The 51,965-nt window shown below is 49.8% G+C and carries 52 protein-coding genes and 2 pseudogenes; 42 read left to right on the top strand and 12 right to left on the bottom strand.

Annotated elements, in window-relative coordinates; genetic code table 11:
- From WKT20_RS07955 to WKT20_RS07870, 18 genes and pseudogenes are all read left to right on the top strand, one after another.
- Nucleotides 1–224, top strand: a 224-nt coding sequence (locus WKT20_RS07955; RefSeq protein WP_340417169.1) for a hypothetical protein, incomplete at its 5' end; no start/stop codon positions are given.
- Between the two features lie 20 nt (nucleotides 225–244).
- On the top strand, nucleotides 245–523 hold the full coding sequence (locus tag WKT20_RS07950; RefSeq protein WP_155144136.1) for a hypothetical protein: 279 nt from the start codon (nucleotides 245–247) through the stop codon (nucleotides 521–523).
- A gap of 41 nt (nucleotides 524–564) precedes the next feature.
- Nucleotides 565–645: pseudogene (locus WKT20_RS07945) on the top strand.
- A gap of 41 nt (nucleotides 646–686) precedes the next feature.
- Nucleotides 687–905 carry an ArsR family transcriptional regulator gene (locus tag WKT20_RS07940; RefSeq protein ID WP_340417168.1) on the top strand — a complete coding sequence of 73 codons (219 nt, stop codon included), beginning with the start codon at nucleotides 687–689 and terminating at the stop codon, nucleotides 903–905.
- The gene (locus tag WKT20_RS07935; protein WP_340417167.1) at nucleotides 877–1,101 is read left to right on the top strand and encodes a hypothetical protein; all 225 of its coding nucleotides are present in this window, start codon (nucleotides 877–879) and stop codon (nucleotides 1,099–1,101) included. The genes WKT20_RS07940 and WKT20_RS07935 overlap by 29 nt, the downstream gene beginning before the upstream one ends.
- Nucleotides 1,102–1,120: 19 nt before the next feature.
- Nucleotides 1,121–3,196: a kinase gene (locus WKT20_RS07930; RefSeq protein WP_340417166.1), complete on the top strand. Its 2,076-nt coding sequence runs from the start codon at nucleotides 1,121–1,123 to the stop codon at nucleotides 3,194–3,196.
- A gap of 34 nt (nucleotides 3,197–3,230) precedes the next feature.
- Nucleotides 3,231–4,103, top strand: a complete 873-nt coding sequence (locus WKT20_RS07925; protein WP_155144142.1) for an AAA family ATPase — start codon at nucleotides 3,231–3,233, stop codon at nucleotides 4,101–4,103.
- Nucleotides 4,104–4,142: 39 nt separating this feature from the next.
- A complete protein-coding gene (locus tag WKT20_RS07920) occupies nucleotides 4,143–4,781 on the top strand; it encodes a hypothetical protein (protein ID WP_340417165.1) in 639 nt (212 codons plus the stop codon).
- Nucleotides 4,774–4,995, top strand: a complete 222-nt coding sequence (locus tag WKT20_RS07915; RefSeq protein WP_122291234.1) for a hypothetical protein — start codon at nucleotides 4,774–4,776, stop codon at nucleotides 4,993–4,995. Before WKT20_RS07920 ends, WKT20_RS07915 begins: the two co-directional genes overlap by 8 nt.
- A gap of 7 nt (nucleotides 4,996–5,002) precedes the next feature.
- The gene (locus WKT20_RS07910; RefSeq protein WP_340417164.1) at nucleotides 5,003–5,170 is read left to right on the top strand and encodes a hypothetical protein; all 168 of its coding nucleotides are present in this window, start codon (nucleotides 5,003–5,005) and stop codon (nucleotides 5,168–5,170) included.
- Nucleotides 5,167–5,595 (top strand): hypothetical protein, encoded by a 429-nt coding sequence (locus WKT20_RS07905; RefSeq protein WP_340417163.1) that lies wholly within the window; start codon nucleotides 5,167–5,169, stop codon nucleotides 5,593–5,595. Before WKT20_RS07910 ends, WKT20_RS07905 begins: the two co-directional genes overlap by 4 nt.
- Before the next feature lie 8 nt (nucleotides 5,596–5,603).
- Nucleotides 5,604–6,266 (top strand): DUF3164 family protein, encoded by a 663-nt coding sequence (locus WKT20_RS07900; RefSeq protein WP_340417162.1) that lies wholly within the window; start codon nucleotides 5,604–5,606, stop codon nucleotides 6,264–6,266.
- Nucleotides 6,263–6,793: a hypothetical protein gene (locus tag WKT20_RS07895; RefSeq protein ID WP_340417161.1), complete on the top strand. Its 531-nt coding sequence runs from the start codon at nucleotides 6,263–6,265 to the stop codon at nucleotides 6,791–6,793. The genes WKT20_RS07900 and WKT20_RS07895 overlap by 4 nt, the downstream gene beginning before the upstream one ends.
- Nucleotides 6,794–7,337: 544 nt before the next feature.
- On the top strand, nucleotides 7,338–7,562 hold the full coding sequence (locus WKT20_RS07890; RefSeq protein ID WP_340417160.1) for a hypothetical protein: 225 nt from the start codon (nucleotides 7,338–7,340) through the stop codon (nucleotides 7,560–7,562).
- A gap of 53 nt (nucleotides 7,563–7,615) precedes the next feature.
- Complete coding sequence (locus WKT20_RS07885) at nucleotides 7,616–7,981, top strand: hypothetical protein (protein ID WP_340417159.1); 366 nt, start codon at nucleotides 7,616–7,618, stop codon at nucleotides 7,979–7,981.
- Nucleotides 7,982–7,983: 2 nt separating this feature from the next.
- Nucleotides 7,984–8,187, top strand: coding sequence for a hypothetical protein (locus tag WKT20_RS07880; RefSeq protein ID WP_340417158.1), 204 nt, complete (start codon nucleotides 7,984–7,986; stop codon nucleotides 8,185–8,187).
- Between the two features lie 3 nt (nucleotides 8,188–8,190).
- Nucleotides 8,191–8,391 (top strand): hypothetical protein, encoded by a 201-nt coding sequence (locus WKT20_RS07875; RefSeq protein WP_172734616.1) that lies wholly within the window; start codon nucleotides 8,191–8,193, stop codon nucleotides 8,389–8,391.
- A 169-nt stretch (nucleotides 8,392–8,560) separates the two neighbouring features.
- Nucleotides 8,561–8,857 (top strand): hypothetical protein, encoded by a 297-nt coding sequence (locus WKT20_RS07870; RefSeq protein ID WP_005647433.1) that lies wholly within the window; start codon nucleotides 8,561–8,563, stop codon nucleotides 8,855–8,857.
- Here the strand turns inward: WKT20_RS07870 and WKT20_RS07865 are convergent.
- Together WKT20_RS07865 and WKT20_RS07860 are read right to left on the bottom strand one after the other, a co-directional pair.
- Nucleotides 8,808–9,278 carry a hypothetical protein gene (locus WKT20_RS07865; protein ID WP_005647430.1) on the bottom strand — a complete coding sequence of 157 codons (471 nt, stop codon included), beginning with the start codon at nucleotides 9,276–9,278 and terminating at the stop codon, nucleotides 8,808–8,810. The genes WKT20_RS07870 and WKT20_RS07865 overlap by 50 nt on opposite strands.
- A gap of 5 nt (nucleotides 9,279–9,283) precedes the next feature.
- Nucleotides 9,284–9,874, bottom strand: a complete 591-nt coding sequence (locus tag WKT20_RS07860) for a hypothetical protein (protein WP_340417157.1) — start codon at nucleotides 9,872–9,874, stop codon at nucleotides 9,284–9,286.
- Between the two features lie 53 nt (nucleotides 9,875–9,927).
- Between WKT20_RS07860 and WKT20_RS07855 the strand changes: the two genes are divergently transcribed.
- On the top strand, nucleotides 9,928–10,176 hold the full coding sequence (locus WKT20_RS07855) for a hypothetical protein (RefSeq protein WP_340417156.1): 249 nt from the start codon (nucleotides 9,928–9,930) through the stop codon (nucleotides 10,174–10,176).
- Here the strand turns inward: WKT20_RS07855 and WKT20_RS07850 are convergent.
- Genes WKT20_RS07850 through WKT20_RS07830 form a run of 5 tightly spaced genes read right to left on the bottom strand, consistent with a single transcriptional unit; the run spans nucleotide 10,138 to nucleotide 15,487 of the window.
- Nucleotides 10,138–11,742 carry a toxin glutamine deamidase domain-containing protein gene (locus tag WKT20_RS07850; protein ID WP_340417155.1) on the bottom strand — a complete coding sequence of 535 codons (1,605 nt, stop codon included), beginning with the start codon at nucleotides 11,740–11,742 and terminating at the stop codon, nucleotides 10,138–10,140. The genes WKT20_RS07855 and WKT20_RS07850 overlap by 39 nt on opposite strands.
- A complete protein-coding gene (locus tag WKT20_RS07845) occupies nucleotides 11,682–13,040 on the bottom strand; it encodes a phage portal protein family protein (protein ID WP_340417154.1) in 1,359 nt (452 codons plus the stop codon). Before WKT20_RS07845 ends, WKT20_RS07850 begins: the two co-directional genes overlap by 61 nt.
- Nucleotides 13,041–13,043: 3 nt before the next feature.
- Complete coding sequence (locus WKT20_RS07840; RefSeq protein ID WP_195600705.1) at nucleotides 13,044–13,469, bottom strand: phage protein Gp36 family protein; 426 nt, start codon at nucleotides 13,467–13,469, stop codon at nucleotides 13,044–13,046.
- Complete coding sequence (locus WKT20_RS07835) at nucleotides 13,466–15,034, bottom strand: hypothetical protein (RefSeq protein WP_340417153.1); 1,569 nt, start codon at nucleotides 15,032–15,034, stop codon at nucleotides 13,466–13,468. The genes WKT20_RS07840 and WKT20_RS07835 overlap by 4 nt, the downstream gene beginning before the upstream one ends.
- A 3-nt stretch (nucleotides 15,035–15,037) precedes the next feature.
- Nucleotides 15,038–15,487 (bottom strand): helix-turn-helix domain-containing protein, encoded by a 450-nt coding sequence (locus WKT20_RS07830; protein ID WP_005647416.1) that lies wholly within the window; start codon nucleotides 15,485–15,487, stop codon nucleotides 15,038–15,040.
- A 191-nt stretch (nucleotides 15,488–15,678) separates the two neighbouring features.
- Between WKT20_RS07830 and WKT20_RS07825 the strand changes: the two genes are divergently transcribed.
- The 19 genes from WKT20_RS07825 (at nucleotide 15,679) to WKT20_RS07735 (ending at nucleotide 40,508) form a co-directional block, all read left to right on the top strand.
- A complete protein-coding gene (locus WKT20_RS07825) occupies nucleotides 15,679–16,710 on the top strand; it encodes a head maturation protease, ClpP-related (RefSeq protein ID WP_259012930.1) in 1,032 nt (343 codons plus the stop codon).
- 3 nt (nucleotides 16,711–16,713) lie between these two features.
- Nucleotides 16,714–17,925 (top strand): BACON domain-containing protein, encoded by a 1,212-nt coding sequence (locus WKT20_RS07820; protein ID WP_340417152.1) that lies wholly within the window; start codon nucleotides 16,714–16,716, stop codon nucleotides 17,923–17,925.
- Nucleotides 17,925–18,389, top strand: a complete 465-nt coding sequence (locus WKT20_RS07815; protein ID WP_340417151.1) for an N-acetylmuramoyl-L-alanine amidase — start codon at nucleotides 17,925–17,927, stop codon at nucleotides 18,387–18,389. Before WKT20_RS07820 ends, WKT20_RS07815 begins: the two co-directional genes overlap by 1 nt.
- A 15-nt stretch (nucleotides 18,390–18,404) precedes the next feature.
- Nucleotides 18,405–18,794 (top strand): hypothetical protein, encoded by a 390-nt coding sequence (locus WKT20_RS07810; protein ID WP_340417150.1) that lies wholly within the window; start codon nucleotides 18,405–18,407, stop codon nucleotides 18,792–18,794.
- A gap of 13 nt (nucleotides 18,795–18,807) precedes the next feature.
- Nucleotides 18,808–19,296: a hypothetical protein gene (locus tag WKT20_RS07805; protein ID WP_340417149.1), complete on the top strand. Its 489-nt coding sequence runs from the start codon at nucleotides 18,808–18,810 to the stop codon at nucleotides 19,294–19,296.
- A 320-nt stretch (nucleotides 19,297–19,616) separates the two neighbouring features.
- On the top strand, nucleotides 19,617–20,183 hold the full coding sequence (locus WKT20_RS07800) for a hypothetical protein (RefSeq protein ID WP_196042948.1): 567 nt from the start codon (nucleotides 19,617–19,619) through the stop codon (nucleotides 20,181–20,183).
- A 3-nt stretch (nucleotides 20,184–20,186) separates the two neighbouring features.
- The gene (locus WKT20_RS07795) at nucleotides 20,187–20,675 is read left to right on the top strand and encodes a hypothetical protein (RefSeq protein ID WP_340417148.1); all 489 of its coding nucleotides are present in this window, start codon (nucleotides 20,187–20,189) and stop codon (nucleotides 20,673–20,675) included.
- 113 nt (nucleotides 20,676–20,788) lie between these two features.
- Entirely contained in the window at nucleotides 20,789–20,920 is a 132-nt protein-coding gene (locus WKT20_RS07790) for a hypothetical protein (RefSeq protein WP_340417170.1), read from the top strand.
- Complete coding sequence (locus tag WKT20_RS07785) at nucleotides 20,917–24,309, top strand: viral A-type inclusion protein (protein WP_340417147.1); 3,393 nt, start codon at nucleotides 20,917–20,919, stop codon at nucleotides 24,307–24,309. The genes WKT20_RS07790 and WKT20_RS07785 overlap by 4 nt, the downstream gene beginning before the upstream one ends.
- Nucleotide 24,310: 1 nt before the next feature.
- Complete coding sequence (locus WKT20_RS07780) at nucleotides 24,311–24,775, top strand: hypothetical protein (protein WP_196041816.1); 465 nt, start codon at nucleotides 24,311–24,313, stop codon at nucleotides 24,773–24,775.
- Nucleotides 24,776–24,796: 21 nt separating this feature from the next.
- A complete protein-coding gene (locus tag WKT20_RS07775) occupies nucleotides 24,797–28,666 on the top strand; it encodes a hypothetical protein (RefSeq protein ID WP_340417146.1) in 3,870 nt (1,289 codons plus the stop codon).
- Nucleotides 28,667–28,760: 94 nt separating this feature from the next.
- Nucleotides 28,761–28,973: a hypothetical protein gene (locus WKT20_RS07770; protein WP_230329123.1), complete on the top strand. Its 213-nt coding sequence runs from the start codon at nucleotides 28,761–28,763 to the stop codon at nucleotides 28,971–28,973.
- 4 nt (nucleotides 28,974–28,977) lie between these two features.
- Complete coding sequence (locus WKT20_RS07765) at nucleotides 28,978–29,406, top strand: hypothetical protein (protein WP_340417145.1); 429 nt, start codon at nucleotides 28,978–28,980, stop codon at nucleotides 29,404–29,406.
- 197 nt (nucleotides 29,407–29,603) lie between these two features.
- The gene (locus WKT20_RS07760; RefSeq protein WP_340417144.1) at nucleotides 29,604–36,125 is read left to right on the top strand and encodes a hypothetical protein; all 6,522 of its coding nucleotides are present in this window, start codon (nucleotides 29,604–29,606) and stop codon (nucleotides 36,123–36,125) included.
- Nucleotides 36,126–36,605: 480 nt separating this feature from the next.
- The gene (locus tag WKT20_RS07755) at nucleotides 36,606–37,910 is read left to right on the top strand and encodes a reverse transcriptase domain-containing protein (RefSeq protein ID WP_340417143.1); all 1,305 of its coding nucleotides are present in this window, start codon (nucleotides 36,606–36,608) and stop codon (nucleotides 37,908–37,910) included.
- Nucleotides 37,907–38,392 carry a DUF4376 domain-containing protein gene (locus WKT20_RS07750; protein ID WP_340417142.1) on the top strand — a complete coding sequence of 162 codons (486 nt, stop codon included), beginning with the start codon at nucleotides 37,907–37,909 and terminating at the stop codon, nucleotides 38,390–38,392. Before WKT20_RS07755 ends, WKT20_RS07750 begins: the two co-directional genes overlap by 4 nt.
- 207 nt (nucleotides 38,393–38,599) lie before the next feature.
- Nucleotides 38,600–38,842, top strand: a complete 243-nt coding sequence (locus WKT20_RS07745) for a hypothetical protein (RefSeq protein WP_195349257.1) — start codon at nucleotides 38,600–38,602, stop codon at nucleotides 38,840–38,842.
- Nucleotides 38,843–38,913: 71 nt separating this feature from the next.
- Nucleotides 38,914–39,552 (top strand): thymidylate synthase, encoded by a 639-nt coding sequence (locus WKT20_RS07740; protein ID WP_340417141.1) that lies wholly within the window; start codon nucleotides 38,914–38,916, stop codon nucleotides 39,550–39,552.
- Nucleotides 39,553–39,650: 98 nt separating this feature from the next.
- Nucleotides 39,651–40,508, top strand: a complete 858-nt coding sequence (locus tag WKT20_RS07735; protein WP_340417140.1) for a DNA adenine methylase — start codon at nucleotides 39,651–39,653, stop codon at nucleotides 40,506–40,508.
- A 263-nt stretch (nucleotides 40,509–40,771) separates the two neighbouring features.
- Here WKT20_RS07735 and WKT20_RS07730 read toward each other — a convergent pair.
- The 5 genes and pseudogenes from WKT20_RS07730 to WKT20_RS07710 all read right to left on the bottom strand — a co-directional run bounded on the left by WKT20_RS07730 (nucleotide 40,772) and on the right by WKT20_RS07710 (nucleotide 44,852).
- Nucleotides 40,772–41,392: pseudogene (locus WKT20_RS07730) on the bottom strand (CatA-like O-acetyltransferase, family 2).
- Between the two features lie 64 nt (nucleotides 41,393–41,456).
- Entirely contained in the window at nucleotides 41,457–42,278 is an 822-nt protein-coding gene (locus WKT20_RS07725; RefSeq protein ID WP_340417139.1) for a helix-turn-helix domain-containing protein, read from the bottom strand.
- A 96-nt stretch (nucleotides 42,279–42,374) separates the two neighbouring features.
- On the bottom strand, nucleotides 42,375–42,674 hold the full coding sequence (locus WKT20_RS07720) for a helix-turn-helix domain-containing protein (protein WP_340417138.1): 300 nt from the start codon (nucleotides 42,672–42,674) through the stop codon (nucleotides 42,375–42,377).
- Between the two features lie 11 nt (nucleotides 42,675–42,685).
- On the bottom strand, nucleotides 42,686–43,561 hold the full coding sequence (locus WKT20_RS07715; RefSeq protein WP_340417137.1) for an RloB family protein: 876 nt from the start codon (nucleotides 43,559–43,561) through the stop codon (nucleotides 42,686–42,688).
- A gap of 10 nt (nucleotides 43,562–43,571) precedes the next feature.
- Nucleotides 43,572–44,852 carry an AAA family ATPase gene (locus tag WKT20_RS07710; RefSeq protein ID WP_340417136.1) on the bottom strand — a complete coding sequence of 427 codons (1,281 nt, stop codon included), beginning with the start codon at nucleotides 44,850–44,852 and terminating at the stop codon, nucleotides 43,572–43,574.
- A 330-nt stretch (nucleotides 44,853–45,182) separates the two neighbouring features.
- Here WKT20_RS07710 and WKT20_RS07705 point away from each other — a divergent pair, with 330 nt between their 5' ends.
- The 4 genes from WKT20_RS07705 (at nucleotide 45,183) to WKT20_RS07690 (ending at nucleotide 51,157) form a co-directional block, all read left to right on the top strand.
- Nucleotides 45,183–47,711, top strand: coding sequence for a hypothetical protein (locus WKT20_RS07705; protein WP_340417135.1), 2,529 nt, complete (start codon nucleotides 45,183–45,185; stop codon nucleotides 47,709–47,711).
- A gap of 6 nt (nucleotides 47,712–47,717) precedes the next feature.
- On the top strand, nucleotides 47,718–49,907 hold the full coding sequence (locus WKT20_RS07700) for a hypothetical protein (protein ID WP_340417134.1): 2,190 nt from the start codon (nucleotides 47,718–47,720) through the stop codon (nucleotides 49,905–49,907).
- Between the two features lie 366 nt (nucleotides 49,908–50,273).
- Nucleotides 50,274–50,540: a hypothetical protein gene (locus WKT20_RS07695; protein ID WP_340417133.1), complete on the top strand. Its 267-nt coding sequence runs from the start codon at nucleotides 50,274–50,276 to the stop codon at nucleotides 50,538–50,540.
- A 416-nt stretch (nucleotides 50,541–50,956) separates the two neighbouring features.
- Complete coding sequence (locus WKT20_RS07690; RefSeq protein ID WP_340417132.1) at nucleotides 50,957–51,157, top strand: hypothetical protein; 201 nt, start codon at nucleotides 50,957–50,959, stop codon at nucleotides 51,155–51,157.
- Nucleotides 51,158–51,965: the final 808 nt, after the last annotated feature.

Here is a 51,965-nt window from a genome sequence, read left to right as displayed (position 1 = left end):
AAGAAACGATGAAGGCAAAAGTGATTATCGCTCAGGCGACGGCAGAAACAGTCGGATTTCTTTACGAACTGGTTAAGAGAATGGCAGAGAAAACGGCTATCAAGGCTTATCCGAGTGTGGACTATCAAGCCGTGTTCTTCCCGGTAGATAAACACGACCTGTCTTTTGTGAAGCGGGTATTGGCAGATAGGGACTTTCCTTTTAAGGTGGAAAATGCTGAATAATAACATTAAAAATCAAGTATATGAAAGTAATTCGAAAGTCAGGTAACCGTAATAGTTGGCAAGAAATGGATATCGAGAGCCGTCAGGCCGTGTATTTAGCGGAACGATTGGTGGAGGATAAACGCGGCGTAGAAACCGGAGGTAAACGCTACAACAACTGTACGCTGGAGATACGCTATGGAAACAATATCTATAATACACAGATTGACATAGTGGATAACGACGGCTTGGTAATAGCCTTCTACTCCGATGGCTATTTCTACGACAGTACATGTAAGCAACAAGTGGAATTATTCTAAGGCAAATAGATTGTGGGTTAGGACAGCCCGGAAAGATGGGCGGGCGATTAGTTCAGGCAGGTAGAACAGGCGAAACTTATCCATAGAAGCCATTGTCCCCGGTTCGAATCCGGGATCACCCACAAGTAAGTAACAACAATAACGGATTAAAACAGATATAGAAATGAAGAGACGAATCATAGTTGAGCATGGGGAGGTAAAGCGGATCGCTTTACTGATGAACTGCACCTACGAGATGGTGTCGCATTCGCTGGCTTACCGAAAGGATACCAAGCTGGCGAAGGCGATCCGAAAAATGGCTTTGATGCGTGGTGGTGTCGAAGTGGGTGACGAACCGGTAAATGATACAAGCCATGAGGAAGAATTTGTTAAAACCGTTTGAGAGTGAATTTGTCTGGTGGCGTACCCTTACCGGAAAAGAAAAGCTGTATGTCGTTTACTTCCTGCTCAGTTTTACCTTGATGGCGGGATTGACGGACGGCAATTCGATTTGGGTGATGTTTTTGGCGGTATTGAACTTCGGCAATTCCGTGCGGCTGATAAAAAGAGTGCCGATAGACAAACTGGAAGATTTTTAGTAAGTAAAACCGCTGAGTGATGGAATATTTCGAAAACGAACTATGTGTAACCTATGAGGAGCTTACCTCCGGCGATGATCCTGTTATAAGGTATAATACCCTCAGAAGATATATCGCTATGGGCAAAATAAAAACTGCCAAACGTGGCGGTGGTGAAGGCTCCTATGCAAGGGTTATCTATTCCTCGCTCCCTGAAAAATACAAGGCCCGTTATGTGGCGAAATATGATGATCCGGTAGAAGCATTAAAATTACAACGTATGAGAAACAGGGTGAAAATAGACGAAAAGGCAAGAGAGTTTTACGAGGCGTTCAAATACGACATGAACGGTGTTCAAACAGGGCTTAGCAAAAAGTTGATAGCAGAATATACTTTGAATGCTTCGGTGTTGAATACCTTGGTGTGTGACTTGGAAGATAAGACGACCAACCGGAAGATGTTAGGCAACAGCCTCAATACTTTGTGGGAATGTGTCGCCGCCACCAGCGAGAACTTGCGCGAAATCTATGGGCATACCCTGCCGGAAAACCTTGCGCGACTGAGGGGGAAAATCCGATGTTACAAATTACAGGGATACCCTTCCCTTATCTCCGGCAAGGTAGGCAACGCCAGTACGTTGAAAATAACCGAGGAGGCAGGTCGTTTCCTGATCGCTTTGAAACGCAGCCGGGTTCCGGTTTATACCGACTCACGGATATTCGAGGAATACAACCGGGTGGCACCGGAAAAGGGCTGGAAAGAACTGAAGAGCAAACGCAGCCTGACGATGTGGTTTAACCGCCCGGAGATACAGCCGCTTTGGTGGGACGCCGTACATGGCGAGATGTCGGCGCACCAGCGTTTCGGCCGCAAGCACCGTACGGAACTGCCTTCACGCCGCGACACGCTTTGGTATGGCGACGGTACGAAACTGAACTTGTATTATCAGGACGAGAACGGGGATATGCGCACCACGATGGTGTACGAGGTGGTGGATGCCTACAGCGAGGTTCTACTGGGTTATTACATCAGTGATCACGAGAACTTCGAGGCGCAATATAACGCCTACCGCATGGCCGTGCAGGTTAGCGGGCACAAGCCTTACGAGATCGTGCACGACAACCAGGGCGGACATAAGCGGCTGGAGAAGGAAAAGGGAAAGAAAGAGCCGGGTTTCTTTGATCTGATCTGCCATGTGCACCGCCCGACAGCCCCCTATAGCGGGCAAAGTAAGACGATAGAGAGCATCTTTAACCGTTTCCAACAACAGGAATTGAATAAGGACTGGCGGTTTACCGGTATGAACATTACCGCCAAAAAGGAGAGCAGCCGTCCGAATTTGGAGTTTGTCGAGGCGAACAAGGACAAACTTTTCACTTTGGAGGAACTGAAAGCCCACTACGCTGAAGCACGCAAGGCCTGGAACGAGGCCAAACATCCGGCGACCGGGATTCCCCGCATTGAGATGTACGAAAAAAGTGTAAACGAGGAGACGGACGTGGTGACGGTCTATGACATGGTGGATATCTTTTGGATATGGACGAAAAAGCCTGCCACCTTCACTGATTCGGGCATAGAGATCACCATCGGCGACAAGAAACTGCCTTACGAGGTGTACGAGCGTCCCGGCGTGCCCGATCATAAATGGCGCATGAAAAATACCTATCGCCGGTTCTATGTCAAGTATGATCCGAACGACCTTCGCGGTATTCGCCTGTATTGGGAGGACAATGCCGGTGGTCGGCGGTTCGAACGGGTGGCCGAGCCTTATATGGTCATCCATCGTGCCTTGCAGGACCAGACGGAGGGCGAGGCCGCCTTTATACGTCGGGAACAGGAAGCGAACATTCAGGATCGTATCGACCGTCAGGTGATTGCCAAAGAAATAGAATATGCCTACAATGTAGCTCCGGAACAGCACGGTCTGAGTACACCGAAACTGAAAGGTGTAACCGCCGAGGTGCAACGTGAAATCGACCGCCGTACAGGGAAGTATAGCCGGAATCCGGAAGAATATCGTATCGGTCGTGCGACTAAGAAAGCCAGCCTCCTTACCTGGGATCAACTGAAGGAGAATAAGGTTGTTGACATGCGCAAGGTGGCAGGCAAACTGTAAAGCAAGAAATTATAATCTATAAAATATAAACGATATGAACGAACTAAGTACCAAAGAAAAGGACGTGATCCGTGAGGCACTCCGGACATACGTCGCCAAATATCCGAGCCAGAACAAGGCAGCGGGCAGCTTGAAGAACACCAGTGTCGGCACGATCAGCAGTATCATGAACGGCAAATATGAGAATATCTCGGACGAGATGTTCCGTAATATCGCCTCACAGGTAGGCTGTCGGTCGAAAGATACCGGCTGGCAGATCGTGGAGACGTCCGCCTATCAGGAAATCCGTTATGCGCTGGATGATGCCCAGCGCTGGCGTAACGTAACGTGGGTGGTCGGCGAGGCCGGATGCGGAAAGACGACGACGGCACGCCTTTACACGGAAGAGCACAAGGAGGTTTTCTATATCCTTTGCTCCGAGGACATGAAGAAAGGCGACTTCGTGCGTGAGATCGCCCAAAAGGTCGGGATCAAGACGGATGGGCACAATATCCGTGAAATCTGGGGCCTGATCCTGGACGACGTGATACAAATGGACGCACCGCTTTTGATCTTCGACGAGGCGGACAAGCTGACCGAGCCGGTGTTCCATTACTTCATTAGCATGTACAACAAGCTGGAGGACAAAAGTGGAATCGTTTTTCTTTCCACCGACTACATCAAAAAGCGCATCAACCTCGGTTTGCGTCACCAGAAACCCGGATATAAGGAGTTTTTCAGCCGTATGGGGCGTAAATACTTCGAACTGGAGGAAACGACAGCCGGCGATGTTTACTCCATCTGCGTGGCCAACGGAGTGCAGGATAAGAAGAAGATCGAGGAGGTGATCCGGGATGCCGAGCCGTGCGACTTCGACCTTCGCCGTGTGAAGAAGGCAATCCACCGGGCCAAACGGATGGGTGAGTAAAACAGCGTTTTAATAACATTCAAACACCGTTCAAAAGATATGAAACGAGCATTGAGCGTCCGGGATATACTGGACAAAAAATATAATACTTTCCCCTTCGAGGGAAAATGGAAAGAGGCGTTCGGAACGCCGGAGCGTGTCGGCGTGTGGTTTATCTGGGGAAACAGTGGTAACGGTAAGACGTCGTTCGTCATGCAACTTTGCAAGGAGCTTTGCAAGTATGACCGTGTGGTTTACAACAGCCTGGAAGAGGGTGCGTGCCTGACGGTACAGAACAACCTCCGGATGCACGGCATGTCGGAAGTAAGCCGTCGGCTGGCTTTCATACAGGAGGACATGGAAGCGTTAAAAGCCCGCTTACGTCGCCACAAGAGTTACAACATCGTGGTGGTTGACAGCTTCCAGTACACCCGCATGAGTTACCGTGACTACATCGCGCTGAAAGAAGCCTTCCCCGGCAAGCTGTTCATCTTCATCAGCCATGCCAAAGGCAAGAACCCGAAAGGCGACGCGGCCGAAAGCGTGATGTATGATGCCACGCTGAAAATATGGGTCGAGGGAGGAAAGGCTTTCAGCAAGGGACGGTTTATCGGTAAGACCGGCGAATATGTCGCCTACCCGAGGCTGGCCGAGGAGTATTGGAGTGACAATGGGACAAAAGCGGTGGGCCATGAATAAGAAAAAGATTTACCAGTTAGGCATGGAGCCGCAATACGCCGCCCATGTGATCCTGCTCTGGAACGAAGGCGAATACCCCTGCGATATCCGGGTACGGCGTGCCAAGACCGCCGGTCTGATAGTCGTCGAGGTCGAGGAACTGGAACTGGCTAATAAAATCGTGAACGTCACCCGCTGCAAGGTGGCGATAAAAGAAGTTGAACAATCAAAATAACCGGATCATGGATGAAGTGATAGAAGCAATTGTAAACTACGCCATCAAAAAGTCGGAAGGCTTTTCATTCAGCGAGCAGTCTTTCATGTTTACCGAACTGTCGGAACGGCTTACCGGGCTCTCTCATGATGCGCTGATGGCCGAGTACGGACTTAAAGAGGAGGACTTCGAATGAGCAGGAACTACGCACGTTTTTATGTCCTCTTGAACCGTTTGCCCACGGAGGATAAGGATGAGTTGAAAGCCTCGCTGGTCAGCCAATACACCGGAGGACGAACCGAATCGCTCCGGGAAATGACCGTTAACGAGTACGACGCCATGTGCGAGGACATGCAGCGTATGGATGAGAATTACAAGGCGCGGGAAATCTACCGTGAGCAGCTGCGGCAGAAACGCTCCACGGTGCTGAAGTTGATGCAAAAGCAGGGTATTGACACGACCGACTGGGGGCGGGTGGACGCCTACTGCCAGAATCCCCGGATCGCGGGCAAGAAGTTCGCCCGGCTGACGACCGGGGAACTGGATACGGTGGCCATCAAACTCCGGATCATCCAAAGGAAAGACAGGGAAAAGAACACGGATTATTCACAATTAAATTAATTAAAGCTATGACAGAAGAAAGAAAAGCCGTTGAAATGACGGACGAAGAACTGAAACAGTTTGAAGCATTCAAGGCAGAACAGGCCGCCAGGCGAGCCAAGGAACAGGCCAAACGTGACCGCGAGGCCTACAAGGAACTGGTGGACGAAACGATCGAGGGGGCGATCCCGGACTTGCAAGCGGTCAGCGATTGCATCAAGACCGTGAAGAACGGCGTACTGAATAACTTCCGCCGCGTGATCGACATGAAGTCGGAAGTCTTGAAGTTGAAAAAGGACGGCCAACGCACGGACACCTTTACCAATTCCGCTGGAGACAAGCGTATCACCGTAGGGTATTATGAAGCCGACGGCTACCGCGACACGGTGGAGGACGGTATCGCCATCGTAAAGGAGTATATCGAAGGGCTTGCCAATAACGAGGAAACGAAAGCGCTCGTTAAGATGGTACTCCGTCTGTTGGCCCGTAATGCCCAAGGAACGCTGAAGGCAAGCCGTATTGTCCAGCTTCGTAAGATAGCCGAGGAATCGGGAAACGAGCGTTTTATGGAAGGCGTACAGATCATCGAGGAGGCCTACCAGCCGGCCATTAGCAAACAGTTTATCCGGGCCGAGGTCAAGAATGATAACGGGGCATGGATAGCGATACCGTTAGGAATGACAGAGGCATGAAGGTAAAATCTGCCACCCTTACCCCCGGCTACTGGATATATGTCTGTCCCTGCGACTTTCAGTATTCGGTTTGTCGGGTGGATAAAACAGAGGGGAAATGGCTGGTATATTGTTTCAAATGCAAACAATCCAATGGAAAATATCACAAGATTATGGTAGAAAGAATAGAATTTTCTAAAAACTGGAACGGGAAATTGAACGGCGATAGCTTCACAACCATGAGGCTGCATGATCCCGTGAAATATTGCGTCGGTGCCGTCAAGCAGATTTACTTGAAGGGCATCTGGAAGGGGAATGCCCGGATCATAGACGTGAAACGCATCCACCTTTCGGATATAAACCTGTTCGTTTCAAAGTTGGACATGGGTCTTTCGGCGGAAGATTGCAGGCAGGCGCTTCGCGTCATGTACAAGAACCGCCCGGTTAATTGGGAAATCCAGCTGATCGACCTTTGCCTTTTGGAATACCTGAAGGAATCCAAAGAACCGGGATTGTTCCCGTGTCAGGAAGGGGAGGGGAGAGTATGAGCAGGAGCGTACAATCGATCGATCTTTTTATTGACAAGTACACTCCCAAGACGGAGGTTGTGAAAGCCAGGGGCTTTATTTGCCCCTCCTGCAACGGGAGTGGCGGTTTCCAGGAAGAAATAGGGCGTGACGATTACAGATGGAAGACTTGCCCCCGTTGTGACGGGACGGGTAGAATGAGAGCTGTCGTTACGGTGGACTGGAAAGCGGATTACGACTCTTGAAAACCGATGGTCCGAAAATGCCGGACAGCAGGTTTAGTCTGACAATGATTAATTTTTAAAACAAAGGAGAAATGATGAACAGTATTTTAAACAGGTTAAAAAGAAAAGCAGATCGACCGAATAAGACGGACGAACTGTTACCAAAACGGGAGAGAATAATCCCACCGCATATCGTGGTCTGTAAGGTCTGCGAAGGCAAGGGGACGAAAGAGGGCGCGACCTGCCCGCAGTGTAAAGGTTCCGGGCGTGTGATCGTATCGTGTGAGGTAACAACTTATGTATCGGCTTACGTGCCAGAAAACGACTAAAAATAATCAGTCATGGAAGAAAAAGTAAGAATAGTAATGGAATTGGATAAGAACGTGGTTCAGGCAGCGTGTTTTTTAGCTGATATAAACCTGTCGGATGAAGTCTGGCAGAAAATGGTTGCAGAACCAATTCTTTTTCCCACGGAACTTATGGGAGAACAAAAAAAGGAAATGGAATTGGGAATAGCAATGGCTGCTTTAGGTTTAACACTACAAAAACAGGAGGAGACAGAATAATTATGGGTTATGATTTAATACCAAAAAAAAAAGGGGTCGATTGTAAAAGCGGAATGATATTTACATGGCCCGTCATACTGAACGAAACCGGTGCTTGCTACCTGTTTGGCTATGGGGACCACACATTTTCTCCGGGAAAATATATTTATGTCGGTTCCCGGAAAGATGGCAGTCCGGTAAGCAATGACGGATTTGAAGTCACAAAAGAAGAAGCCTGTATCATGGCGAGGCTCTTTAGGGGGTATGTCTCTGTAAAAAGGGAGTTGAAGGAAGAATGGGACCAACTGTCGGAACAGGGACAAATCAAGATCAAATCCATGTTAGGGAAAAAAGCGGAACCACCGGCTGAAGAGTTCTTACATAAGATAGAAATGCTGGCAGATTTCTGTGAACAGTCGGAAGGCTTTAATATCTGTTGAATATGAATGCGACAGATCAAGCCAAATCATGCAAGGCAGGTTATACCATACTTCGCCGGATGGATTATCCTTCTCCATGCATAAAATTCAAAAGTGAAGCCAATCCGCATAGCTGGAAAAGATACGGCGATTATTACCCCAGCAAAGCGGAAAGAGACAGGAGCATGAAACGTTTATTGCAAAGCAACGATATAATAGAGGATTGAATTATGAACATGAAAGATTTAGGACTGGTTCCCAGTGTGGCACAATGCGCCAAAGATGCCGAAGGAACGGCGGAAATTATCAAGGAACAAATCCCACGATTGAGAAGCAGAGCCAAAAAACGGCAAAGTGAGAGAAGCCTTGAGTTTTTCGAGGCGGTGGTTTACCACTTGAAACGATTGCAACAGTTGGAATCGACGAAATAACCGGATAATAATTAGCAATCGGCGGAACAAAAAGCTGTCCCGCCGATTGTTTTTTGGGGTGATTGGTTTAAACAAACTTAAAAACCGTCTGTTCCAAACAAACTTAAAAGCCGATGCCGCCGTAAAATACGGTATAAAGCTGTACTTTTGTATTAAATACATTGAAACTATGGCCAAAGGACGAGACAAACAGTTGATCAGAGAACGAAATGAAGCCCTGTGCCGCCGTTACTATTATTGGACGGAGGCGCAGAGCGTCCGCTTTGACCGTGCCCTGAAGATACTCTCCAAAGAGTTCTTTTTATCGGAGGAGCGCATCATGGCCATTATCCGTGAACGCAGCAAGGTCGATCCGGATATCCACCCGGTCCCCAAAGTCCGTGCGCCCCGTTTAACCTTCAAACAGCTTTCCCTGTTCACGGACGATGCCGGCTATCCAATAGCGCAGATTCATCGCGATAGCTGAACGAGAACACAAATTCATACACCTTGATGTTTCCGGGCAGGGTATAATCCCGGCTTTTGACTCTGACCAGTTCGTCCATGTTCCGGCAGAACTGGAAGTTTTGCAGTGTCCGGTATAGTTTCCCGGCCATTTCCATACGTTCCTTGATACGCCCGGTCGTTCCGCTTCCGATGTGGGTATCGTGGTAACAGTCGATGCCCAGCCGGACGGTCAATGTTATTTCTCCCGCCTGCGTTCCCAGCCCGATGTCTTTCCAGTCCGCTTCGGTGTTTCCTACCAATACGCATGGAAACGTCACCGGATAAAAATCCTCGTTTTCCGAATTCATTCCTTCCAGTTGGCCGTAGTCCTCGTCGATGTAGGCTATTTCCGGCATTTCATTTTCTATCCTTTTCAGGATTGCGATGTACAGTTCTTCCATGTTGTTTATTTTAAAATGTTTCTTATTTCCGCTTCGACGGTTTGCCTGATTTGTTTGTTCAATTCCGTGCTTTCACCGATAAACTGGCGTTGAGGGATTTTTACCTTCAACTTTTTCTTCCGGGTAAGGGCGAGCCCTTTCCATATACCGGCCTCCGGCGGCAGTTCTCCTTGCCTTGTTTTACCCTTTTTCCGTTTGCCTACCGCTTTGTAATACATCGCCCATGCAAACTTCCGCATCCGGGGTGTCACGGTCGGATGTGTCTCGCCTCTCCAGTTATGCAGCGGGGCGTATTCCACGTCGTTGGCCACCCTGACGCGGTAGTCTCCCGGTGTATATTTGACGGATGAGAACAGATGGTTACGCCGTGAGAGCAGCGGGCCGTAACCTGCCGCCGCCGACTTGGAGCCGGAGTTTTGTCGTTTCGTCTGCGGCCAGCGCTGCAGGCCGCCATTGACAAAGCCTCCCTTGCGGAAGTTATCCTGGTAATGGTCTTTGGCCATGCGTCCCACCTTGACGGGCAGCTCGCGGCGCATGAGCGTGTCCAGTTCCTTCTGTTTAGCCTTGAGCGAGGCCGAAAAATCTTTTATATTCATATTATTGTTGTCCTTTCAAATAAAAACCGTATTTTTGTGAAAACTATCTTTTTATGAACATACCTGAACAAGTAATCAAAGAAGCCGGCAACATGATGGAACAATATGGCGGCAATCTTGAGTATTTGGGTGACGTTGACGGCCAAAAGGCGTGGTTGCTGCGTCTACCGGATGATCTTGTTATAGGCTTTCCGTTCCTGTACTTGTACAAAGACGGCGAGGCCATTGAGATAACAGGGCCTTCAGTCTTCGATTTCATAGGCTTATATGTCAAAGGTGTCGAAGAAGTCGAGGTTGAATAGTTTGTTGTCTATTCTCATGATCCCCCTGCAGCTGTGAGAAGTTGCCGCTCCCATCTCACACAGGTATTTGACATCCTTCCATTCCATCCCCGATCCGGCCGAGTTATCGCTTTGCGGTTCTATATAACGAAGTTCCCCGTTGGCAAACCGTTGTAGGATGGTAGCGTGTCCGCCTCCGTTTTTCCAACCGATGCACAATTCATAAACACCCTCTTCCTTGCAGATTTCATTGAAAAACTCCTTATACCTTTTGGGCGTCATTTTCAAGTATCCCTTTGTGTAAAGCCAGTCGTTAATGCTGGTATGTTGCGCAGTTGTTCCGTCCGCATTCTTCCAGACTTCAAAAGCGCGTCCTTTGCTCAGATATTCCAGTTTTGAACCGGGCACATTCCCTTTTGCCGTGATATCAAATCCTTTTAAACGTAAGGCATAGGCCGGAGCACAAGTCTGGCAATTGATGTTGTAAGGCCTGGCTTTTTCCCGGTCGTATTCTATGTTCTTCCTATATCTTCGCCCGGCTTTATCCTGATAAGTTCCGTTAGGGTCTAATATGAACTCATTTGTATGTTTCGGGTTCGCATTCTGCTTGTCCGCCTCTTCCACGCTCATGGGCTTGCCTTTGGTGATCCCGAGAACTTTTTCCAGTTCAAGGTTATGCATGGCGATGGCTTTCTTTTCCTCATACGTCAGGTTACCCGGCATTTCCGCCATCATTTCGTTTATCCGTCTTGTCAAGGTGTCCACCGCTTCCTGCGCTCCCGTATGGGCCTCGGCCATATACGGGTGTTTGTCCGAGAACAGTCTGGCTTCCTTACCCGGATTGTTCTCCAGCCCATCCTGCGGCTTGTCGGCGGGATCGAAGTCGGGTAGGGGAGTAGGCCCCTCGTCCGTGGACGACAGGGAACACTTGCAGTTCCATCGGTCGCCCGGCCGGTGGTTATTCCAAAACGGATCATCAACGGGCCGTATCGTTCCCCAAAACCGGCGGTGGTCGGCTCCCGGATGCAGGGAGGTGGACGGCATCCATTTCAGGTTGGGTAGCACGTCCTTCTCACGTTCGAACTGTCGCCAGTCAGCGGCCTGGTGCGCCCGGATTATCGCCGTATCGTATTCGGTCTCCAGCCACTGGTAGATTTGATGGTCCGCAATGGGCATGACTTCTTTCGCCCACCGTTCGAACGGTTTTAAAACGCCGTTCGAATCGAGCAGCAGTGCGACCATGTCGTTCTGCATCCGGTGTACCTTGAAGGCGGCGAATACGGCGTTGTTTCGTTTCAGTTCCTCGTAGAAGTCATGATCCGGATCATCTACCGGACGCTTTCCGACCCCTTTGTCGGTGGCGATGTCGAGCGTATCCCAGACGGCACGGAACATCTGAAGCTCGATGTCCGTCATGGGGTGGAAGTCCTTTTCGTAGATGCGGCGCACGAACGCCTCCAGTACATCCCGGTCAAAAGTGAAACCGGAGGATACCTCGCCTGCGGCATTCCGATAAAGAGTGTCGACTACCAGTTTAAAGCCGCCCCGTCTTTGTGCGGGGCGTGGTCGAAAAAATTCTTTAGCCACGCCATGAAGTTCCTTTTCTGTCTCCCCGTGGGGGCTTCATCCTCTTTGTCCGGCTTTTCCTCGGGCTTTTCTTTTTTGCCTTCCGGCGGAACGGGCGAGGCCGGTGTTTGTGTCTTTTGGGCGGCTTCCGCTTTCAGCTGCTTGTAGTTCTTCGGTTTCTCTATGCCGAACTTTTCGTAGAGAAAATCGTCATCGATGGGCAGGTTGAAGTCCCTTTTCAGGGTGGAGAGGACAGTCATTTCGGTATTCGTGTCCGTTTCCTTCTGCTCGGGAAAACAAAATTTTCCGCCTGCCGTATCGATACCCACCCTCTGGAAGATGTCGGTCATGTCGTAGTTAAGCACGTTCAGCAGGAAACGGCAATCCGACTTCAGCTTTTTGTCCTCCACCTTCTTGTGCACCGTGCCCAGGGCCTGTGTCCCGGTCTTGGAGGCTTCCGTGGTCAGCGTGTTGCCCAGTACCAGTTTCGATATTTCGCTGTTGCAACGCTCGCAGAGTTTGTCGTATAGGTCTGCCGATCCGCTCTTGTTACCCGCTTCCCTGAGGTTCAGTTCCGTATCCTTGCCATGAATGAACACGCCCAGCGATCCGATACCCGTCGCGTCTTCGATGGCACGCTGGCGTGCCTCGTCATCGTCCGTCTCGTAGGTGTATTCCTGTATGGGCATCCCGAAAACTTCGGCGAACTGCGCCCAGTCGGCCATGTCGTTACGCTTGTAGATGACCCACGGCGCGGCCTTTGCCAATAGCCCCATATCGTCCTTGTCCCCGACAAAGAGCAGGTCGGGGTATTCATCCCACGGGGTTCCCGTGATGTCGGTCTGGTGGCGTAATATGAGGCGGCGCACGGGGTCGGCGTGCTTTCGGGGGATCAGGTCGTAGTTGATCCACGGCCCTTCGCGGTAGAACTGCATGAGCGAGAATCCCCACCAGCGGGCGGCAAGGATATCCTCGATGCAGCGCCGGAACCACGGCGACTGCAACTGCTCGTTTATGCGCTCGTCCGGTTTCCCGTCGCGCTGGAACTCTATGTCCAGTGCCAGCACGGCCTCGACCCTTTTGTCGATGACGCTGGACAGGTGCGTGTCCATCAGTATGTCACTGTACAGGTCGTACAATTTGAACCGGCGTGAGTAGTCCACGTTTTCGAAGGCGCGGATGGCCGCCGTCATGTCGGAGATGTCGATGCCGAAACGTCTGGGCTGTGTGAGTACGATGGTCTGCGTGCCCGTGATGCCCGGCCGGCGCAAGTTCCCGCCTACGGTGATGCGCCCTGTATTTTTCTTTCTTCTTCCCATGATTTAAAAATGGTTTGAACGTTTACGGTTACTTTTTATGATAAAGCCGGAGCGTGTCCGGCGTTCTTCCTGCGGCAGCAGCGGTGCGCCGTCGATGCTGATGTTCCCGTCCGCCACCGCCTCCAGCCATTCCTTTGCCCGGTCGTAGCGGTCTTTTCGGACGGAGGACATGTTGCGCGGGTTGTGGATGCAGAAGATGTGGTACACCGTGATGTCCACGGCCATCATCAGCACCAGCTGGTTGCGTTCCTGACCGGTCGCGGCGAACAGGCGGTCGCAATCATACCGCCGTGAGAGGTATCCCCTCATTTCGGCCAGCGTACGGTCCTCGCATATCTCCACGATGGACTCGTCCTCGCGTGTCAGCGCGTCCAGTATCTCGCGGTGGATACTGGCGTCATAATCTGTCAGTTCGATAAATTGGCTCATTGTCTGTACTTGTTATTTTTGCGCAACACGCTTCGGGCGATCTTCTTTGCCGGTTCCATGTCGCGCTGTTTACGGTCTATGATACGGTTCCCGCCTTCCACGCAGTCCGGCCCGTCGGCGGGATATGTAAGCTGTAGGTTGAAGAGCCGGAACTGGTCTGCCAGCCGCTTCATGTGCGGATTGTCCCGCTCCGCCTCGTTAAAAATGAGGTTCCCTTCCCGGTTGAGCGGTTCGAGGTTGGCTTCGATACGGGTGGCCTTGTCTGTTTTCTTATCCTCGTCGCCTCTGATGTAGAGTTCCACGCCCTGCTCGCGGCGCACCTTTCTGACCAGTGGCTGGAACACCTGCTGGAAGAAGGGGTCTTGCAATTTGTTGTTCTCCATGTAACAGTACACGGGGCATCGTCCGCCTACGAAGTCCAGCAGTTGCACGTACCACCGAATGAACTCTGCGTTCAATCCCCGGTCGAGGAATGTTTTGATAATGTATAAACGTCCGTTTATTTTACCCAGGAGGCAGATTGTCTTGGTAGAACTCTTTTTGCTTTTGTTCTCGCCCGGTGCGGGGTCGCCGTAAATGACCAGGAACTTGAACTTCGTAAGGGCAGGTACTTTCCCGTAAGCTATTTCCTGGAACACCTCCCCGTCGGCTACCGGGTTGTTGAAAAACTCCTTCTGGGCGGCGGACGCGCTGACCAGGGAGAGGAACAGGTCGATGTCCTCTTCCGAGTTCTTCTCGGGCCATGAGGATACGCCGTTTTTGCCCCGTATGTTGATGACATCCACATGCCCGATGCCCTTCGCCTTCAGTTCCTCCGCCTTTTCGATGGCGCGTGTGATGCAGCAGTCCGCCGCGATAATGTTTCCGTTAAACAGCACCCTGTAATGTCCGGAAACGGACATGGTCGGTATCAGCGCCTCTTCCAGCCACTTCCATTTGGCCTTGATGCGTTCCGGGTTGCGGCATTCCTCGTCCGTGTCTATATCGTCAATCAGGATGCAGTCCGGACGGAAGTTCTTGTTACGTGTACCACGGGGCGACTGCCCGGCTCCGATGGCTCGGAAGGAACATCCCGATTGGCAGGTAAATTCCCCTGTTTCCCATGCGCCCGGCTTTTTCTGCGTCCCGTAGTCCTGTATGATACGTTGGTTCTCTTCAAGATTGGCCATGAAGGGCAGGAGCAGACGCTGGGCGTTGTCCTGCGAGTTGGAGATGAGCAGCACGTTGCGCACCCGGCGGGTCAGCGCCAGCTTGATGATCTCCATCATGGCGCGTGCGGACTTGGCCAGCTCTCGTGACCAGGCCCTGACCTCGTACCATCTTTCATGCGCCATCATACGCCGTGTCGCCCTCTTGTGGAAGTCGGCGGGATTGCAGGTGTAATACTGCGCGAAGTAGTAGCGGAACCATGCCTCGTCGTCCGCCTCCAGCCGTTTTTTTCTGGCCTCGATCTCGGCGGTGGAATCCGCCGGGTTGATGTCCGAGCTTTCCCGGATGGAAGCGACCAGTTCGTTCCACCCTTCCAATGCCATCCGGTCCTGTGGTGTAAGCCTTTTCTTTGCCATGTCCTATGCGAGTTTTGATTTGACAAAAGCATCCAGCAGCGGGCAGACCTGTTTGGCCTGCTCCGCGTCGTAGGTACGCAACCATTTGAGCAGGTCGGCGAACACGGACGTGATATCCGCCAGTCCGACCTCCGTTTCCATCTTCTTGATGGCGTTCGCCAGCTTGGAGATGGTATCCGCTTCCGCGGCGTTGGGAAACCGCTGTCCCTGTTCCCGCTGGGCGATCTTGCCGTTGAGCTCGGCCAGTTGTCGGTACAGGTTCTTTAGTTGTTCTTCCTTGGTGATCGTGACCGATACCTTCAGGTGTTCCCAGTTTTCTGCGTTGATCCATTTGTTCACGGTGACGCGCGACACCCCCACCCGCTCGGCGATTTCCGCCTGCGTGAGGTTTTCCTTTACGAAGAGCAGTTTCGCCCATTCCTTGCGCTGTCCGGTAGTCATTTTATCCGCCATAGTGTCTTTTTTTAGACAAAGGTGGCTAAAAAACGACGTTCGGGAAAAAACTTGCCGCATGATACAGCTTTATAGCGTAATGATAACATTATAAGCCGTGTATGATAAAAATCCGATTTGCCTGATCCCCTAAATACCTTCATTTTTGCACCGTAAACACGGCGGGAACCCGCCCTAAGCGATATAGAGAAATGAACCGTTTTTTTAATATGATACCCGGTGAGGACGCCTGCTGCATCCTTTTGTACGGTGACATCGGCGAATACAGCGATGTCACGGCGGCTGCCATAGTTCGCGAGCTCATGGAGGCGGAGGCATCGGGAAAAAGGATCGATGTCAGGATAAACAGCAACGGCGGCGATGTCTATACAGGTATTGCCATCTTCAACGCCCTGCGCGGCAGCAAGGCGGATATCCATATTTATGTGGACGGCATCGCCGCCAGCATGGCCAGCGTGATCGCCCTGTGCGGAAAGCCCGTCGAGATGAGCAAGTACGCGAGACTGATGCTGCACAGCGTTTCTGGAGGTTGTTACGGCAACAAGACGGAACTCAGGCGCTGTTTGGAAGAGGTGGAGGCGTTGGAAAACACCCTCTGTGAGATGTACGCCCCGAAACTGGGCACCAGCGTGGAGGATATCCGGGCGCGTTACTTTGACGATGCCGACCACTGGCTGAAGGCGGACGAGGCCCTCGCGCTGGGTTTTATCGACGGGGTTTATGATGCCGATCCCGTACCGGAGGACAGTACGCCCGAACAGGTTTACCGCATATTCAACAACCGGCTTGAACAGCCATTAAACGATACCCAAATGAATTTAGAAGAAGTAAAGAAACGTCCGCGCTTCAAGGATTGCGCGACGGACTCGGACGTGTTCCGCGTGATGGACGCGCTCGAGGAGGAGGCGGGAAAGGTTCCCGGCCTGACAGCCGAGGTGGACAGGTTGAAAAAAGAGAACAAGGCTTTTACGGACAAGGCCAAGGAGGAGGACGAGGCGGCAAGGAAAAAATTGCTGGACGATGCCGAGGCCGACGGCCGTATCGACGCGACCACGCGTCCGGTGTATGAGAACCTGCTTAGCTCTGACCGCGAGAACGGGGAGAAAGCCCTTCGGAGCCTGAAACCGAAAAAGAGAGTGACCACTGACCTGCGCGTGGAAGTGGGAGGCGAGAGCCCGTGGGACAAGCGCATGTCGGAAATCAAGAACAAACTAAACCGATAAACAATGGCAATAGTAGTAAAGAACACCAATTACAACGGCGAGGTACTGGAGCAGATCCTGACGCTTGCCGCCACGGGGAACGAGATCGTCGAGAAGGGGCTGATCATGGTCATTCCCGGTGTGGAGAAAAAAATCAGCCTGCCGCGTCTTAAAAGCGGCAAGATGTTGCAGAAACGTAAGGAACACCCGGGCATCGAGGATTCCAAGGGGAATTTCAACTATTCGGAGAAATCCCTTGACCCGGTGGACTTCATGGCCTTTACCGTGTTCAATCCCCGCGCCTTCGAGCAGATTTGGCGCAAGTGGCAGCCCAAGGGCAACCTCGTGTTCGCCGAACTGCCCCCTGAAGGACAGAACGCCCTGCTGGCCGAGCTGACCAAGCAGGTGAAGTTCGAGCTGGGTGACCATTTTATCAACGGCACGTATGGGGATGACGACGGCCATCTGATGAACGGTATCCTGACACAGATGACGAAAGATACCGAGCTTATCATCGTATCGGGTAAGCCGGCGACCATGCTGGAGAAGTTGAAGGCCGTGCGTAAGGCTATCCCCGTGGCCATCCGTAACAATCCGAACCTGCGCATTATCATGAGCGTTAACGATTTTGACAAGTACGACGATGAGTTGACCGAACGGGAGGCCAAGAACGCCAGCGAGACGGACGTGAACAGCAAGCGTTACAAGGGCATCACCATCGAGACGCTCTCCGCGTGGCCGGACGATCTGATTGTGACCACCCTCTGCTCGCCGGACGCGGACGGCAATTTCTTCGCCGCTGTCAACTTGCAGGATGACGAGGACGTGATCCAGATCGACAAGGTGTCCAATGCCAGTGAGCTGTATTTTTTCAAATTGCTGATGAAAGCAGATACGAACATCGCTTTCGGCGAGGAGGCTGTCGTGCTGGATACCCGTACCAACCCCGTGTTCAAGGCCGTGGAGAAAACCATTTCCGTAGAACCGGCCACCCTCACGTTCGAGAATACCGGCGGTACGCAGAAGGTTGCGGTAACGGCTTCCGGTGAATGGAAAGCGAGCGCAGCTCCGGCAGGTTTCAAGGTGGTGGAAACGGACGAGGACCTGACCGTTACTGCAGAGCCTAACACGACCGGCAACGACAAGACCGGCACGATCACCCTCACCCTTGATGCCGATCGTAGTAAGACGGCCAAAATCACCCTGACCGCCAAAAAGCAGGGAGGGGGTGCGTAATGGCTGGGTTGAAATACCTTGTCATTCATTGCACGGCCACGGCGGAGGGCCGTGAGGTGTCATCGGCGGACATCCGCCGTTGGCACACCGCCCCGGTAAGCGAGGGCGGCCGTGGCTGGAAACAGGTGGGTTACACCGACCTGTTTCACCTCAATGGCGGCGTGGAGCGTTTGGTGGACAACAACGAGGACGCAAATGTAGACCCGTGGGAAGTCACCAACGGTGCGGCGGGTTACAACTCCGTTTCCCGGCATATTGTGTATGCCGGAGGATGTGCCGCTGACGGCAAGACTCCGAAGGACACACGTACGGCCTCTCAGAAGAAGGCATTGGAGAAGTATGTGAAGGATTTCCACCGCCGCTTTCCGGATGTTCGTATTGTAGGACACAATGAGTTGGCGGCGAAAGCCTGCCCCAGTTTTGACGTACAGAAATGGCTTAAAGAAATCGGTATTAACCAATAAAAAAAGAAGAAAGAAATGAAACGAATTATGCTGTTTTTGATGCTGATGCTTGGAACGGTGTCGGCAGTAATGGCCCAAGTGGCCGATGTTCCGGTTACAGATTATGACACGATGATTGGCACGTTTGCCGGTTTTGCGGCCGGTGTGGTAGTATTGACGGAAGGCTTGAAAGGCTTGTTTCCGAATATGAAAGGCTGGGTAACCCAAATTGTCAGCTGGTGCGTCGGTATTGCGGGCGCCATGTTGCTGTGGTGGCTGGATGCCGGATTTGTGTCGGATGTCCAGTGGTATATAGCCCTGCTTTACGGTTTCGGTGCGTCCCTTGTCGCGAACGGGATCGCGGACACGGGACTGGTGCAATGGCTTATCGGCCTTATAGTCAAGAAATCGGAAAGCAAGTCATAAACGGGTATCAGAGATGGAGCTTAGTGAAATACTCAACCTGGTACTGGGCGGCGGTTTATTGGCGGCTGTCATCGGGCTTCTCACGCTGAAGGCGACTGTCCGCAAGGCGAATGCCGAGGCGGAGAAGGCGAGGGCCGAGGCCGAGACAGTCCGGATTGACAACACTGAGCAAGCCACCCGGATATTGATAGATAATATTGTTGAACCATTAAAGAAGGAATTGAATGAGACCCGAGAAGAACTGCGTGCGACCAAGAAGGAGTTTGGGTCTACCAAGCGCGAGATGGCCCGGCTTCGCAAGGCTATCGGTGATGCCGGCAATTGCAAGCATTCTGGTGATTGTCCTGTGCTTTTCCGGTTGCGCGAGCACCCGAAAGACTGTGAAGGAGACCTCCCGGACGGAGGCGAATCGGATGGCGGTGGACAGTCTGGCCAAAGAAGTCCTCCTTGTACGGACGGAGGCGGTTCCGAAGTCGGAGGTACGGCTGGTGATACCGGCTGACAGCCTGATGAGACTGCCCCCCAGGGCATCGTATAGCGGAAAGAGCGGGCAGGCGAACGTGTCGGTAAGCCGCGACGGAGACGTGATCGCCGTGCACGCGAGCTGCGACAGTCTGCAAATCCTGGTCGAGTATTATGCGGGCAGGTCCGAGACGTACAGGGAAGCCTGGAAGGAAATGGCGGATTTGTACGAGGCGGAGGTAAAACAGCGTTCGAACCCCGTTCAAATCTTCTTATATGGTTTCGGGGCTGGAATACTGATATGCGTTTTAGCGGTAATATTAATTCAAAAACAAAAGAAAGATGGCGGATAAGAATTTCATGTACGGCATCGGTGCCGTGAAATATAAGGATTTTGTCGTGGGCTATATCGAGAAAGGCTCCTTTGACTTGGGCGGCCAGAAACCTGAGGCGGCGAAAATCGAGGCGGAACAGGTGCCCGGTGCCCCGGTACTGGTCATAGCCCAGTCGAACGGTAGCATAGCACCGACGTTCAATGTGATCCAGATGGACTTTGATAACCTGCACAAACTGCTGGGCGGTTCTCTTCATTACAAAAAAGAGGACACGGAAAAGAAAACCCCGGTGGGCTGGACGGCTCCCTCGACCGCGATGGTGATGCAGGGTCCCTGGGAACTTGCCCTTGTGTCCGGGAAGAGCATCCTGATGCCCAACGCGACACTGCTCTCCAATTTGGGCGGCAAGCTGACCCTGACAGAAACGGCGAAGATCGAGTGTACATTGGAGGTGGCGATGCCGGAAGACGGTTCGCAGCCTTACGGTGTGTTTGACACTGAATCCCTTCCCGATGAGTGGAAACAGTACAAGCTACCGGCGGCGGAAGCCGCGGTCGCTGCGGAAGTACAGACCTCGGACGGGGAGGGTTAGCGTATGGACGACCGGTTGGAGCAACTGATAGAAATGGAGTGTGCGGACGCGTTGCTGGACGGTGGCGTGTCCGTTCCTCTTAAAAGGTGGAGCGTCCCCTTTAAGAAGCGTCCCTTGGAACTGCGTGTGATAATGAAGCGTCCCCGGCTTCGGGGTCAGATGCTGCTGGCCAGGGAGTATCTGAAACTGGGTGTGGCACCCGGCTGGAAACCGAAGGACAAAGCGGAGGAAATGGCCTTTGTAGCCAAACATGGAAAAGGTATCAGCCGGATGTTGGCTTATACGGTATGCCGGGGTTGCGTGGCTCGGCGTGTAGGCATAGGACTGACGGCATGGATACTCCGGGAGCTTGTCGATTGGAGATTCCTGGTGACCGTGTTCCGGACGTTCGAGCGTCTGATAGGCACGAAGGATTTTATGCGTATTATCAGATCGGTGGATCGGGCGAACCCGATGAAGCCGAGACTGAGCCAGAAAAGGAAGGGGAGTTAAGGACAGAGTATGAAGGTTCCCATAGCCCCTTTGGATTTGTATGGCAGATTGCATCGGCGACCGGCTGGAGCGTGGATTACATCCTTGACGGGGTGAATTACCAGACGCTGATCATGATGCTGAGTGACGCGCCCCGGTATGTGAGGCGGAAGAAAGGCGGCGGTGAAGGCAGCCGGGGAACGGACCGTAGCGCGGAGGACGAGGCGGACGATATTGTAGGATTTTTTCAAAGCAGACTGGAATGAAACCTGTAGAAGTTGAATTTTTGATGAAGGACGGCCTTACGCCCGGCATGGACAAGGCCGAGCGTGAGGCGCTGGAGCTTCGTAACACCGTCAGGGTGTTGGAGGCGGAACTGGAAAGACTGCGCCTTGCCGGTGAGACGGCCGCCCCCAATCTGGACCAGAGCGCCAACATCGCCCAGATCCACGCGCTGGAAAAGCAGCTTGAGGAATTGCGTGGCAAGTTGAGACAGCTTCAGGCGGAATCGGAAACCGTACAGGTCACGCCTTCAGACATGCCTAACGCGCAGCGCCAGTTTAACGGCTTGCACAACAGTATCCAGCAGATCGCCCGTGAAATGCCCTCGTTGGCTATGGGACCGCAGATGTTCTTTCTGGCCATCAGTAACAACCTGCCGATATTCACCGATGAGCTGGCCCGTGCCCGTAAGGAATACGACGAGCTGCGGAAGTCGGGGCAGAAAGGCACGCCGGTATGGAAGCAGGTACTCTCTTCTCTTTTTTCCTGGCAGACGGCACTTACGACCGGCATCATGCTGCTTGTGATGTACGGTGACGAGATCGTGGAGTGGACGAAGGATTTGTTCAGCGCCAAGAAAGGCGTGGACGAATTCAACATCTCGTTGAAGGAAATGACCGAGATCGAGAAGGACGGCCGCGCCCAGATGGTGCGTACCCGCTTTGAACTGAAATCGGTTATCGGTGAAATAAAGGACTTCACCGGCAGCAAGGAGCAGGAAAAGGCGAAGGTGGAGGAACTGAACCGCAAATACGGGGAAAGTTTCGGTTATTATAAAACCCTTTCCGAGTGGTACGATACCCTTACCCAAAAGAGCGAGGACTACGTGCAGGTCTTGCTTCATCAGGCCAACGTCCAGAATCTGGTCAGCAAGGCGGCCGAAGCTGACGAAGAAGTAAACAAGATCAAGGCCCAGAAACCGGAAGAGGCTGAAAGTGCTATGGGATTCTTCGGAAAGATAGGGCAGTATTTGATACAAAGCAATATGGCGGAAGTCGGCCAGGTGTATGACGCGCAGGAGGCTATCCGAAAACATGATCAGGAGGCTTATGATATCCTGCTGAAAAATGCGGAGAACAAGCGTGACGGTTATCTGAAGAAGGCGGAGGAGGAAACGAGGAAAGCTGCCGAAGCCGCCAGGAAGGGAAATATCGGCGGACACTCCGATCCTAAACAGTCCGGTAAAAAAACGGAAACGGAAGCCAGGCAGCGTATGGCTACAGAGCGTAGGCTGGCGCAGGAACTTGCCGCACTCCAGGCCGAGAATCGGAAAGAGGAGATAGACCGGATGAAAGACGGCACTGAAAAGAAACTGGCACAGATCGAATACGACTATAACAAGAGAAAAGAAGAAATAGCCCGTCAGGAAGCTGAATGGAAACGTGAAAACAAGGAAGCCGGTGTTTCCACCGGTGGCAATGGCCTGACTCCCGGTCAGAGGGATGCCCTTGCCGGCGCACGCGACTCCAACGATGAGAACCGGAGCGCGGCTCTTGCTGCCATTTTTGAAGATGAGAGGGAAAAAGAAGCCCAGGCCATGCGTGATTACCTGGCGGAATATGGGAGCTATGAAGAAAAGAAACTGGCCATTACCAAGGAGTATGAAAAACGTATCGCGGAAGCTACCACGGAAGGCGGTCGGAAAACACTTCAGGAAGAACTGAAGGAAAAAATGGCCGGTCTTGATCTGAAGGAATTGAAGGACGGATTGAATTGGGAAGCCGTATTCGGGGACCTCGACAAGGTATCCTCCGAAAGCCTCCAATCCCTCCGTACCCGTCTGAAGGAATATATCGATACCCAGAAGGACTTGCAGCCGGACAGCCTGAAAGACCTGGTACGTGCCATTGACGCCATCGACAGGAAACTTAGCGAGCGCAATCCCTTTGCGGCATTGGAATCATCCATGTCGCGGGTAAAATCCACGACCTTATCCGTCAAGGAGGCCCAGGAAGCCTATAACAAGGCCGTGGAAGAAGGGACTGAAGCCGAGCAGAAGAACGCCCGGGCCGCGTTGGATGCCGCCCGAAACGCGAGGCAGGGGGCACTGGCCGAGGCTACGGATGCCCTGCACGGCAGCGTGGGGCAGGTGAAGGAATACGTGGGAGCGGCAGAAGACCTGCTGGGACTGGTGGAACAGTTCGGTATCGATCCGCCGGAATGGATGGGCGAATACCTGGAAGGTTTGGGGCAGACGTTGGACGGCCTGGAAAGCATCGACCTGACCAAACCGATGAGTGTCATTACCGGCGGTATCAAGGCGGTAGGCGGCGCAGTGAAGACATTGTTCAGTTTAGGCGGCACCATCAACTGGAATGGAAGTAACGCGAAAGAGGTGCAGGCCACGATGGACCGGCTGACCAGCCGGAACGAAATGCTTCAGACTTCTATTGAGGACTTGACCGACACTATCAAACAGAGCAAGGGTACCAAATCCGTAGCCGCTTACCGCGATGCTTACCGGATGCAGCAAGAGACGGATTCGAACTACCTTCAGATGGCGATGGCGCAGGCCGGTTACCACGGCAGCCACCGCTCCTGGAATTATTATTGGGATGGTTTTTCCCAGGCACAGATAGACAAGCTGAGCGGACAGATCGGCCGCCAGTGGGACGGCAGTCTGTGGAGCCTGAGTCCGGAGGAGATGAAGGCCCTCAGAAGCAACGTGGACATGTGGACACAGATACAGGACACGGGCAAGGGCGGTTACGGCGGGCGGCTTACCGAGAAACTTGATGACTACATAGACCAGGCCGGAAAGCTGGAGGAACTGACCGACCGGCTGTACGAAGGGCTTACCGGCATTTCGTTCGATGGCATGTACGGCAGCTTTATCGATAACCTGATGGACATGAAGTATGGCGCGAAGGAGGCGGCGGAGGATATATCCGAGTACTTCATGCGGGCGATGCTGAGCAACAAGATCGGTGAGATGTACAGCGAGAAGTTGAAGGGCTGGTGGGAACGGTTTGGCAAGGCGATGGAAGACAACGACCTGACGGAAGCGGAGCGGAAGGCTTTGGCCGATGAATACTTGCAGTATGTGGAAGAGGCGGTGGACCTGCGTGACAACCTGGCGGCAGCCACCGGTTATGACAAGACGCAGCAGGGCGGTACGAGCCAGAGCGCGAAAGCGGGCGGCTATACGGCCATGACGCAGGACCAGGGCACGAAGCTGGAGGGTATGTTCACCAGCGGGCTGCAGCACTGGAGCAGCATGGACGACCGGCTGGAAAGCGTGGTGGAGAAGATGGACACGGCCGAAGGGCATCTGGCCCGGATAGCCGAGAACACCGGTGTGAGCGCCGGACACCTGGGCGAGATAAAGGATGAGATAAGGAAAATGATACGTGACGGACTAAAAGTGAAATGACATGGCAGATATATTGGGCGGGCTGGTACTGGTGAACGGCACGGACATCTGGACGGAATACGGCGTGTTCCTGGTGGAGGACCGGCGCGGTGGCATGGATAACCTCTCGGCGATCCTGACCCCGAGCAAGACGAAGAAGGAGACGGCCGTGGACATACGGGAGGAGGACGGGGAGAAATACAGCGCGGTGCTTACCCCGAGGAACGAGGCGCGTGACGTGACGTTGCACTTTGCCCTATATAACAAGACAAAGGCGGGATGGCTGAAAAAATACTTCGCATTCATCAATTTCCTGAAGAAGGGGAAAGACGGGTGGCTCGACATCGCGTTTCCCCAGCTTGATCTGACCCTGCACGTGAAATACACGGACAGTCCGAAGTTCACCCCGCTGACCTATTTGTGGAAGGAAGGGGTCCACGCCGGGAAATTCAAGGTGAAGTTCCGCGAGCCGGTACCGATTATATAACCATTCAAAGACGATTCGAATATGCTTTTAACGATATACGATAAAGCCGGGGCCAAGCGTGCGGATGTGGCCGCAAGTGACAGTTCGACGCAGAGCAAGGAGGTGCAGGGTGACAACGTGCTGGCGCTCTCCTTCACGCATTATGCCCATATTCCTCTTGATGTAGGCGACTTCACGGACTACATGGGCGAGCGGTACTGGCTGACGGAGCGGTACACCCCGAAAGAGAAAAGCGGGAGCGAGTGGGAGTATAACCTGAAGCTGTACGGTATCGAGAGCCTGATCAGGCGTTTTCTTGTGCTGGAGACAACGGACGGCGACACCAATCCCCTGTTTACATTGACGGCCACGCCCCGTGACCATGTGGCGATGGTAGTGAAGGCCATCAACGACGGCATGGGTAACATTACCGACTGGAAGGTGGGGCAGGTGGACGGTACCGACCTTATCGTGATCGACTATGAGGGCATGTACTGCGACCAGGCTTTGAAGGAGATCGCCGGCAAGGTGGGAGGCAAGGCCGAATGGTGGGTCGAGGGGCAGACGGTGAACGTGTGCCGTTGCGAACACGGCGAGGAGATCACGTTGGGATATGGCAAGGGGCTGACCTCCCTGGAGCGGGATACGAGCAATACGGCGAAGTTCTACACACGCCTTTTTCCGATCGGCAGCAGCCGGAACATCGACGCCGAGAAGTACGGCAGCCCCCGTCTGATGCTCCCCGGAAAAAAGAAGTACGTGGAGGTGGGCGTGGACGAGTACGGTATCTATGACCATTACGAGCAGGCCGCCTTCAGCGGCATCTATCCCCGGCGGGTGGGTACGGTAAGCAGTGTCCGGAGCGAGGAGGTGACGGACGAGGAGGGCAAGGCCTTTACCGTCTATTACTTCAAGGACGGCGGGATGGATTTCGATCCGAACGATTATGAGTTGACCGGTGAGACCAAGAGGGTTTCGTTCCAAACGGGAGACCTTGCAGGGCTTGGGCAGACCGATGACCATTTCTTTGAAGTAAACTATGACAGCGAGACCCGTGAGTTCGAGATCATCACGATTTGGCCTTACGGCGATGACACGCAGCTTCCGGGCGGCAAGCTCGTCCCGAAGGCCGGGGACACCTATGTCCTTTGGAATATCCGGATGCCGGATAAATATTACCGGTTGGCAGAGGAGGAATTTGCGACTGCGGTGGACGAATACAACAAGGACCACTGGCTGGATATCGCCGCTTACAAGGCTCCGACCGATCATGTGTGGATCGAGGAGCAGGGAGTCGATTTGTTTGTCGGCCGGCGTGTGCGCTTGGAGAGTGCCGAGTATTTCCCCAAGGACGGCTACCGCAGGAGCCGCATTACGAAGATCACCCGCAGGGTAAACCTTCCCGGGGAGATGGACCTGGAGATCAGCGACGCCCTGCAGATATCGAAATTTGACAGGGTAAACGACAGTATAGGGGAATTGAAAAGCTATACGAAAGCCAAGGCTGAAAGTTCCGGGCTTCCCGATATTATCCGGAGCTTCGACAACACTCTGCCCACGGACAACAACCTTTTCTCTGCGAAAAGAAGCCAGAGGGAGTTCCTAAGCAAACGCCATCGGGATACCGCAGCCGAGGTGATCGGTTTTTTGAAAGGGGTTTATTTTGGCAATTACAAAGCCGGTGAATCCGGGGGCAATATTGACGGCGACGGGAACGCCGAGTTTCTGACGGCTGTTATCCGGGAATTGCTCCGCAGTACCCGTTTCGTGGACGGTATGTTCGGCGAGGGCTGGCAGTTATGGATAGATAAAATAACGGGACTCAGCAACCTTACGATTGACAAGATCACCGTCCGCCAGACGCTGGTCGCTATGGAACTTCTGATCGAGAAGGTGCGTAGCGTGGGTGGTCAGTTAATCGTTTCCGCTGCTAATGGAAAGATCAAGACCGTGACCAGGGAGGGCAACAATTACCGTATCACCTTTGAGCAGGAGAACACGTTCGTGGCGCATGACCTGATGCGCTGTGCCGTTTTTACGGGGGCGGAGATTCGGGGTTACTGGGTGGAAGTGTCGGAAGGCGACACGGAAGGGATAACGGTACCCCAGAGGGAGTTTGTCGGAACGGAACCGAAGGCGGGTGATGAGTGCGTGCTGATGGGTAACACGGAAAACCCGCTCCGGCAGAACCTGATCAGCATATCGGCCACCGAGGACGGCCAGCCACGTGTTGACATACTGGATGGCGTGATGGCGAAAAACTTCAACGGCTGTTTGCGCTGCCGGGTGGGTAATCTCGACGGTATCAAGGACAGCGCTTTCCCGGCGAATAACCAGCCGCACGGGAACGGTCTTTATGGCGACAACGTGTACCTCAAAGGGACGTTTGTGCTGATGACCGGCGAGGATATCCTGACGAGGTTTGAGATCACGGAGGGTAAGATACAGTCCGCCGTGGAGGGCCTGCGTAACGAGGTGAGGGAGGAGCAGAGCTTTTTCGACAATACCACGTTTACCGAGGGGATGAGTAAATGGATCAGCGGCTACAAGGCTGCGTTCCTGACTTTCGGCGGCAAGTGGATTCTTGCCGGTAACAAACTGTTGTCATCGAGCGAAAACGGCAACGTGGAGGTCGTGAAGACCGGCAAGGTCCCCTATGTTCGGATCACTAACAGCTACATCATGCAGAAGAACGGGGATTTTCGCACGATCCCCGATTTTAAGGAATTGAACGGGGACGGGCTCCGTATCCCGGGCTATGTCTACCTGTCCTTCCATTACAAGGTGATCGAGGCCGGGCACCTGCGTATCGAGTTTGTCAATACCAACAAGAACGGATACGAGAATTTCAACATGTTCGCTTACGACGGTGATTTGTCGGTCGGCGGGGAGAAGGTATTCAACCATTCCGGGCTGTGGAACGGGACCGGTGACTTCAAGCTGTCGTTCACGGGTGTTATCCAGGTGTCCTTATTGGTATTCTCGACCGACCGGACGGATGCCCTGGCGTACAAGTACGCCACGTTCTTTGACCAGTCGGAAAAGATGATCAAGATCGCCGCCGCTAATTTTGATTCGAATGGCAATGTACTGGAGGCATCCTCCATTATCACGACGGCCAAATACAACAGGCTGATTTCTGTCCATTTCGATGAGAACGGGGAATTGCGGAATAAATCAGGATTGGTGACTACCGCCAATTTCTCCAGGCTGTTCGCCGAGGGCGTTACAAGCAACGGCCTTGTAAAGAGCGCTGACCTGAAGGTCTATGTCAAGCGTGATGAGTTCGGCAACCTTGTTTCCGGTGTCACTATCCGGGCCGACCAGATCGAGCTGGAGGGGCTTGTTACGGCTAACGGCTATTTCAAGGTCCTCACGGACGGGAGCATCGAGACCCGGAACGCGAATATCAGCGGTACTGTCAAGGCAAGTGGCGGTAAGATAGGCGGTTTTACCATCGAGTCCGGCCGTCTGTATTGGAAGAGCCGCGATTATTTCGGTAACGATTCCCGGAGTTTGAAACTGGGAGTCTCGAGTTCCTCGACGGAGGGGATCGTGGACGTGGCCTTCAATGGCGCTACCAGTGGTCGGTTTGGTGTAAAATCAGTCGGGGCGACATCCGGTGGGGCTGCTATATACGCATCGACAGGCTCTTTAACCTACCCGGCCAGCGGTATGACCTATGCCGGGTTCTTTGTCGGTCCGGTAGATGTAAGGGACACCGGTAACGGATTGATAAGTGATGTTTGCGCGTCGAAAGGGTTCCGGTATATCAAGAGCCGTAATTCCGACGGTACATACGTGTATAACGAGGGTGTGAACTGGGGGGATGGTGCCGCCCAGAATCCCGACCTTGACAAAATACGCCTTATCGTGAGGGGCGGCATCATAGTCGGCTATACAGGAGAATAAACATTTAAAACCAAGAGATATGAAAGTTGACTTAAACAGGAGATTCAGGGGCTTTGACGGGAACGAGCTTGGCGGCGACAACATCGCCACCGCCGTGGCGGAAGCCCTGTTCAATTACGGGAAAGACAAACCGGTAGGCCGGGACGAGAAGTTCAAGGCTTATGTCCTATGCCAGCGTATCATCCAGGGCGGGGGCGTGCTGGATTTGGAGAGTGAAGACGTCACCCTGATTAAGGAGGTGTGCGGTGAGAGTCTGACAGCCGGAGGCTATGGGCAAGTGTATGAACTTGTAGAAAGAAAGGAGTAGCGGTATGGCATTTACAGAAGAAGAAAAACAGGAAATTCTGGAAGTCGTCAAGGCGGAGTCCAAGAGTGTCGAATCCCTTGAGACGGTCGGCTCGCTGAGCGGGGTCAAATCCCTGCCGGGACAGAAAGGTGACAAGCTGGTGAACGTCCCGATCACCTTACTGAGCAAGCCGGCCGATGACGCGGCGGCCCGGGCGATCAAGGCTGCTGAAAGGGTGGAGGAACTGGCCCCGGAAATGGAAGCGGCCACCCAGGAGACAAAAAAGGCCATTCAAACGGCGGGTGAATCGGCGGCAAAGGCGGAGGCGGCCGCGAAGAAGGCCGAGGATGCGATAGCCCAAGGCTACAAACATAAGGAGATGAGTGAGGAGGAGTTTGAAAGTCTCCCGGAAAAGGACGGCAAGACCATTTACCTGATTTACGAGGAGGAATAGGTATGATAAGTGTTGGAAACAAAGAGGTGACGGCCATCCGTGTAGGCGAACGGGTGGTGGCGACGGTCTATATAGGGGCCAGGCTGGTTTGGCAAGCCATCCGGAGCTGTTTCGGCGCGGGCTTTTGGCGCGGTGACAAACCCTGGAGCCGAACGGATGGCTGGAAACGGATGAAATAACTTTTAAAGAATAACGATATGGCGAAAAAAGTGTATGACGAGGACGGTCTGGATATGCAGAAGACCGATTGGTCCGGTGACGAATCCACGGGTAATCTTCCGGTGAGCGGCCGGTTGGTGGAGAACTATATCAAAAGTATTGATGACAAGGCCACCCCTACGGAGGAGCTGGCCGCCGGTGAGACGAAAGCCCCCACGAGCGGCGCGGTGTTCGCCTCGCTGGTGGGTACCGTGACGAATATCGACGTGACGGACAGCGAGGACGGCACTCAGTACGTGATGACAGTCACGCAGAAGAATGGCGAAGGCGGGGAAAGCGACAGGGAGGTGCGCTTTTCCAAGTACACGGACGATGACAAGGTGGTGGTGAATATAGACCTGACCGATGCTTCGGGTTCCTCCTTGCCCGCTTCCCAGTATTTGTCGTTGGGGACCGGTTTCGTGGTGAGATATGCCGTTGGCGTGGGCACGGCCGGTGGCGGCGAGGTGAGTGGCTACAGCGACCTGAAGGCCAAGGTGGTCGTAAAACGTGGCTCCACGGTCCTTTCGGAATTCCAGGATGCGGAGTTTGTCGGCGTTACGGCCGGTCAGAGCTATACTTTTGACGCGTCGCCTTACCTGAAGGATGCCACGACCTACACCGTGCAGGTGGAGGCGCAGGCCGGTTATGATGGCGGTACGCTGATGAAAACCGCTACCGCCAGGGTGACGATGGTGGCTATGGAACTAAGTACCACTTATTCGGTTGGGAACGGACTGGCTGACGGGGGATACCGGAACGACGTGAACATCCCATTTACTGCTAAGGGAACGAGTGGCGAGAAGAACATCTACTACCGTATCAACGGCGGGCAGCCCTATACGCTTGGCCTGTCAGCCGGTTCCGGTGTCCAGCAGAAGAACGTCACCGTTGCGCTGAGTGAAATGCGGGAGGGCATGAACGTGGTGGAAGCCTATGCGCTGCACGAGAACTCCGGCGTGGTGAGCGAGATACACTACCTGACCCTGCTGAAAGCCGGGGAAGGTGTGACGGCCTATGCCGGCATGATGTTCAACCACCGGGCGGCAGGATTCCAGCGTGACTGGAAGCACCCCGTACTGGAGGCAGAGCAGTTCACGGCGTGGAACTTCACGTATGCCGGCTATGACAGGGATGCGTACACGGCCCGTGTGAAAGTGACCAGCCGGGGCAGTGTGGTGAAGGAAGACCTGCTGCAGCGCGGTGAGACCGGCAGCTACGGGCGGACGAACGTGAACGTGGAACCGCTGGATTACCGTGTGTCGTGCGGTGATGCCGTGCTTGAGGTGCAGGTGAACACCACATCGCACCCCGACATTGAAGCCACGCTGGCACCGGATGCCGTGTGCACGTTCGATGCCTTCGGGCGAAGCAACACGGAAAACAACCCGGAAAGCTGGGTGAGCGGGGACAAACGGATGGAATTCCGTGATGTGCTGTGGAGCGTGAACGAATACGGCGCAGGAAGCGGCTGGCACAAGGACCGCCTGCTGCTGGCCGGCGGTGCGGGCATGACACTGACGGCAGACGGCGGTTATCGCCCGTTCAATGAGGCGGACAAGCCCGAGGGTTTTGCCATCTGCGACGTGGGCATGACGCTGGAGATAGAATACAGCACGGCCAACGTGACTGACACCGACGCGGAGCTGATCACCTGTCTGGGCACCCTGCAAAACGGCAACCGTTACGGGCTGGTGGTGACCCCGGAGGAGGCGAAGTTCCTTACCGGCGTGGTGACGGAGGCGATGGATGCCGGTCAGGTCCTGCGCTATGAGGACTCGGTGGGTACGAAGTTTGAACCCGGTAAGAATATCCGTATCACTTACGTGTTCTACCCGGACGTGGAGACCAACGAGCAGCGGACGCTGATCGGCTTCTATGTGAACGGGGAGGAGTCGGCCGCCTCGAAGTGGCTGGACAAGGTGAACTTCGACATCCGGAGCCAGCTGGAGTTTAAATCGGAGGGGGCTGACCTGAACGTGAAGAGCGTGCGCATCTATAACAAGGCGCTGACCTCGGACGAGGTGCTTAACAACTACATCGTGGACCGCAACCATCTGGAGGATGCCGACGGGGAACCGGGCGTGCGCTCGCTGGATGAGGACAACCGCGTGCTGAACGAGGGGGACACGGTGAGCATGGAGAAGCTGATGGGACTGATGAAGAAGCGGCGGAACTCGATCCTGGTACTGATAGGCACGGGCAGCGTGGGCAGTGAGGTGCCAAGCGAGAGCGACACGCTGAACGTGATGGACGCGCTGGCCCAGCTGAACAACAAGAAGGCCAACAAGCTGTGCCGGGAAGTTAGATTCTACAACGGTGAGAACCGGGCGCTGGACTGGATAGCCCGTGACATTTATCTGCGTATCCAGGGTACCAGTTCGGTGAACTATGCCCGCAAGAACCTGCGCTTCTACTTCCAGAAGACAGCCAGCGGTTACACGGCACGGATGAGCTACGGCGAGATAGACGGTAACGGGCAGCAGAGCAACCCGACAGCTACGGAGGGTAAGAAGAACCTGTTCCGACTGCGGGACAACTCGGTGGGGGCGAAACTCGCCTGTGCGAAGTGTGACTTTTCGGACTCCTCCATGACCACCAACACCGGTGGCGCGAAGTTCATCCATGACGGCATGAAGGAAATGGGCATCCTGACCCCTGCCCAGCAGTATGCCGCCGACCATGCGGATACGTGCAAGGAAGACATACGCTCGGCCATTGACGGCTTGCCCTGTGACCTGTTTGTGGCAAAGAGCGTGGATGAGGATCTGACCTACTACGGCCAGTACAACATGAACAACGAGAAGAGCGACAGCTACCCGATATTCGGCCAGGACAAGACCATCGGCGAAGAACAGTGGGGGACCGGTGATACGCTGAACTACCTGCAGGCGAACGGCGACCGGCCGAAGGAATACCTGCCCATCTGCATCGAGACGTTGAACAACTCGAACGACCTGTGCCTGTTCCGCTGGCTGCCGTCCACGGAGCCCGACCATACGGATTTCATGGATTTCAACTTTGACGGCGGTTTCGAGTTCAACCATCCGAAAGACGTGTTCTGGAACGATGGCGGAGGTGATGCCGAAGAAGAACCGAACATCAAGGAACACCTGGGCACCGGTGACAAGTACGACAAGATGTACAAGGCGCTTGACCGCATGATGAGTTTCCTCTATAAATGCGTGAAGGAAACGCCTGCCGGCAAGAATCTGACCTATAACAAGGAGACGCACACCTTTGACGGGGTGGACTATGAGGATGACGGCAACAAGTTCCCGACGGCCAAATGGGCGAGCCCGACCTTCAAGGCGGAAGCCGGGAAGTATTTCAACCTTCCCAACCTGGCCGCCTACTACCTGTATGTACAGTTCAACCTAGGTGTGGACCAGCTGGCGAAAAACATGCTTGTGCGGACGTGGGACGGCGTGATGTGGTGGATAACCTATTACGACGGAGACTGCCAGCTGGGTTCGGACAACAAGTCGTTCCTGACCGGGAAGTATGATGACAACCGGCAGACCAAGCGGGACGGTGCCTATGTGATGCAGGGACACAACAGCTGGCTGTGGAACCTGATACTGGGCAATATGGGCAATCTGCTGGAAGAAGTGATGACCAGGGGTGTGAACGGCGGTACCAGCTTCATGAGTGCCTTCAGCATCCAGAAGGCAGTTGACCATTTCGACACCGAGCAGATGAAGAAGTGGTGCAGCCGGCTGTACAACAAATCAGGCATCTTCAAGTATGTGTATCCGTTCCTGAACGAGATGCCGGTGGGGGCTGACGGTGCCAAACAGACGTATCCGCAGATCTACGGTCTGAAGGGTTCGTTGAAAGCTCACCGTAACTATTTCATCCAGCGCAGGTATGACCTGAAGCAGGTGGAGTACGGTTATGTCTCTACGCTGGGCGCCCAGTTCTACCAGAGTACGGCATCGCTGGACAAGGCATACAAACTGAAGCCGATGCAGTACCGGCTGACCATCCCGTACCGTGTGCAGCTTTCCACCAGCAACGGCGTGCAGGCCGACAGCGGCGTGGTGGATGCGGACGTGTTCCACTCCCTGCAGCTGGCCCGTGCCTTCGGTGAGAACGACCCGCTGAAGATTATCGGCGCGGCCAAAATCAAGGAGCTGGTGTGGCATGAGGACGCGTTCGCCATCGGATTCAATTTCGGCTTGCTTACCTCATTGGTTAAACTTGACATGAGCGTGGAGAAAGCCAGCGGTTATCGTAACGGTTCATTCATGGCCTCGACGAACGGCATGCTTCTTCTGGAAGAGCTTAATATGCGCAACAACCTGCTGGCACGGAATGGCGATAACGGCAACGTGACGACCTTGGACTTGAGCTGGCAGGGACGGTTGAAGAAGCTGGACGTGAGAGGCACGGGGCTTACCCGCGTGAAACTTGCCACCGGTGCGCCTGTTGTGCAGTTATGCTTGCCGGAAACGATAGAGGAACTGTTTCTGGAATATCTTCCCAGGTTGGCAGAGAGCGGATTGGTACTGGATGGCATCGGTAACGTGCGAGGCTACCGGTTCATGGGTTGCCCGGGCATTGACGGGTTTGCCATGCTGGAACGTCTTCATCAGGCCAAGTTGAACGGTAGCGGTAAACTGGAGCGTTTTGTCCTTGACATCGATATGGAGGATGACGGCAGGCTGCTCGGGAAATACTACGATTATGGTACCTATACCTCCACCGGAGCGATAGACAACCGGCATTCCGGATTGCGTGGCAGGCTCTGCCTGACAAAGTACATGGATGACGAACAGGCCGACCGGTATCGTGAGCGGTATCCGGAACTGGAGATCGTACAACCGGCCTACAGCATCATCGAGTCGGACGAAAGCGCTCCGGACGATGCCAACATTTCCAACCCGGACAACGAGACCGGTTATAAGTATGGCAATACTTACGTCATGAATGCCCACGTGGCGGCGATCCTCAAGAAGCGCCACCGTGTGCTTGCCAAGGTGACGAAAAAGCCCACGAGCCGTAAAGTGGAGATGGCGGGCCAGACGGTTGACGTGAACAATCCGGACGGCGAGATGACCTATTGTCCGTTGGATGATACCAGCAGTAATAAATACTACGATGGCAGCGCAGCCAAACTTGACAGCAGCGAGGGCGACTGGATGATGTACGAACCGTTCTTTTGGTCGAAAGGTGTCAATGACTACCTGAACGAGAAATATTACAGCTGTTACAGTTCCAACGGCCCCGACGATATGCCTCCCATCCCCGAAGTAACCGTTTTGACACTGGATGATATAAAAGAGACCAAGGACGGCTACTTGGCGGAACGCAAACTACTGAGTGGCAAGCCCACGTTGAAGGATTCTTATAGCACGGACAAGACTTATTCGGTCTGCAAGGTGGATGTGCAAGGTTACAAGCGTGTGCGTTTTCCGAGTGTTCCCGGCACGGGTCTGGTCGGCAGTCTATTTGTAGACGGCTCTGGAAACGTAGTCAAAACCATCGTGGTTCCAACGATCGGCTTGAAGTTCGAGGCGGGCATGTACTTGATATCGGATGTTCCGGAGGACGCCACGGCCTTGCACTTCTCGATCTTGAACACGGCCGAGTTCGACAAGGTCGTTCTTTCCAACTCCGACAAGATCGAGGATATGGAGCCCGATTGGGTGGCCAACGAGGAACATCTTTGCGCCGTGGTGGGTAGCAGTGTGGTGGGTAGCAAGTTGCGTTCATGCGTAACGGGTAATTCCACGACGGCCAGCATGAACTGGATCGACTTTCATTATTACTCGGTTCAGCGCGGTATGCAACAGATAGACGCGTTGATGCACTCCCGTATAGCGAACTTGTTTTACGCAAGATATGGCCGTCGTGACAGCCAGGAACAGTGCGGAGGCGGTCAGCATACGAACAATCGTATCACGGGCGGTACGGCGGGCTACGGCATGCAGGATACGATCGGTTATGATGAAGCGTATAAAATAAACGACAAGATCACGAATTCCATCGTGGACGGTTCTATCCACCAGTACGCTTGGTATCGTGGGCAGGACGAGTATGGTTCTCCGACCGTGACTCAGGTAAACAATATCAGTTGTCTGGGCTATGAGGATATCTACGGGCATAAGTACGACATGATGGACGGCGTAGATTTACCCAATGACAGCGCAAACCAGGGCAAGTGGCGTATCTGGATGCCGGACGGTACGACCCGTATGGTGAAAGGCAAGACCTCGAGCGACCAGTGGATAACGGGTGTCGCCCATGGCAAGTATATGGACGTGATACCAGTGGGAACCGCAAACGGTTCGTCCAGCACGTATTATTGCGATAAATACTACATACCTACCGCAGCCAGCCGTGTGGTCTATCGCGGGTGCTACAATGCGAGCGCGCATGGCGGTGTGTCGAATGCGAGTGCGAATGTCGATGCTTCGCACACGGTTGCGGGTGTCGGCTCGCGTCTGGCCTTCCGCGGTCGGATCGTCAAAGCGGAAAGCGTGGAAGCGTACAAGGCGATAGTCGAAAAGGCATGATCGAAAACGGGAGCGAAGCGACAAAACGTAAAGCGTTCTCGTTCCCGTTTGTGTGATCCGAAGCGAACGAAAACGGGCGTAAGCCCGTCGAAAATATAATATCAACAGTGTTTCCGCATGAAAAATAATACCTTTGTATTCCAAAGGGTGGCGTTTCCTTTAAGCCGTGTGGTTTTTCGTGGGTACAATAACTCGAATGCGAATGGTGGTGTGTCGTACGCGAATGCGAATAACGATGCCTCGAACTCGAACTCGAATATCGGTTCCCGTCTGAACAACAATCGAAGGAAATTAAAATCGGCGTACAACACCGGGGACTTGTCCCCACCGTGGAGCCGAGGGGAACAAGCCCCAGTAACAGCGGCCCGGAAGGGTTGGAAAACTGAGAAATCAAGCGTCGGGTAGAGTTTGGTAGGCCGCAAGGCTCGAAGAAGTCAGGCCCGGGAGATTGAAGGCCGTGTGGCCGTAATGTGATATGATATGCGTAGAGAAGGTTACATAATAGAAGAGATTATAGAACCGTCCAATATGGAGGATTCCTTTGATCAAGTCCTTCGCGGCACTAAAAGAAAGCGTAGCCGCCAAGGGCGTTACCTGCTTGCGCATAAGGAAGAAGTATTGGATGAACTGACCGCATCGATCGCATCCGGAAGTTTCCGGGTGAAAGATTATCATGAACGGGATATAGTGGAAGGTGGTAAGTTACGGCGTATTCAGGTACTAAGCATGAGAGACCGTATCGCCGTACACGCTATCATGACCATCGTAGACAAGCGTTTGAGGAAACGGTTTATCCGAACCACTTCGGCCAGCATCAAAAAACGTGGCTCGCACGATCTGATGGCGTATATTCGCCGTGATATGAAAGAAGATCCGGAAGGCACGCGGTTCTGTTATAAGTTTGACATCAAGAAGTTCTACGAAAGCGTGAAACAAGATTTCGTGATGTATTGCGTGAACCGGATATTCAAGGACAGGAAGCTCATCGCCATGCTGGATAACTTTGTCCGGCTGATGCCTGAGGGTATCAGTATCGGCCTGAGGAGTTCACAGGGACTGGGCAATTTGTTGTTGTCTGTTTATTTAGATCATTTTTTGAAAGATAAGTACGGTATCCGTTATTACTACCGCTATTGTGATGACGGTGTCGTGCTCGGTAAAACGAAAGAGGAATTGTGGAAGATTCGTGATGCCGTCCATGAGCGGATAAACTCTATCGGGCTTTCCATAAAGCCAAATGAGAGGGTGTTCCCGGTGGGTGAGGGCATTGACTTTTTGGGGTACGTGATTTATGCTCCGGACCATGTCCGGCTCAGGAAGCGTATCAAGCAGAAATTTGCCCGAAAAATGCACGAGGTAAAATCGAGAAGAAGACGGCGTGAGCTGGTTGCCAGCTTCTATGGCATGGCCGGTCACGCAGACTGTAATATGTTGTTTAAAAAATTAACAGGCAAAGAAATGAGATCATTTAAAGATTTGAACGTTTCCTATAAGCCGGAGGACGGCAAGAAACGTTTTCCCGGCACTGTGGTAAGCATCCGGGAACTGGTAAACCTTCCTATCATAGTGAAAGACTTTGAAACGGGAATCAAGACAGAACAAGGCGAGGACCGCTGTATCGTGAGTATCGAGCAGAATGGTGAGTCCAAGAAGTTTTTCACTAATTCGGAAGAAATGAAAAACATCCTTGCACAGGTAAGGGAAATGCCGGACGGTTTTCCGTTTGAAACAACCATCAAGACGGAAACGTTTGGCAAAGGTAGAACCAAATACGTGTTTACATGAAACGAGTAGAAGGAAGTGCCGGTGTATCGCTGCTGGAATGCACGAACCCGGTCAAAAACAAGTGGCGCATCCGCTGGGACGTGCAAAAGAAGGAAGACGATTCCGCTTCTTACATGGAAGAGGAGTTTAACCATAAGCCGACCGACGAGGAGATACGGTCAACGGTTACGGCTTGGTATAACCGGGAGACTGACAAGGCCATCCTTTCGGGATTCATATACGAGGGTATTCCGGTATGGTTATCAAGCGAGAACCAGTTCAACTACAAAGCTGCATACGATCTTGCCGTCCAAACGGGAGGGCAGAACCTGCCAGTGACGTTCAAGCTGGGTGCGGATGATGAGCCGTATTACAGGATGTTTGAAACGGTTTCAGACCTTCAGGATTTCTACGTGAAAGCGATGAAGCACATACAAGATGCGTTGTCTGAAGGATGGAAGAAAAAGGACGCATTAGACTTGGCTTTGTATGAAGCCGGGTAATGGATGAATCCCTGCGGGGGAAGGGATAGAAAAAAAGCCCCCGGCCTGTTAAAAATCATCTCACCTACTTTTAACCAAAAACGCCCATAGCGCACGACCGGGGGCATATACCCTCTGCCGCGCTATGGGCTTTTTTTGGTTTATTATTTGCGCAAAGAATGCGCATTTGTAAGTGAGATGATGCAAAGGTACTAAATTTTTGTTTGTATGAAAGTGATAGAGATATTAAACTTCAATCGTGAGTTATTGACGAGGCTTTTAGAATCCGGTATCCGTTTGGAAGATGTCCGGTATGTCAATCTGTATACAGATTATTTTCACCTACTCAGGGCAGGTGAAAAAATGACGTATATCGTGGCGATACTTGCAGAACGGTACGGTATATCCGAGCGCAAGGTCTACGGATTGATAAAACGTTTCCAAAGTGACTGCAAGCCGCTTACAGTGTGAAGCATGTAATTCATGGCGGGTAGGAGGGAGATTCCGCTATCTTTACTCGTGCAAAACAAAAAGAATCAGCCATGAACAAGTATTACATGATCCTGGACAAGATACTTGGCCGGGGAAAGACTCAAAGTAACAAGAAAGGAAACATTAGATACCTCCTGAACGAACGATTGTCCTTGTCCCCTTTGGACTTGCTGGACATATTCGAGGGGCATAATATTGCCCGCCGGAAACTTCGTGATGAGCTTCAATTGTTTATGAAGGGGGAGAGGTCGGTAGAGAAATACCGTGAAGCCGGTATAAGTTGGTGGGATTATTGTGGAAGTATCCTTATAAACAGTTATCCGACCTATTTTGAGCGATTACCGTCTCTGATAGAGAAAATAAACCGGGAGAAACGTTGTAGTAAGAATTATGTGCTGTTTTTGGGTGAGACCGGTGCCGAAAGCAATCAAGTGCCATGCCTTAGCCTGGTGCAGTTCCAGATAGAAGATGACGGCCTGGTGCTGTCTGCTTACCAGCGCAGTTCCGATGCCAACCTGGGGCTTCCGGCTGACATATACCATTTGTACCTGATCGCACGGCAGATTGACCTGCCGTTGAAGTCGATCACCTTGAACCTGGGAAACGTGCACATTTACGAGAATAACATAGACAAGACGTGCCGGTTGCTGGCGGGGGAGGAAGGGGTCCGTTTTGATCTCAATGTATAAGAATCGCTGCAACCCTCGTGCAGCATGCTACGGTCGTTTTCTTTAGTCAATAGGGATAAAAAGGGGATTTTTGCAATCCTTTTTTAAACCAGAAGCAAATGAGAAGACAGTATCTTTCAGCCCCTCTTCCTTTTCAGGGGCAAAAGCGAATGTTCGCAAAAGAATTTATCAAGGTGTTGAAACATTATCCGGATGACGCCGTGTTTGTAGACCTGTTCGGTGGTTCTGGCTTGTTGTCGCATATAACCAAGTGCCAAAAGCCTGATGCCACCGTTGTATATAATGACTTTGATAACTATCGACATCGGTTGGAGAATATTCCACGCACCAATGCCTTGCTGGATAAGATTCGGGAGGTGGTGGCATCTGTTCCCCGTCAGAAAGTCCTACCTGAAAAAACAAAAGAAGCCATCCTGTCCCTGATAGAACAGGAAGAAAAAGAGCGTGGTTACGTGGACTATATCACGCTTTCGACCTCCCTGCTCTTTTCCATGAAGTATGCCACTAATTTGGACGGATTGCGAAAAGAAACATTTTACAATACCGTGCGTAAATGTAACTATGATCTTTGTCTTGACTATTTAGATGGGCTGGAGGTCGTTTCATGCGATTACAGGGAATTGTTCAGCAGGTACAAGGATGTCCCGAATGTCGTGTTCCTGATAGACCCGCCGTATCTTTCCACCGAGGTCGGCACCTATATAATGAACTGGGGGCTTTCCGATTATTTAGACGTGTTGCAGACGCTCGTAGGCACGAACTATATTTATTTTACCTCCAATAAGTCATCCATCATCGAGTTATGCGACTGGATGGGCAGGAACAATACCATAGGAAACCCGTTTACAGGCAGCGAGAAAGTGGAGTTTAATGCGCGCATGAATTATAATTCCTCCTATACAGACATCATGCTGTTTAAGGATGTGGATAGGACGGAATACAAAGAGGCAGCATAACTACTATGTAAAGATACGATTTTTTGCTAAATTGGCAATGGGTTTTTAAGTGATATTTTAGGAGAAAATTCAATAAAAAAGCGTCGTTCAAACAGCTTTCAAAAGGCGTTTGAACGACGCTTGTGTTTTGACCGGATGGTGGGAGTAATCGGGATTTTTGAGCGCATTTCGTTTTTGCTTCAAAAATCGCTTTTCGTTTTTCACGACCATCGCATTTCGTTTTGCGGGATTTAATTGGACAAATACATTGTATATTCAGATATTTATTTTGACAGATTGTTGATTTCTGATTGTATTCCATCTAGAAAACGAGAAGCGTGCGCTCCATCCATTTGGGTATGATGGAATTGAAAGGAAACGGTGAGCGTGGTCTTGAAGAAGCCGTGTTTGTATTTTCCCTAGATTAGAAAAGGATTGTTGAATATTCCGCTATACATGCCTACTGCACCATCAATTTCATATTGTGCCAGAGCAGAGGTGCCAATCACCATGCTGTTTGTCAAATCATGATTGACGCAACTGTCTGCGACCTTTTGGGTCAGCTGAAGATAGTTTTGATTGAACAAGGAGAGGTCCTCAGAGAAAGGAATGTCACAAGAACTGACTTCTCCTTCTTTGTTGGCTACAATGGTATTTACGGCTATGCTGTCGTATTGCATCAGTTTGCCACCGACGGGAAGCAGATAAAACTCCTTGATGCGACAGGCTGCCTTGCCGATACAGTAACACATGAGCATATTGAATTTCAGTCCTCTTTTCTTACTGACTTGAACGAGACGGGCCACATGGAGCATTTTAAAGAATGTCACCATGGGCATGGGTGCGTTTATCCACATTTCGAATGCGAATGCTCTGCTAGTTTCTAGTGGGTTTACTTCTTTCATCATCACTGCTTTTGGGGTGCAAAAGTAGTGATAGCATCCCGTCTGTGATAGAACAAAAGGGACATTAAACGGGATGGGTGAATAAGTCTGAGTATGGACTTGTCATTTCAAGAAGTGACCTGGGAGTATATCCACAGTGCTTTTTAAATTCGCGAATATAGTGCGATTGGTCTGCATATCCGCTAGCTAATGCGATTTGTGCATGGTTTATTCCTGTACTTTTCTGATGCTGTAAGAAAGACAATGCTTTTTGCAGCCGAACGATATGCGTGTATTCTTTGGGGCCCATGCCTACAAACGTCTTGAACTCTCTCTCAAACTGTTTCCTGCTGAGACAAGCCATGGATGATAATTCGTTTACAGAAACTTGTGGAGTCTTCAGAATCTGGGCAAGAGGTTCGTTTATTCTTTGAAATTTATATTCAGTACCCATACGCATAGTAGAAGCCTGTGAAAGCAGCCACCTTTCGATGTACTGAATGCACAGATTGTTGTCTTCGCAGTCTAAAATCCGTTTGGATAATTCAATCAAGCTCTTATTCTCAATATCAAATCCGGATACCTCCTGATTATAGAAGGAAATGGTAGGTATATTCAAGAACAAATTCAAGGTATGTGATTGAAAGACAACAACAATCATTTCAGTATGGCCATTTGCATAGATGTGGGATGAGAAATTGACTTGTCCGCTGATAGTGAGGGTGTCTTGCCATATTCCCAATTCAGGTATAAGCAATGGAGTCTTTTTGTGAAATATGATTTGCGGACAGCCAATAGGAAAAGTAAAGGTATTTAAAATCTGGTCGCTTTTAAATACCCAATAGTATCTAATGTATGGCTGCAATGTCTGGCATGGTTTGTAAAAATGAAAGGTGTCTTGAATCATTTCATATATAACAGCTTAGGATGGTCATGAGATTAAAAAAAAGAAAAGGTTATCTATGGTGAATAATCCTTTTCCTTGAATGACTTAACCATATCCTTAAACGGATAAGGGGCCATGAGGTACTTCCGATTGGCAGACAGTAATGATGGGTTCACCCAGTACATCTTCAATGGCCATCAACTTATTGAGGCTAAAGTTGTAAGTACCTCGCATCCATCTGCTGATTTCGGACTCTTTCTTTCCCAGACGCAGTGCAAGGTCTTTCTGTTTCAGACCTTTCGCTTTCAGTATCTCGTGTATTCTGTTCACGATTTGGAATGATAAATCGACTATATGTCTGATTTTTGGATTCACCTTTCGGCGTCTCGCTTCGATGAGATTGCTCTTTTTCATCATTTAGGTAAGATTTATTTTATTATTTGTTCAATCCGGCTGATTATTTCAGGAGCGTGCATCAAGGGCTCGCGGTCGTTCATTTCAATGATGGTTCCGTCGGCAAAGAAACAGAACAATTTTGCTTCTTTGTACTTCAATGTGCAACAGAGTTGCTTGTTGTCTTTTTCCTCCCAATAAACATGGAGTTGCTTGTGCTGTTCTATTTCATGAGAAAGATAGATGGGTCTTCTCAGATGTTCCGCCAGCATCGTCCGGATCTCCACGAATTTCTGCAACAAACGAAAGAAGTGGATTGCCTTGAATATTTCCGAATAATTGGCAATTTCATTCGCTACCGGTGTGTATTTACATGAGCGGATGGCATAGTCAATCGCCTGTGCCCGTTTGGTGGTATCCATCAGGATATTCTCACGAAAGAACTGATTCTTCTGATAGTACCTGGCGGTTTTGTCATAACCGGGTAGAACTTTCTCTACAGCCGGGCGCAATGCTTCGTAGGTTTCGTAATTCGTACGGACAAAACGGTCGGCCAGATGATACAGGAACCAAAGTTCAATGCAGGGATGGCTTTCTATAAAGATGACTCCCTGCTTTTTGTATTTTTCTTTAGTCGCCAGATAGAGGTTGTATTGTTCCTTGTTGTTGACCAGCGTATCCGTATCAATAACCAGAAACAACGCATCTGCCCGTTCCTGTGGTTTCTTCTTTAATTCCTTGTCAATCAGTTTCAGATTCTGCTTGTAGGAACTCCGGCTATTCTTGGGCACCTCGGGTACCATGGAGAATCGGAACCGGTTGTTTGTTCTCAATCCGTCAAAGTAGAACCATTCCGTAAAGCCTTCCCCGTAGATTTTGATTGTATATTCCAATGGTCTGAACTGTTCCATACCTTCTCTTTTAGTCATTTAGAAAAATGCTACCCATATTGGGCTTGGCGCCGAGTTTGCCTGCGCGGTAAGCATTCAGTATGGACACTTCCTTATGCAGGCCGAAATCCTTGGCACGATAGACTTCCGTAGCGCCCGACTGATTCTTGTTGGCAAAATACACCATATCCCTGCGGATGTACTCCTCGTCCAGCAACATGAGGTTGTGGGTGGAAAAGATGAGCTGCCCTCTTTCGGAATTGACCAGGAAGGTTTTCAGAATATGGGTGAACAGGTCATAGTGCAATGAACTGTCCAGTTCATCACATACCAAAATCTGCTGGTTCTTCACCATGGTATAAAGCAAGGCCGAAAGTCCGTACATGCGGTTGGTTCCGTCCGACTCATCTATATTTGATAAATCTCCGGTATAGAAAGGAGTCTGGTGGGTGAAAAACAGTTCCTGCTTGGCCAGGTTGTCGGTCTGCGGTTCAGGCAAATGGAGAATATGCGCAATCTGTCTGACTTTTTCGAGTGTTTCTGCTGCCACTTCTCCTTTTTCTTCCTTGATATACAAGTCCGAAATGTTGAAGTCCGCCTTGTTCAGCATTTCACAGATAAATTTTTTACTCTCGCTGTCCAGACGCACCACATCGTTGGCAAACTGTTCCAAATCCATCCGGTTGTCGAGCATGGGCAGGATCGTTCTTTCCAGATATGCGCACAGATTGTCGAACAGCGCATTCCTTTCCACATTGGCATTCATGTAGGTGGCCAGCACACTCATATTGGGTAGGCAGTTGGATTCCACGAAAAGCTTTTGCGTAGCCGTCAGCTTCAGCAATGGTCCGAAAGAGATGGTAGAGTTGCCCTTTTCTTCTATCCACTTGCGTTCAAAGAACAAGGCACGGCGGCTGTTGGGATAGAAATAAAGTTCCTCCTTGTAGATTCTCATTCCGTCCATTTCCACAAAATACTCATAGCGGATGTCGCCGATATAAAATATCAGCGTAAAAGAGGAGCGCTGGTTTCGGCTGTCCGCATCCATCAAGAAAGGTGTCAGTCCCGTACCTGAAGTGCTTTTGCGCGGACGGTTCAACAAAACGTAATAAACCAGCCACACCAGGGCTTTCAGCAGATTGCTCTTTCCGGAGGCATTCGGGCCATAAATCACTCCCAATTTGGATATGCGTACATTCTTGATTTTTACCACCGCATATTCTTCATAGGTCTTGTCAGCCGACGCTGTAAAGTCCAATGTTTGTTCTTCCCTTATTGAGAGGTAGTTTTTGACTTTAAATTGTAGAATCATATTATTATAGTGTTATTTTCGTAAGATATTTGCAAATATAGGCATTAAAAACAAGAATGACTAATCTTATCTCTGTTTTTATCTGACTAGTTGGGCGAATTTTTGATAATAAATACTGTGATTTGAACTTAAACATCTGCCAAACGCTATTTTACTGCTAAAAAAATGGGATGTTTAATGTTTAATGATTAACTTTGTAGGTGATACAAGGCGTGTGTCAGAAACTGATAGTTATAATTGAAACAAAAGTAATATCATTAAACAATCAGTGAGGTAGTGATTGGTGATGTAATAATTAAATCCTGCAAAGAAGTTAAGACTAAACCAAATATGGATTTGAATATTATCTTCTATGATGAAGACCTGACATTTTCAGCAGAGAATTTCGTATTGTCCATTCACAACAAGAAAGAGGAGAATGTCTCATACCTTCAACCAAAACAAATGTTGAAAAGCCAGAATGACAACACCCTTTCGTTTGCTGCAAACCGTATCATTCTTTTCCTGAAGAATTTTGTTCAGATAGTAGATAAACATGCGGAAGAGTATGCTAGAATTGAGAATGAACTCCGTAAAAAGAAAAGCTACGAGACTTCTGTAGATCTTGAGGGTGAGCGTGCCTTTGACCATATTATTAAATATATGGGTATAAACGAAGGTAATACAGAATACCGTCAGGCTCTACAAGAGTTACGTTGTGGAACAAATTTTGAACCTCCTCACTCAAAAAAACAGGAGATCGAGAGTAGATCTATCTATGATAAAGGTATAAGTTTCATAGAAGTGTACTCTCTTGACAATGACCGTTATTCTTGTTGTTTCGATTATCACGAAATGAGGTGTATGCCTGAGAACGTGTTGCTCGATATGGTCAACCATAATCGAGTAATCATGTGTAGTGCTACGGCTGACAGTCAGAGTCCAGTTCACAACTACGACTTCAACTATATAGCCAAACAAGGCGTAAAGGTTGAGAAGATTGACAATGATGCATTGCGAAGAATCGAAGATTATATAGCCCTCAATTATGCCAATCCTGACGTAAAGTTCTCAATTTATAAAGAGGAAAATACAAATCCAAAAGAAAAGATTGAGGAGTATCTTGGCAAATGTAATCAAGCTGTCAAAGATTGTCTTGACTTCGTTTCTGCCGACAAGAACACCTTTGATAAGAACAATTCTGCCAGAATGGTGAATATGCTGAGTCACTATATGGATTTTATTGAAAATCCTGACGCAAAGGCATGGCTCTATTTTCAGCCATTCTCATATACAGGTAAGAGTAGTATCGGTATAAAGAAGGCATTGAACATTCTTCAACAAGCAAGAATAACCAAGCTTGGAGAAAAATTCGACAATGATTCAATGGATGAACATGCCATTAATGATGAGAACACACGCAGACATTCAGATATATATCCTAAATTGAATGTCTGCTTCCTTAGTGGAGAGCATTTCAAGAGGGACTTGGAGGAAGTAGAGAAGTTGTTGAAGGAAGAACCTAAACTTAAGATGTTCTGCTTCGTATGTTATCAGTCAGGTGCAGTGGGCGTAAATTATCTGTTTGAAACGGATAGCAATTACAGAAAAAAACATTGCCTAGAAGCTCCAAATACCAAAGATCGTAAAGATACACGATGCAATTTCGATGGTATCATTATGGATAAGCCCACAAACTTTATCCCTCTGATTGAAGTAGATGACTACCTAAAGGCTTGTATATCATTGAGTATATTGGGTACAGACAACCAATTAGAACTCAAAGAAAAATCTGATTTCCAACGTGCATTGCTTCGACGCAGACACCACCGTGTTGTTGATGAACTGAGCGAAATCATGAAAGGTCGAGAGATTCAAATCAAAGCTGCATTGAAAGAAACTCCTGCTTTTGATGCTTTTTGCCTACGGTGGGCTGTACAATCTTTGGGGCGTATAACTCGCTCAACCATCTACAATAAGTCAGTTCATATTGCTATTGGTGAGGATATGGCTTACTCAATGGTAACAGCAAAGAAACCTGAGATACAGACAGACCTGCTCAAACATGTTTTGAAAGCTATCAATGAAAATCAAAATATCATTGATCGCTTTGAGGGCAAAGAGGAGGAATCGGATATTACGTTCAACAATGATGAGCATCGTAGAGATAGATACATCAGTGAGTTGGTTGGTATCAGTTTCAAGGGTACAGATAAGTATGCCTGTCAGATACGTGAAAGATTACATTCGATACGTGAGTATGTAATGAAATATCCTGAATTTGAAGATAGTAACGATATTGAGCCGTCAATGCGAATGTTCTATATCCAATCTGTTGAAGCACAAGCAAAAAATCGAAGTTATTCAGATACCAGTGTACGTCTGGATGCAATCATGAAGCAAGGGTTCATCAGACAATACTTTGAGACTAATGGATATTGTACGTCTTGGAAAGGTAAATCATGGGTTATTTCGCCACAAGTTATTCAACAGGTATATATAGGTTACTTTGGAGAGCAAGTGTTCAAGGCAATTCTTGAAAATGCAGCATGTAATGTAGGATCACTTCCTGAAAAAATCTGGGAGCGTGCTGACTGGGTAGTCAATGATAAGTTATATGTGGATGTGAAATTTATGTCTGATAGTGACTTTAATCAGCATGTCAATGCCCAGTCTTGGGAGCGAAAAATTCGAGAATGTGGTGGTAGCTATATTGTAGTCAATGTTCCTCGATATGCTGGCAACTATTCATTTACTCATACCATACAACTTGAAAGTGGTGTGAACCTGCCAATCATCAATGGTCTGATTGACGTTGAGACAGGTGCTATCCTTGATAAAAACATTCAGGCAGTCCTCGAAAAGTTAAACATCTTGTAAACAACTATGGAAAAGATAAGAACCAATCATATAAAAGTCGATTTCCTTTGGGATGAGTTCCTGGAAGATTTCGACTTGTACAAGATAGAATACTCCGATTCCTATGACTTTGACAACAACTTAGGTATTTATTGTAAATTGGAAGGATTATGCCCTAATAGTGCTGTCTGTGCGTTCAATAAGATGGTCAAAGAAGGAAATGCAAATGCCCCAACCAAACATCGCATATTCCTTTTTGCATCGGCAAAGAAGGAAGGTATCACTACAGCCATGCTTCAGGAACGGCTTGAGAAGGTTAATGTTAAGATAAAGCAAATCAGTTACAATCCAGGCTATAGGGAAGGAATTTATCCACACAATATGCTTAACCTGATGTTATCCATGATGCCAAATAGAGACAAAACTCTAAGTTATGCACATGGTAAGCTCATCTGTGGAACTTGCAGTAGCCTGTATAATAAAGGTAAAAAGCAAGGTGAAGAACTCGGTTTACAGTTAGAGTTTGCCTATGGTGGTTTGCTTCAAGCCCATACCAGTACCTTTGCAGAGGCTGATAAGGTTGAAAATTCCAAGAAGAAGGATTCTTTAATTTACCATCTGGAATTTGGTGATGAACGCATATACTTCTCGTCACAAAAGAAGAAAGGAACCAAAGAGTATTATAATCACCCTTCCATATTCAGAAAGAACAATAAAAATCGTATTCCATTCTTGGATTTCAGTGATATTGACCATTTGGAGGAATCACAGGCTTATATTATTTCTTCTGTACTGAATGATTTTTTGATTACATACTCTAAATATATTTCGGTAGATCCTGTTGTTTATAATGCTCCTCAATTATTACAGTCGCAAGAAGCTGAGTTTAAGAATGAAGATGAATTAGTTCGTAATATGCTTTCCTCTTCCTGGATAGACATTTCATGTCATGCCAAAGAAGAGGGCGTAGAGGAACGTCGTGCTTTGATAGAGGACAAATCGAAAGTTTATATTAACAAGTTGTTTAAGACTGGCTTTGAAGGTACTTTCGTCAAGACCAAGGGTAAGAATAGAATCTGTATTCGTATCGTTGGAGATAAGGATCAAGAGGCTGAATTGTCAACTGCAAAGCGAATGTCAAAAGATATACATCGCCTTCAGGAGAAGTTGGATCTTCAGGAGAAGCTGATTCCTGTTCAAGATTCAATGATAGGTTCAGAGATAAATGATGCGACAATCAAAAATATTTTTCGTCAAATTCTGATTAAGGAAAACTGTCTGCAATCGACTTTGCCACAAGCGATGATTGAGCGTTTTAAGGGATGCGTTATAACCTATGCAGAAAGTAAGGTTAAAAGCAAGGACTACTACTTTGTTCAAATGGCTATTGATAATGATGGTCAGCTTTCCTATAGAGATATTGAGAAAAAAATACCACAGGATGGTGTTATCTCTGTACTAGACGCAAACTTCGAGATGCGTGAATATCAAATACCTGACTTTAAAAAGGGATATAACAAGGATATTGTCTATTGTATCGAGAAGGATGGGGTTAAGTATAATATTTATGATACAGAAGAGTATATCTTCCCGGAATTGGATGAGATGATTCGTGCCTTGAAAGAATTAAAGGACACTATTGTGCCAGTCGAAGCATACCAACTGTTGATGGACAATGTTCAGTCAGCAGATGCAAAGGCATTGTGCCGACAACGTATTCGTGAAAACAAGGATGGTGTTCTACACAATCAGTTCTATAAGGATGTTAAGATTATTGGAAAAGAAGACGGAGTTACAAGGAATCTCATGCGCTTGGTAACTAAAGAGTATGACATCAAGCAAGGTCAGGACTTCCGAACAGCTTCTCGCCGTGAGGAAACTCTGGGTGCTTGTGTCAATGTTCATTATTGGAAGTATTCACCCAATACATGGATGTATTGTGCAGGTCCAAATCCAAGTGGTAATTTTAGCTCTATTGGTAATAAGGTTCATGTTCGAAAATTGGTTTGTGATAAGACTCCTGATGAAGCATTTGTTAATGAGTTGATTTATTCATTGGGCGATGGTTGGAATAAGATAAATGAGTTTTCTGTTCACCCTTCAATTTTCAAGTTCCTGAAGGAAAGATTGGAAATGTATAAGGTGAAGGAACAACTCGATGAAATATCCCAAAAGGATTCAGGTAATGAATACATATTTGGTAGAACTGATAAGTGACCAGGATGAACAAGTCTCAATATATGTAGATGCTTATGATGAATCAGAAGTTATAGATGTCACCATGCTTGAAAATGGTGAGGTCGACTGTGCCGGTCAGATTTGTGAGGCAGCACTGTATTGGTGTAAACAATAATCCATTGAGAAGGTCATGCCATCAATCGTAACAGATGCATTCGACTATAACAACATCATCAGGGTTCTTGACCTTGATGAACGATTCGTTTATCATCAGATGAATGACCTTCTGTCAAAATACTGGAGAATCTTACAAAAGACAAAACCAAAAGTGTTGAAGATTTATGGACCTGTTATGGTTAAGGGTAATCGTGGAATTGACTACTTGATTTACATGCTTAGCTGTGAATGGGTAATAAGTCAAAAACAGCGAATGCTCGATTATATGTGCTTTGGATTGTACTTCAATCGTGTGGATTCCATCTTGTCGGATTCCTATATCTTGATTCAAATCCTTTGGCAAAGGCTGAGAAGTGTTTCTATACCCCTCACTTTTTTGACCGTTACAAAGAGAGAACAGGTTTGTCAGCAGACATGTCGAAGGTGGATGTGATGAAGGATTGGATTATGAAGAATATCCATCTTAATTCAGATGCTCAGAGCAGTGAGAAATAACTAGATGGCATCTTCTGTGCTTATTCAAGTGGTATTGTTCTTGATCGTGAACTACCGGATGGTAACAGTGAAATGAAAATCTTCATCATTTATGAAATGCTCCGAAGTGAGCAGGTCGAAAAGGGAGAAGCCTAAAGCAAGGCAGCAAGAAGAGCAAGGTCATAAGAATCGTAATGACATAGATGAAAGGCTTGCCAGATATAAGAAGGCAGGATTGATGTACTGATAAAACATAAGGACCATAATGAGAATACTGATATTCGATACAGAAACAGGAGGTATAAATCCTTATGCAAATGACATATGGCAGTTGTCATTTCAAATTGTTGACGGTAATACTTTCCAGGCAATACGTGAGGTTCCCATGGCCAGAGAATAAATATCGTGTGCAATAGGGAGCTATTCAAGTGAATGGTTTGACAGAAGAGTTTCTTGTTACACAGGTTTTGTCTGATCGATATGAAGCACTCAATGATTTTATAGATGAATTGATTGAATGTGATTTGTGTGTTGCTCATAATGGCGATTTTGACAAGAACTTTTTCAATGCTAGAGCAAGACGTGAAGGAATCGATCCATTCGAGTGGCTGCAGATGATTGATACGATGAAGAACTGAAAACTTGTGTCAGCTTCCATCACTTTAAATTGTAGAATCATATTCTTATCGCTGTTTTTGTCCGGATAGTTGAGCGAATTTTAGACGTAATTGCCGCTATTTGAACTTTAACATCTGTCAAACACTATTTTACTATTGAAAAAGTGGGATGTTTAATGTTTAATGATTAACTTTGTAGGTGATACAAGGAGTGTGTCAGAAACTGATAGTTATAATCGAAACAAAAGTAATATTATTAAACAATCAGTGAGGTAGTGATTGGTAATGTTGCCATCCAGTCATTACGCTTGAAACAAGAAAAAAGACTGTGCTCATTTGTGTGTACACTAAAAAGGCCACAATTCAGACGAGGTTGCGGTTGAAGTCCATACACTTCACATACACCAGCTATTGTATGGGCTGATATACAGCATTCAATTGCTGCCGTCCACGCTGCAGTTGTAGAATCCTGATTTTAGGCCGATTTTAGAGCGAAGTGAACGTAAAACGCATACACTATACATACACTAAATCAATAAGTTAGTGATTATCAGATGCGTTTTAGAGAGGCTCAAGCTGCGGTTGAGGAATAAATCCTCAAAAAACGGCAGTTCGTACACAGTGAACGCTAAACGCATACACTATACATACACTAAATCAGTAAGATAGTGATTATCAGATGCGTTTTAGAGCGGCGCAGGCTGTGATTGAAGAAAATTTGTAATTTGATGATTTTTTAACATAAGATGCCATCCCGTAAGAACTTGTATTTTCTTTCGGGATGGCTTTTTTGTGGGTTTTCGCTAAATTCGTATCTTTGGCAAAAAAA

It is taken from the genome of Phocaeicola sp. ICN-14070 (assembly GCF_037892625.1).
Taxonomy (GTDB): domain Bacteria; phylum Bacteroidota; class Bacteroidia; order Bacteroidales; family Bacteroidaceae; genus Phocaeicola; species Phocaeicola plebeius.
The sequence above is the reverse complement of the archived record's forward strand: the minus strand, read 5'-3'. Positions and strand labels throughout refer to the sequence as shown.

Bases quoted from the DNA above. Each gene is read 5' to 3' on its own strand.
- WKT20_RS07815 (WP_340417151.1), top strand. From the start codon at position 17,925: ATGGCTGGGTTGAAATACCTTGTCATTCATTGCACGGCCACGGCGGAG.
- WKT20_RS07710 (WP_340417136.1), bottom strand. From the start codon at position 44,852: ATGATTCTACAATTTAAAGTCAAAAACTACCTCTCAATAAGGGAAGAA.
- WKT20_RS07760 (WP_340417144.1), top strand. From the start codon at position 29,604: ATGGCGAAAAAAGTGTATGACGAGGACGGTCTGGATATGCAGAAGACC.
- WKT20_RS07725 (WP_340417139.1), bottom strand. From the start codon at position 42,278: ATGATTCAAGACACCTTTCATTTTTACAAACCATGCCAGACATTGCAG.
- WKT20_RS07895 (WP_340417161.1), top strand. From the start codon at position 6,263: ATGAAGGTAAAATCTGCCACCCTTACCCCCGGCTACTGGATATATGTC.
- WKT20_RS07830 (WP_005647416.1), bottom strand. From the start codon at position 15,487: ATGGCGGATAAAATGACTACCGGACAGCGCAAGGAATGGGCGAAACTG.
- WKT20_RS07765 (WP_340417145.1), top strand. From the start codon at position 28,978: ATGGCATTTACAGAAGAAGAAAAACAGGAAATTCTGGAAGTCGTCAAG.
- WKT20_RS07695 (WP_340417133.1), top strand. From the start codon at position 50,274: ATGGGTAATAAGTCAAAAACAGCGAATGCTCGATTATATGTGCTTTGG.
- WKT20_RS07745 (WP_195349257.1), top strand. From the start codon at position 38,600: ATGAAAGTGATAGAGATATTAAACTTCAATCGTGAGTTATTGACGAGG.
- WKT20_RS07940 (WP_340417168.1), top strand. From the start codon at position 687: ATGAAGAGACGAATCATAGTTGAGCATGGGGAGGTAAAGCGGATCGCT.
- WKT20_RS07835 (WP_340417153.1), bottom strand. From the start codon at position 15,034: ATGGCAAAGAAAAGGCTTACACCACAGGACCGGATGGCATTGGAAGGG.
- WKT20_RS07855 (WP_340417156.1), top strand. From the start codon at position 9,928: ATGAACATACCTGAACAAGTAATCAAAGAAGCCGGCAACATGATGGAA.
- WKT20_RS07890 (WP_340417160.1), top strand. From the start codon at position 7,338: ATGGAAGAAAAAGTAAGAATAGTAATGGAATTGGATAAGAACGTGGTT.
- WKT20_RS07820 (WP_340417152.1), top strand. From the start codon at position 16,714: ATGGCAATAGTAGTAAAGAACACCAATTACAACGGCGAGGTACTGGAG.
- WKT20_RS07925 (WP_155144142.1), top strand. From the start codon at position 3,231: ATGAACGAACTAAGTACCAAAGAAAAGGACGTGATCCGTGAGGCACTC.
- WKT20_RS07805 (WP_340417149.1), top strand. From the start codon at position 18,808: ATGGAGCTTAGTGAAATACTCAACCTGGTACTGGGCGGCGGTTTATTG.
- WKT20_RS07950 (WP_155144136.1), top strand. From the start codon at position 245: ATGAAAGTAATTCGAAAGTCAGGTAACCGTAATAGTTGGCAAGAAATG.
- WKT20_RS07700 (WP_340417134.1), top strand. From the start codon at position 47,718: ATGGAAAAGATAAGAACCAATCATATAAAAGTCGATTTCCTTTGGGAT.
- WKT20_RS07845 (WP_340417154.1), bottom strand. From the start codon at position 13,040: ATGGGAAGAAGAAAGAAAAATACAGGGCGCATCACCGTAGGCGGGAAC.
- WKT20_RS07840 (WP_195600705.1), bottom strand. From the start codon at position 13,469: ATGAGCCAATTTATCGAACTGACAGATTATGACGCCAGTATCCACCGC.
- WKT20_RS07740 (WP_340417141.1), top strand. From the start codon at position 38,914: ATGAACAAGTATTACATGATCCTGGACAAGATACTTGGCCGGGGAAAG.
- WKT20_RS07865 (WP_005647430.1), bottom strand. From the start codon at position 9,278: ATGGAAGAACTGTACATCGCAATCCTGAAAAGGATAGAAAATGAAATG.
- WKT20_RS07930 (WP_340417166.1), top strand. From the start codon at position 1,121: ATGGAATATTTCGAAAACGAACTATGTGTAACCTATGAGGAGCTTACC.
- WKT20_RS07795 (WP_340417148.1), top strand. From the start codon at position 20,187: ATGGACGACCGGTTGGAGCAACTGATAGAAATGGAGTGTGCGGACGCG.
- WKT20_RS07910 (WP_340417164.1), top strand. From the start codon at position 5,003: ATGGATGAAGTGATAGAAGCAATTGTAAACTACGCCATCAAAAAGTCG.
- WKT20_RS07715 (WP_340417137.1), bottom strand. From the start codon at position 43,561: ATGGAACAGTTCAGACCATTGGAATATACAATCAAAATCTACGGGGAA.
- WKT20_RS07785 (WP_340417147.1), top strand. From the start codon at position 20,917: ATGAAACCTGTAGAAGTTGAATTTTTGATGAAGGACGGCCTTACGCCC.
- WKT20_RS07885 (WP_340417159.1), top strand. From the start codon at position 7,616: ATGATATTTACATGGCCCGTCATACTGAACGAAACCGGTGCTTGCTAC.
- WKT20_RS07935 (WP_340417167.1), top strand. From the start codon at position 877: ATGAGGAAGAATTTGTTAAAACCGTTTGAGAGTGAATTTGTCTGGTGG.
- WKT20_RS07735 (WP_340417140.1), top strand. From the start codon at position 39,651: ATGAGAAGACAGTATCTTTCAGCCCCTCTTCCTTTTCAGGGGCAAAAG.
- WKT20_RS07705 (WP_340417135.1), top strand. From the start codon at position 45,183: ATGGATTTGAATATTATCTTCTATGATGAAGACCTGACATTTTCAGCA.
- WKT20_RS07775 (WP_340417146.1), top strand. From the start codon at position 24,797: ATGCTTTTAACGATATACGATAAAGCCGGGGCCAAGCGTGCGGATGTG.
- WKT20_RS07790 (WP_340417170.1), top strand. From the start codon at position 20,789: ATGATGCTGAGTGACGCGCCCCGGTATGTGAGGCGGAAGAAAGGCGGC.
- WKT20_RS07750 (WP_340417142.1), top strand. From the start codon at position 37,907: ATGAAACGAGTAGAAGGAAGTGCCGGTGTATCGCTGCTGGAATGCACG.
- WKT20_RS07870 (WP_005647433.1), top strand. From the start codon at position 8,561: ATGGCCAAAGGACGAGACAAACAGTTGATCAGAGAACGAAATGAAGCC.
- WKT20_RS07860 (WP_340417157.1), bottom strand. From the start codon at position 9,874: ATGAATATAAAAGATTTTTCGGCCTCGCTCAAGGCTAAACAGAAGGAA.
- WKT20_RS07810 (WP_340417150.1), top strand. From the start codon at position 18,405: ATGAAACGAATTATGCTGTTTTTGATGCTGATGCTTGGAACGGTGTCG.
- WKT20_RS07900 (WP_340417162.1), top strand. From the start codon at position 5,604: ATGACAGAAGAAAGAAAAGCCGTTGAAATGACGGACGAAGAACTGAAA.
- WKT20_RS07915 (WP_122291234.1), top strand. From the start codon at position 4,774: ATGAATAAGAAAAAGATTTACCAGTTAGGCATGGAGCCGCAATACGCC.
- WKT20_RS07720 (WP_340417138.1), bottom strand. From the start codon at position 42,674: ATGATGAAAAAGAGCAATCTCATCGAAGCGAGACGCCGAAAGGTGAAT.
- WKT20_RS07825 (WP_259012930.1), top strand. From the start codon at position 15,679: ATGAACCGTTTTTTTAATATGATACCCGGTGAGGACGCCTGCTGCATC.
- WKT20_RS07780 (WP_196041816.1), top strand. From the start codon at position 24,311: ATGGCAGATATATTGGGCGGGCTGGTACTGGTGAACGGCACGGACATC.
- WKT20_RS07880 (WP_340417158.1), top strand. From the start codon at position 7,984: ATGAATGCGACAGATCAAGCCAAATCATGCAAGGCAGGTTATACCATA.
- WKT20_RS07875 (WP_172734616.1), top strand. From the start codon at position 8,191: ATGAACATGAAAGATTTAGGACTGGTTCCCAGTGTGGCACAATGCGCC.
- WKT20_RS07800 (WP_196042948.1), top strand. From the start codon at position 19,617: ATGTACGGCATCGGTGCCGTGAAATATAAGGATTTTGTCGTGGGCTAT.
- WKT20_RS07755 (WP_340417143.1), top strand. From the start codon at position 36,606: ATGCGTAGAGAAGGTTACATAATAGAAGAGATTATAGAACCGTCCAAT.
- WKT20_RS07920 (WP_340417165.1), top strand. From the start codon at position 4,143: ATGAAACGAGCATTGAGCGTCCGGGATATACTGGACAAAAAATATAAT.
- WKT20_RS07905 (WP_340417163.1), top strand. From the start codon at position 5,167: ATGAGCAGGAACTACGCACGTTTTTATGTCCTCTTGAACCGTTTGCCC.